Origin of the sequence: Nonlabens sp., from assembly GCF_039941875.1 — a bacterium.
Taxonomy (GTDB): Bacteria; Bacteroidota; Bacteroidia; order Flavobacteriales; family Flavobacteriaceae; genus Nonlabens.
Window position 1 is genome coordinate 173,015 of sequence record NZ_JBDVDQ010000003.1, and the last position, 57,671, is coordinate 230,685.

Here is a 57,671-nt window from a genome sequence, read left to right on the forward strand (position 1 = left end):
CACGGCATATTCCCATTTGAGTGTCGAGTAATTCGTCAAAGTAAACGATACTGTTTTGTGAGTATACATGACGTTCTAATGTTGTAAAGGACCAGGCTTTTCCTTTGTCAAAAAAAGGTTTTGAAAATGCCTTGAACTCTGCAATTTGCCAATTTTCTGTCGCATCAGTTCCTATAAAAACGCCATCTGCCGTCATCAGGTCAAAATACTTTTTAAAATCAGCTTGTGCAGCTGCCTCATGCCAGGCATCTATAGATGGCTCTACGACATTAGGATTAATGGCTTTTTGAGTTGCGCAACTAGAGATTAAAATAACGGATAGAAGTAATAGAAACTGTTTCATAGGTAGTAAAGATAAAGATAGAATCGTTATTCTTAATGCGAACTGTCTAGAATCCCTAAATTTGAATAAATAATATTATGGATCTTCAAGAAGCGTTCTTATTCGGCTCATTAATCAGTATACTGTCGTTCTATTTTATACTCGGTATTTGCTTTTTAATATTTAAATTCTTGCTGAAAATGAATAATGCAAAAGCATTACTGTTTACACTAATTGTGGGACCTTTATTTTATTTTGGATCTCAATTATTCCTTCAATTATCTCAATTAAACTAAAAATGGAAAAACATAAATGTGGCTGGTGCCTGGGCGATGATCTTTATGAATCTTATCATGATAAGGAATGGGGTAGGCCAGTTTATGACGACCAGACGCTATTTGAATTCTTAATTCTAGAAACCATGCAGGCAGGTTTAAGCTGGATAACGATTCTTAAAAAGCGAGATAATTATTTTGATGCCCTAGATCAATTTAACATAGAAAAAATAGCTGCTTATGACCAGGCAAAACAGGATGAGTTACTTCAAAATGCAGGAATCATACGCAATAAATTAAAGGTGAAATCTATTATCAATAATGCACAGCTGTTTATAGAAATCCAAAAAGAGTACGGTAGCTTTTCTAAATATATTTGGGCCTATGTAGACGGTAAACCAATTAAAAACACGGTGCAAAATTATAAAGAATCGCCAGCTAATACACCGCTGTCAGACCAAATTTCTAAAGATCTCAAAAAACGCGGATTTAAATTTGTGGGCTCTACCATAATGTACGCGTTCATGCAGGCGACTGGTATGGTAAACGATCACGAAGTAAATTGTTTTAGGTATGATGAGGTGTAAATACCAATTGGTTTTTATGGTTCTCGCTTTCGCGAAAGCGGAATAATTACAAGCACATTATCTATTAAAATTCAAATGATTATATAATGAGTAATTATCTCAAATGACTCAAAAATACTTCTCGATCCATCTCTATACCACCTAGACTATCTAAATGATCGTTATAAACTTGAGCATCGATAAGCCTATAATTAAGTCCTTGTAGCTTTTCTACGAGATACATAAAGGCAATTTTACTAGCATCAGTAGATAGTGCAAACATACTCTCGCCACAAAAAATACCTTTATCTGGCAAGTCCATACCATAGAGTCCGCCCACGAGCTGGTTGTCTTTAAAAACTTCTATGCTTTTTGCATGCCCTAGTTCATGAAGATTTTGATAAGCCTGTAGCATGTCGTCATTAATCCACGTGCCATCTTGATCATTGCGTTTTATTTTACCGCAATGTTGCATCACCTCTTTAAAACAAGTGTTTTCTCTTATCTCATATCCACGGTTGCGCTTGCTCTGTCGCATAGATTTAGTAATACGCATAGGTGTGTCAGAGGTCAGATCAAATACCATTCTAGGATCAGGACTCCACCAGCAAATAGGTTCTCCATCATTGTACCATGGAAAAAAACCAGAATGGTAAGCAAGTAGTAATCGTTCTATACTTAAATCACCACCTATAGCAGCAAGTCCATGATCTGGAGCATCACTAGGATCAGGGAAAATTAAAGAATCGTCAAGTAAATGCAAGATAAATAGTAGTTTAAGTTTGGAAAAGCCCTCAAAATTAACAATATTTGAATGGTCTTCAAATTTAAATTTATTTTCATCATTGCTTTTTTTTGAGTTTGTTTGAAGACTAACCTATTAAATTAGGAAATCCCGATCTTGAGAAAGTCGGGATTTTATATTTTTTATAGGTCAGTATGCTACATGATTTTCTCAAAACACAAACTATTCTCAACATTCAAATACTGTCCATAGCAAGGAATTAATTGATAACCGTTTTTCTTATAAAGAGCAATTGCTTCCAGTTGCCTTGTTCCTGTCTCGAGCACACATTTTTTATAACCTAATTCTAGAGACCATTTTTCTAGCTCTTTTAGAACTTGAGAAGCGACGCCATTACCACGACTTTGAGCAGTGGTAAACATCCTTTTTACTTCCATAGTTTGCTCGTCATATTTTCTAATAGCACCACAACCTACGGCTGCATCATCTATATATGTAACTAGTACATGCTGTAAACCTTTAGTACTGTTGAATTGGTTGTAGAAATCATGTTCGTCACCATCAGTTATAGCAAGAAAAGCATCGAGTTGTCTTATTAAGGACAGGAAATCTTTATTTTCTGAAGTGGTGCGTTTGAGGTGGAGCATAGTTTTTAATCTTCAATTATTTTATGAGCTTGATAATAATTAGAAGAATGTAAATCATCAAATTTTATTTCACTTAGTCTAACAGTATGAGTTTGATAAATAGCTAAACTATTATTGGGTATTTTAACGTTGATACAATCTTTCCCTAACGATATATCATGACTTGACATAAAATTTAAATTATCTATAAATTTAATTTCTTTAGAATTTTTAACTATTGTAATAGAGTCATTACATATCAGAACAACAAAGCTGTCAATCTGAAAGGCCTTTTGAAACAAATCTTTAAATACCAAAACTGGTGATTCCACATTTCTATCTATGAGATATGCAGTTTCATTTGTTATTACAATAACCTCTTTGTAATTTGATAATTCAGAAACGAAACTGATCGATTCTTTATCATTGCTAATTTCAAAATTAGCAATCCAAGTGTTACCATTATCTTTAGTGAACTCTACCACTAATCCTTCAGCGAGATTTCTTTTTGGAATAGGAATATACATTTTACCATAAGCTGGTAAATGACTTAGTATTTCAAAAAATGGATTTTTACTCAGGCTTTCCATGGCACAAATTTAGCAGATTTATCAAACAAAAAAAGCAGCAAGAATAAACCTGCTGCTTTTTTAAGTATTTTAATATGGTAATTACCTAGAAAGGTAAATCATCATGATCTTCATTCTTTGAGTTAGAGACTGGCTCATACTCATCAAATGGTGGTACTTCTGGTGCTCCAGCTGGTGCTTGTGCGCCTACTTTTTCAATTCTCCATCCTGCGATAGAGTTAAAGTATTTAGTCTCTCCTTGTGGAGACTGCCACTCACGACCTCTTAAATTAATACCTACTTTTACTGGCTCACCTACATTAAATGAGTCTAATAAGTTTGTTTTATCCTGTACAAACTCGATCATCAAGTGTTGTGGGTATTGCTCTTCAGTAGTTACTACTAATTCACGTTTCTGGAAACCATTTGCACCGAATGTCTTAGTTTCTCCTATTATTTTAATTTTTCCTTGTACTTCCATGTTCTCTCTATTGTAATAAATATTTCCACGCTGTAAGAATTTCTCCTTTAGCGATAAACTCTTTTGCTTTGTTATGTTTTTCTGTTGTAGAAAGATTGAATAGTTGTTCCGCTTTCGCGAAAGCTACCACCTCTTCCTGCTCTGGTATAATTTCAATATTTCCTAGTTTACCTAGATCGTTTCCTGTTAGGATATCACTATTTCTAGCATGATCAGGTAATGCGTCAACACCTACACCTAATTTAGATAACGGTTTTGCTACCTCAAACATGGCGTCTTTAGAGCGGCAGTACCAGTTACCACCCATTCTTGCAACCGTGTCGATTTTAAAAGGGTCTATTTTATTATCACCATCTAGAACCTTGTCATTTACATGCACCATAACCACCTCACATATGATAAGGTTACCAGCGCCACCTTCTTGACCTAGCTCTACGATTTCTTTTACTTTACACTCAAATTGTACCGGACTTTCTGCCACGCGTGGTGGAGCTACCAGATCACTTTTTAGTTCAGTAAGACCAGACTTTTCAAATTCATTTACACCTTCAGCATACTCAGTGCTGGATAATGACATTTGTTGTACGATGTCATAATTTACAATGTTAATCACTACCTCGCCAGTAGCTTTTGCATTAAGTAATGTATGTTTTACCGTATTATTTCTCACACGTCTCGCAGGAGAAAATATCATCACCGGCGGATTTGCACTAAACACATTAAAAAATGAGTACGGCGATAAATTTACCTTTCCATTTTCATCCACAGTACTTGCAAATGCAATAGGTCGTGGTTGCACAGCTCCTAGCATAATGCCGTGAAGTTGAGACGTTTCTATATCTTTAGGGTTAAGTTTCAAGTCTTGATTTTGATAAGATACAAAGTTACTATTTTAATTGAGAATATCATTCTTAAAATTTAAGTACAACTAGTGTTAAAACAAATGATGTCATTATACTGCATGACAGATTTCCATATTATCGTAGAGATGTTTTTTTATAATTTTTCCTTTTAGGGAAATGACTTCATAATAAAGAGTATTTGCGGTTGAGTAATAACATTTTTCTTCGCTTTCGGCTATTGTTACTTTTTCGCATTGCTCCAAAAAGTAACCAAAAAGATCTAGGCTGTGGAACACCTGTCTAAAAATTTCAATCGTTACGTTAAAGAAAAATAAAGCCATGAAGTTTATTAAATAAGTAATGTAATGATATACTGTTATTTAGGACACTTAAGCTATTTGTGCACTCAACAATTTTTCTTTTTAACACTACACTCTTTTCATTTTTCACGACAGATTTTCCAATGCCAAAAGAAACAAATTTGATTAGATATTTATTTTATTTTGAAATGATTTTCCCTTTGAGGGAAATGCCGATAGGCAAAGGGTGTTTGCACAAGAGTAAACTTTCCACAAAATTGATAGCATAAGATTTCGAGTTCGAGTTCAAATTCAAAACAAACCTACCCTTTAAGGCTACGGAAAGGTTTCTGAATTTTCCTTAACTTTCCATTTCCCAAAAAACATAAAACATGAGAGCCAAGTCTCACCTTACCTCTGCCGCATCATTTGTAGTCATTATTCTAATGATTTGGTACGCTTTTCACAGTCAGACACCATCTGCACAGGTAGAAGATAATTTACCAGCGACTGAATGGTCTACGGCTAGAGCTCTAGAACATGTAAAAGCCATTTCTTTAAAACCACATTATGTAGGAAGCAATGCACATCATGAGGTAAGAGATTATATAAAAGATGAGTTCACAAAACTAGGACTTAATGTTACTACTCAAAAAGGATACGATATCAGTGGGAATGGAAATATGGCGCAACCAGAAAATATTATTGCGCGAATAAAAGGTTCTCAACCAGATAACAAAGCACTGGTTTTACTAACTCATTATGATAGTGATCCACACTCTAGTAAAGGTGCGAGCGATGCCGGTAGTGGAGTAGCCACTATTCTAGAAGGTGTACGAGCTTTTCTTGCACAAAATAAGCAACCTAAAAACGATATTATCATTTGTATTACAGATGGTGAAGAACTAGGACTTAATGGAGCAAGTCTTTTTGTAAATCAACATCCATGGGCTAAAGATGTAGGTTTTGTACTCAACTTTGAAGCACGTGGTAGTGGTGGCCCTAGTTATATGCTCGTAGAAACTAATGGTGGTAACCGCAAGATTATAGAAGAATTTGTTGCAGCAGGTACCGATTATCCAGTAGCTAACTCGCTTGCTTACAGTATCTATAAAATGATTCCTAACGATACAGATCTTACCATTTTTAGAGAAGACAGAGATATTAATGGTTTAAACTTTGCTTTTATAGGAGATCATTTTGATTACCATACAGAGCTGGACACTTATGAAAGACTAGACCGCAATACACTCGCACATCAGGGTTCTTATTTAATGCCTTTACTATCTCATTTCAGTAATCTAGATATGACAGATCGTGTTATGGTAGATAAAGGAGAAGACCTCGTTTACTTTCCATTACCATTAATTAAAATGGTCACGTTCCCATTCAGCTGGCTGGCTGCTTTGATAATAGGTAGCGGTGTTTTATTATTACTTTTGATAGTACATGGAATACGTAAAAGGCGCATTACTTTAAAACATCTTTTCGGTGGTTTTATACCCTTCTTAGGTAGTCTAGTAATTGGTTATTTATTAAGTAATTACGGCTGGGCTGCAGTTAAAACAAACGAGTTTTATGTAGATATGAATACCGTTTTTCCATATAACGGTTACTGGATGATTGCTACAGCCGCATTTGCAGCAGTTACTGTTTCATTTTTCTTATACCATAAATTTTACCATCGCGATCGCATCGCTAGTTTAAGTGTCGCGCCACTAGTATTGTTATGGATTATCTCTCTAGCAATAGCATTTCCTGTAGACGATGGCGGTCTTATCCCTAATGTCTATTTAGGTGGTGCAGGTTTCTTTTTAGTACCATTACTCGCAGGATTAGTCATGTTGTGGCTCAATATTCATCAAAAAAGACCTAGTTACATACTACTGTTAATATTAGCCGTTCCTGCGATTTTTGTTTTCGCACCGTTTATTAAGGCTTTTCCAGTCGCGTTAGGTATGGGGATTTTATTTGTTGCAGCTGTTCTAAGTGCACTTTTATTTGGTTTATTGATTCCTATTTTAGGGCATTATCGCAAGAAAGGATTGCTTGCTTTTGGCTCATTAATAGCTACCGTTGTTTGTTTATGTTTCGCTTTCGCGAAAGCGGAATTCTCACAAACACAGCCCAAACCTACCAGCTTAGTCTATGTTCACAATCAAGACGATAATACGGCACAATGGGCAACATATGATAAAGTGCTTTCTGACTGGACAAAAGAAAAACTGGGTGCAGAACCGCAACGCGCAAAAGAATTAAATGCAAATTCCATCGATTCTAAATATGGAACAGGATTCTCATATGCTGCAAAAACGGATTATAAAAACTTGCCAGAAATACAACTAGAAATAACGGCAGACTCTACCGTAAATGATTTGCGTACGGTTAAGTTTAAAGTAATGAGTGAAAGTGTTGTACACAGATATGAGGCCTTTGCAGACGATAAATATTCTTTTGAAAAAGCCACTGTGAATGGTTTAGAGATTGGAAAAAGTGGTGATGATCAACGACCATTCAGCAATCGATGGGGAAATAGATTCTTAAGTTACTATGTAACCGATAATGCAGCACTAGAAATGGAGCTCACTTTTGATGCTAGTACTGAGCCAGAAATTATTGTTTATGCTGCGTCTTTTGATTTATTAGAACAGGAACAATTTAAAGTAAGTAAACGACCGCTAGATCATATGTCTATGCCGTTTGTTCTTAACGATGCTGTTCTTAGAAAAAGAACCATTACGTTAACAGCACCTAAATCTACAGTAATACCTATACCATCAGAAAATGCAGGGTAAAACAATAGGAGTATTAGGCTGTGGCTGGTTAGGTTATCACCTTGCTTTAAAACTAAAAAGCCAAAAGTATAATGTAAGAGGAACTTCCAGAAACTCTGAAAAGCTTAAAAAACTTTCAGAAGATGGAATTGAATCATATCATGTAGATCTACAAGAAGATAAAATTTATGGAGACGTTCAAGGATTCTTAGAAGGTTTAGATATTCTAGTAATTGATATACCACCAGGATTGCGCAAGAATCCAGAAAGTGATTTTGCTTACAGAATCAAGATGTTTTTGAGATTTGTACAAGTGTATGAAATAGGTAAGGTCATTTTTATATCGTCCACGTCGGTTTTTGAAGATCGAGAAGATATACCTAGTTATGATGAGAATTCTCTACCTAATGCTACAGATAATAATGGTATAAAAATCACCACTGCAGAGAAGGTCGTTCAAGAAATGATAAATGAATCTGTCATTATAAGACCATGCGGTTTAATAGGAGAAGATCGCCATCCTATAAAATATCTCGCAGGTAGAAAAGAAGTTAAAAATCCTGATGCGCCAGTAAATCTAGTCACTAGAGATCATGTTAATTCTTTAATTTTAAAAGTAATTACTGATGAGTTCGATGGTCCAATCATTCATGCAATCAGTGAACCTCACGAAAGCAGGGAAATTTATTATCAAAAAGCTGCTAAGGATTTTGGGTTAGAAAGTCCTGTTTTTGAATTGAATAATAGGAATTTAGGTAAGAAGATTGTTTCTGGTTTATAATTTTCCCTTGAGGGAAATGTCCGCAGGACAAAGGGTGTTTGCGATATGGAAAATTTTCTATAAATCATATTTTACAGAAAACACCAGCACCGCTCTACCTTTCTGACCGTATTTCTGCAAGCCCCAATTAGCCCACTTTTCCTTGAAATTAAGGAAAGAAGTTTTAGTTGTGTGCATTTTAAAAGATTTGACATGCCAACTATTTATGTTGGCACTGTTTAAATCTGCTCTTATGAAAACTAAATAGTTTCACTGAAAATCAGTTAAAAGATTGCTCTTTATGATAACATATTCTTTGATTTTAACGTTCTTTAAACTCAAAGAATCCTTAGTTTCATAGCTTGAAAAAATTCCTCTATAAACATAAAATCAAACTCAGTATACTTGCTGTATTACTGGTGTGGTATGCCTTTTGTTTACCAGAGAAATTATTTGATGTTCCTTATTCTACAGTAATAGAAAGTAAAGACGGCAGGTTGCTAGACGCACATATTGCTAGAGATGAGCAGTGGCGATTTCCTGCAGTAGACAGCGTCCCGTATCGGTATAAACAAAGTCTTTTACAATATGAAGACGCTCACTTTTATGACCACCCAGGCTTTAATCCAGTTTCTATTGGAAAAGCAATGGTTGATAACATATCGGCTGGTAAAGTTGTGCGTGGTGGTAGTACGATTACCCAACAAGTGATACGATTATCACGCAAACAAGAACGCAAATATTATGAGAAGTTTATCGAGCTTATCTGGGCAACACGATTAGAATTGCGCCTTTCTAAAGAAGAGATTCTAGAACTCTACGCATCTCATGCACCTTATGGTGGTAATGTAATCGGTCTAGATATGGCGGCGTGGCGCTATTTTGGGAGAAAACCACACGAACTCAGCTGGGCAGAAAGTGCAACACTAGCAGTTTTACCCAATGCACCAGGATTAGTCTATCCTGGTAAAAGAGAGAGCCTGCTCAAAGAAAAACGTGATCTGGTATTGCTTAAATTAAAAGAAGAACACATCATCTCTGAAACAGATTATGAACTCGCTATTTCAGAAAATGTACCTGTTCATGATTTTAGAGTACCACAACTTGCACCACATTTATTACAACGCGCTAATAAAGAATATGGAACTCAAAAATTGCGTACCAGCATAGATTATGAAATGCAAGAAACGGTAAATCGCATTGTAAAAAATCATCATCATATTTTAAAGCAAAATGGCGTGAATAACCTCGCTATGCTAGTTCTAGATGTAGAAACACAAAACGTAGCGGCCTATGTAGGTAATGCGCCTACCACTAGTGAACACAGTAAAGATGTAGATATTATAACCGCGCCTCGATCTACCGGTAGTGTATTAAAACCTTTTTTATATGCTGCCATGCTCGATGACGGCGAGTTATTGCCACACAGTCTTGTAAAAGATACACCTACTATTATCGATGGGTTTTCTACAGAGAATTATGATAAGAGATATACTGGAGCTATACCAGCCTCTCGTGCATTATCACGTTCTTTAAATGTACCTGCTGTACTTATGCTGCGAGAACATACCGTGCCTAGATTTTATAATAAACTGCAACAATTAAAATTATCTCACATAAATCGTGGCGCCGGTACTTATGGGTTAAGTCTTATTATAGGCGGTGGCGAGAGCAGTCTTTGGGACATGAGTCGTGCTTATTTGAGCATGGCCAAAACTCTAGAGCTCTATACAGAAAACAGCAGCCAGTACGATCCTGAAATCATGAATCGATTGAGTTATTTAGATGGTAATTCCGCTGGAGTTCATAGGGAGCGTAGTCGAAATACGAAAGCGGAAAAAAAATCAACATCAGAGCAAATAAACTGGTCTCTAGAACCATCCATCTATGGTGCAGGAAGTATTTACCACACTTTTGAAGCCATGAAAAAGGTAAACAGACCGCAAGGTGAAGAAATCTGGCACTTTTTTAATCCAGATAGAGAAATTGCATGGAAAACAGGAACGAGTTTTGGTAATCGCGATGCTTGGGCGATAGGTGTAACGCCTAAATATGTGATAGGTGTCTGGACAGGTAATGCAGACGGAGAAGGACGTGCACAAATGACCGGAATAGACAGCGCTGCTCCAGTACTTTTTGATTTATTCAATAGACTGCCTGCACAGCGATGGTTTGCACCACCTTATGATGACATGATAGAGGTGCAAACTTGCGAGCAATCTGGTTATCTAGCCACGCCGTTATGTGAGTCTATAAATCAGTACATTCCGGCTATGGGAGAGAAGTTTGAATCATGTCCTTATCATACATCCATTCATCTAGACGCTACGAGAACCTATCAAGTAAATGCAGATTGTGAACCAGCATCGCAAATTGTAACACGACCGTGGTTCTCACTGCCGCCAGTTATGTCTTATTATTATGCTAGATCTAACCCTAGTTATAGAACATTACCAGATTACCGTGAGGACTGTATTCCTGCTAGTGAAGATGTTATGCGTTTTATAAAGCCAAAACACAACACTACGATTACATTAACTAAAAACGTAGATGGAGAGCTGAATAGTGCCATCTTTGAGATTGCACATAAAAAGAATGATGTTGAGGTGTTCTGGTATATGGATAATGAATTTTTAGGAGCTACTAAAAACTTTCACGAAATAGCAATAGAAGGAAAGAAAGGAAAGCGATTAATTACCGCAGTAGACGAAGATGGTAATGATACTAAGATTTATGTGGTGTTTGAATAGTTACATTATTTTTGAAATCTTACCACTTAAAAAAAGGCTTCTCACTAATATAAGAATTGTAATAACGCACATCTCCAGTCACTTCCTTATCTATCCACTCTGGTTTTGAGAAAGACTGTGTTTCAGATTCTAGTTCGATTTCGGCTAGAGTGAGTCCGTTATTTTCTCCGTGAAAAATATCTATTTCCCAAGTATGATTTTCTATAGGGATTTCATATCTGGTTTTATCGATTACGCCTGGCAAACAAAGACGTAATAATTGTTGTGCTTCTTCTAAATCTATATATTTTTCCCATTCATAACGAGATAGACCACTATCGTTAGATTTTCCTTTGATAGTTAGAAAAGCTTTCTCGCCTTTTATTCTCACTCGCACGGTACGTTCTTTATCTGTAGAAAGATAACCTTGAGTGATGCGAGTTCCGTTTAAGTCTTTTAAGAAATCGGTGTTTTTAAGTAAGAATTTGCGTTCTATTTCGGTCATGAGTCTAGTTGTTTTTGCAAGATATAATATTTAGAGTATTATGGTTTTTTGATAATTTCTAGCATTTGTTACTTTTTCGCATTGCTCCAAAAAGTAACCAAAAAGATCTAGGCTGTGGAACACCTGTCTAAAAATTTCATTCATTGCGCTAAATAAAATTAAAACATTTTCTTAATCATACACAAAGTGTACATAAAGAGCTCAGTAAAATATTTCAACCTTTCCTATTATTAACAAATTTTATTTTTAACGCTACTTTCTTTTCATTTTTTACAACAGACTTTCCAATGCCTTTTTACTTGTACAATTTCTGAATTATTTTTGAAAATATAAATGTAAAAAATCATTGTACTTGTTCACTGCGACTGACTACTGCTTTAAGTTCGTCACTCTCAATTCTTACTTTATCATAACCATTCACAGCAACATAGATCATGGAGCGGGCTATAGTTTCTGGTTCTATAGTGCGGTATTTTTTAAGAAAACCGACGAGTAATGGATCAATGAGTTTTTGAAATTTTTTCATTGCGCTTTCAAATGGTCTTTTTTCATCTCGTTTACCGCCTATTAAGGCAGGTTGTACAAAGTAAGATTCTTGAAAACCCAGAGCTTCTATATCTCTTTCCATGTCACCTTTCCCACGATTATAGATAAACTTACTCTCTGGACTGGCACCTAATGCGGATATTGCAACGACTTTAGAAACACCATTCTTTAAAGCGACTTGGGCAACTTGAACTGGTAGATCATGCTCAATGCGGTAATATTCTTCTTTATCTGGTGTTTTTGATTGCGTGGTGCCTGTGCATATAAATAGATGATCTCCTTTTAATTGCTTTTGATAAGTTTGGGGATCAAATAAATCTGCTATGTGATTTTCATATTTTGGGTGGTTGTTGGTAATTCGCTTTCGCGAAAGCGTAATTATTCTATCATACTTCTCATCTTCTAAAAGTTGAGATACTAGTGCGGTTCCTGTTAATCCTGTTGCTCCGATAATCATGCCTGTGTATCCCATGGTGAAGTATGTTAATGTTTAAGGTTATGTATTTTAAAGGTAGTAATTTTGATGCATGCACGAACTGGCAGATAGAAAAATTATTCATGTAGATATGGATGCATTTTATGCATCTGTAGAGCAGCATGATAATCCAGAATTTCGAGGTAAACCTATCGCCGTAGGTGGTGGTAGTGACCGCGGTGTGGTTGCTGCGGCTAGTTATGAAGCACGTAAATATGGTGTGCGCAGTGCTATGCCTAGCGTTACTGCAAAAAGATTGTGCCCAGATCTTGTTTTTGTAAAGCATAGATTTGATAGATACCGAGAGGTATCTGGTCAGATAAGAGAGATTTTTCAAGATTATACTGACTTAGTAGAGCCTCTATCGTTAGACGAGGCATATCTAGATGTGACAGAAAATAAATACAATTTCCCCAGCGCCACTATTATAGCTTATGAGATAAGAAGACGTATTTATGAAGTTACAGGTATTACTGCTAGTGCAGGTATATCGGTTAATAAATTCATTGCAAAAATAGCAAGCGATTATAATAAGCCTAATGGGCAAAAAACGATAGTTCCAGAAGAGATCGTTGATTTTTTAGAAGAGCTAGATATTCGTAAATTTTACGGAATAGGTAAGGTGACAGCAGAGAAGATGTACCAGCATGGAATTTTTACTGGTAAGGATCTTAAAAGAAAATCTCTAGAGTTTCTTGTAGAGTATTTTGGTAAAAGTGGTAGTCACTATTATGAGATTGTACGAGGTATACATAAAAGTCCAGTAAAAGCAGATAGAATAAGAAAGTCTCTAGGTGCAGAGCGCACTTTTTCTGAAAACATTTCTAGTGAGGTTTTTATGAAAGAACGTCTCGTTCAAATAGCAGAAGAAATAGAAAAGCGTATCGCAAAGTCTGATGTAGCAGGTAAAACGATTACTCTAAAAATCAAATACCGTGATTTTAAAACTCAGACGCGTAGTAAAACTATGCCGTATTATATAAGAGATAAAGAAACTATTTTAAGTACGGCTATTGATTTATTAGAACAGGAAAGTTTTAGAGAAAGCGTGCGGTTATTAGGTATTACTCTGAGTAACCTTAATACCTCTAAAATAGAAGAAGAGGAGGAGGATGATATTGTTGAAGTGCAATTAGGTTTTAGCTTTTAAAAGATAAACACTATATTTAGAAAATTAAGATCTTAATTTATAGCTTTGTTACTTTATGAAACTTCAAAGTTCTCAATTTACTGTTTTACATAACGAGTTGAAAAGTACTCCATTATTATCGTGGAGTATTATAAAACGATTATTATGGGATCTGGATAGAGACCTGCTAGAATCGCTAGATGCTATAGGTACGGAGTACAATTGGCATTTTAAATATTTCATAGATAGCTTTAGTCATTTTAAAGACTATAGTATTGTTTTAGTGGATACCCAATCTATTATTAAGGTTGCATCTAAGAACATAGTTGATCTAACAGGATATAATTCTAAAGAGTTAATTAATACCTCTTGTAAATCTCTTTGTGGTGAACGAACTAGTGAAGATGTGATGTTTTTAATGGGTATTGCCATGGCAGAAGGTATTCCCTACGAGGTGAGAATGATCAATTATAGAAAAGATAAAACTTCATATATGTGTGAGAAGCATGCTTTCCCTATTTATAACGGAGATGATAAAATCTCACATTATATTGTGTTTAAACAAGAATATGATGTGTAATTTAAGACACTAAAAAAAAGCCTCATCTGTAAGATGAGGCTTTTTTTATATAATTCTAATACTTAGTTTTATTCTACTTCAGAAACTCTTAGAGTATTTACCATTCCTTTATCCGTAACAGGCATAGCTGCTAGATTAATTAAGAAATCACCTTTTTCTACGTAGCCTTCTTCTTTAGCAAATTTATTTACATCTTCAATAGTCTCATCTGTACTTACAAAACGGTCATAGAAAAATGCTTTAACACCCCATAACAGACTTAACTGAGTAAGTATGCGGTGATTACTAGTAAAGGTAAGTATGTGTGCGTCTGGTCTCCAAGCGCTTATCTGGAAAGCTGTGTAACCAGAGTTAGTCATAGTAGTAATAGCTTTTGCGTCTATTTCATCGGCCATTTTTGCAGCATGATAACATACTGATTTTGTAATGTACCTTTTAGTTTTGATATGTGGTGCGCTATAAGGGACAGATATTAATTCACTATCCTCAACAGCTCTACATATACTAGCCATTTTTTCAATTACTTGCACTGGATACTGTCCTACAGACGTTTCTCCAGATAGCATTACAGCATCTGCTCCATCCATTACAGAGTTTGCTACATCATTCACCTCTGCTCTAGTAGGCGTAAGGCTGGTAATCATCGTTTCCATCATTTGTGTAGCGATAATTACAGGAATACGAGCTTTCTTAGCTTTAAGAACTAGTGTTTTTTGTATCAATGGTACTTCATGTGCTGGAATTTCAACACCTAAATCTCCACGAGCTACCATTAAACCATCACAATAGGCAACGATTTTATCAATGTTTTCAACTGCTTCTGGTTTTTCTATTTTTGCAATGATAGGAATCTTCTCCTCAGAATGTTCATCTATTAATTCTTGCAATTCCATTAAATCACGACTGTGACGTACAAATGAAAGAGCCATCCAGTCTACTTGTAATTCACAAGCAAAAATAGCATCTACTACATCTTTTTCTGTTAAAGCAGGTAGAGATATATCAGTTTGTGGTAGGTTTACACCTTTTTTAGACCTCAATGGACCACCTTGAATCACTTTTGTAACCACGTCTTTTACTCCATCTGTAGAGATAACTTCAAACATAAGTTTTCCATCATCTAACAAAATACGTTCTCCTGCTTTTACATCTCTAGGAAAATGCTCATAATTCATATAAACACGCTCTGCAGTTCCTTTAAAAGGTTCTCCAGTAGAAATAGTTATTTGATCACCTGGGTGAACAACTACTTCTTCTTTCATGACACCTACACGTAGTTTAGGTCCTTGTAGGTCTCCTAAAATACCGGTTGCAAATCCATGCTCATCATTAATATCGCGTATCATTTGCACGCGTTCTCTTACATCTTCATGGTCTGCATGTGAAAAGTTAATTCTAAACACATTTACACCAGCTTTCATCATATCTAGTAATACTTGCTTTGAAGCAGTAGCAGGTCCTAGAGTTGCGACGATTTTAGTTTTTTTAGTTCTTGGCATTATTCAAATATTAAATAATCTTGTTGTTTTATTTTAAAAGTATCTACAGGATAGACACTAATAACTTGAGGTATTTCCCCAAGAGTATTTATCAGTTTTTTGAGTGGGAAAAAGTCTTCTTCTTTCTCAATTTTAAGTAAAAAGTCTACCGTCCCATATTCTTTGATCAGTACAGTTTTAACTTGCGTTGCATCTGTTGGATCAAATAAACTTAACGATACCGATTTTTCATTTGAAACTCCCCAATATTTATTGGGTATCAAATAGTACGGTGCATTCTGTTCTTTGTCAAAATGTTTATACACCGGATAATTTGCGGTATAAGATGGTTCTATAATATCTTGATCTACCGAAGTTCTTGCAAAACTAATTTGTAAAAACTTATTAATTAGATAAGCCATTCTGTACGGCTCTATGGTAGAATGTATGGCAATTAATATGAAAGGCTCTTCTTCTAATTCCCAATCTGTTAATTTATGAACCGCCATGTGTTTGATATTATTAACCTTGCTAATTTAAGAATACCATATGCAATTTTACCGTCTATTCACTTTAATTAAACGTAAAAAATTACGAAAACGATAGTAGTAATAGTGATATTTTGATTATTTGATATTATTCCGCTTTCGCGAAAGCGAGAATCACAATTAAAGATATGTACAGATTAGACTCTCTAGAACTTATCTTGTAAAGCAAAGAATGCTCTTTTACTTGCTTTTTCTTCAGCTTTTTTCTTAGATGTAGCTCTTGCCTTTGCTATTACACGATTATCAATAGAAAGCTTAACTGAGAAATGTCTGACATCACTAGCACCTGTGTCTTCATAAGTATCGTAGTCAAATTTCTTTTTGTGCTTTTGACACCATTCTATAAATAGACTTTTATAAGAAATGACTTTACCATCCAGTTGCTCAAGATCTACATAAGGTTCTATTACCTTTTTACATATAAACTTTTTACAAACTACATAACCACGATCTAGATAAACTGCTCCTACAAGTGCTTCAAATAAATTACCGTGAATATTTGCACCAAAATTGCGAGTAGGAACTTGTGTTTGAGCATGATCTATAAGACCAAAATCTCTACCCAATTCATTTAAATGTTCCCTACTTACGATTTTAGAACGCATCTTTGTGAGATAACCTTCGTCACCGCTAGGTACTTCATTGTAAATATATTCTGCTATAACAGCACCTAGAATAGCATCTCCTAAAAATTCTAGACGTTCATAACTTTGCGCAAAACCTTTATCTGTTTTTAAACCCATAGATTTATGGGTAAAAGCAGTTTCGTACAAAGAAATATCTTGGGCCTTGAGGCCTGTCATTTTCTTAATCGCACTAAATAATTTCTCGTTAGTATGAGTTTTACTTCGAGATTTAAATATTTTGCGTATTCTATTCATACGGATTAAAAGATCGGTTTAGATCTTTCTAAAGGCAATACAACAGTTATGTCCACCGAAACCGAAAGTGTTACTTAATGCAACGTTTACCTCTCTTTTTTCAGGTTTATTTAATACCAGTCGTAATGATGGGTCTATATTTTCATCTACAGTGGTATGATTAATCGTCGGTGGGATAATTCCCTCGTTGATAGCCATTACACTTGCGATAGATTCTATAGCACCTGCAGCACCTAGAAGGTGACCTGTCATGGACTTAGTAGAATTAATACTTATGCTAGGAGCGTGATCACCAAATACGGCTTTTATTGCCTTTAACTCTGCAACGTCACCTAGAGGTGTAGAAGTTCCATGAGTATTAATGTGATCTACGTCTTCAGGATTGATACCTGCATTTTGTAGTGTGTTTTTCATTACAGCTATTACACCGCGTCCTTCTGGATCTGGAGCTGTAATGTGATATGCATCACTAGAGAAACCACCACCTATAACCTCGGCATAGATTTTTGCTCCACGAGCTTTTGCATATTCATAATCTTCTAGAACTAGAGCACCAGCGCCTTCTCCTAATACAAAACCATCTCTGGTAGCATCAAATGGGCGACTAGCAGTCTCAGGACTTTCATTGCGTGTAGATAGAGCATGCATAGCGTTAAAACCACCCATACCAGCTTGTGCAACTGCAGCTTCAGAGCCACCAGTTACTATCACATCACAATGTCCTAGTCTAATATAATTAACTGCGTCGAGCATAGCATTTGCACTTGATGCGCAGGCAGATACCGTAGTATAGTTAGGTCCCATAAAGCCATATTTTATAGAAATATGAGCAGGAGCTATATCTGCAATCATTTTTGGTATAAAGAAAGGATTAAATCGTGGCGTACCGTTACCAGCCGCAAATGATTTAACCTCTTCCTGAAATGTTTCTAGACCACCTATTCCAGCACCCCAGATAACACCGACTCTATATTTATCTATAGAGTCGATATCTAATCCAGAGTCAGCTATCGCTTCATCGCCTGCTACCAGTGCATACTGTGCAAATCGATCCATACGCCTAGCTTCCTTGCGGTCTATGAAATCAGTCACCGTAAAGTTCTTGATCTCACAAGCGAATTTGGTCTTAAACAGTTCTGTGTCAAAATATGTGATAGGAGCACAACCGCTCTTACCAGCTTTTAACGCCTCCCAATATTCTTCTAGGTTATTCCCTATAGGAGTAAGGGCACCCATTCCTGTAATGACAACTCGCTTTAATTCCATGTAATATAAATTACGCTTTTGCTTCTTCTATGTATGAAACAGCTTGACCTACTGTAGCTATGTTTTCAGCTTGGTCATCTGGGATCTGGATATCAAATTCTTTTTCGAATTCCATGATCAACTCAACTGTATCTAGTGAGTCTGCGCCTAAGTCGTTTGTGAAGCTTGCTTCTGTTACAACTTCGTTTTCGTCAACACCTAATTTGTCTACGATAATCGCTTTTACTCTTGATGCAATGTCTGACATAATAATCTAATTTTAATTTTAAATGAATCGCAAAAATAACAAACTTTGGGTTAATACCATGTTTTAGTCATTTGAGTTAACTTGCAATTTCATTTATTTTAATAATAATAACTAACTCATCACTGGCTTTGCAACAAGCCTGCCAAATAAATTTATGAAAAAAATAATAATCCTTGCTAGTGGTAATGGTACTAATGCTCAGTCTATTATGAGTCATTTTAAAGATATGGATTCTGTTCAGGTTTCTTTAGTTTTGTCTAATAAACCACAAGCATTTGTCTTAGAACGAGCAAGTAAATTTGGTGTTCCTGCGATGAGTTTTAATAGATCTGCTTTTTCAAAAGGAGGAACTGTCGAAACTCTTTTAAAGGCAGAAATGCCTGATTTACTAGTGTTAGCGGGATTTTTATGGAAAATACCAGAAAGTCTCGTGAAATTATTTCCAAATAAAATTATTAACATTCACCCTGCTTTATTACCTAATTACGGCGGTAAAGGCATGTATGGCATGAATGTACACCGTGCAATTATTGAAAATAAAGAGCAAGAAAGTGGAATAACCATCCATTATGTGAATGAAAACTATGACGAAGGCGCCATAATAAAGCAAGCAACTTGCTCTATTTCTCAAAACGATACTGCAGATGATCTTGCGGCAAAAATTCATGAATTAGAACAAAGGTACTTTGCTAAGACTCTAGAAGAATTACTTAAATAATGGATCAGGTACATATATATACAGATGGATCTTCTCGTGGTAATCCAGGACCTGGAGGTTATGGAATAGTCATGATTGCCGTAGGAAAGAATTTTAAAAAAGAATTTTCTCAAGGATATCGTAAGACTACTAACAATCGTATGGAATTACTTGCGGTTATAGAAGCTCTAGAAAAGATAAAACCAGATCATAAAGTAGCAATCACTGTTTTTACAGACAGTCGTTATGTAAGTGATGCTATTAATAAAAACTGGATGGCAGGCTGGATAAAGCGTAAATGGAAAAATGTGAAGAATCCAGACCTATGGAAACGTTTTTTAAAAGTTTATAACCGTACACAACCTAAAATGCAATGGGTAAAGGGTCATAACGATCACCCTATTAATGAACGTTGTGATGCGCTGGCAGTAAATGCAGCGTTGAATAAATCAAATCATTTGATAGATGAGGGGTTTGAGCTACAGAACAAAACCTTACTTTAAATTTTATTCTATGAATATTAAATCATCCTTACTTATTCTTTTTTTACTAGGATCATTTTTACTTAGTGCTCAAAACGATTTTGGAATCAAATTAGGCAGTGATGTAGAAACGAGCAGCTGTTCACATTTTGAACAAGTGTTTGCTAATAAGCCAAAAGAAATTTATTTTGGCACGGAGCGTAAAGGTGATTTAATCTATTTTAGAGTTACTGACCAAGAATGGTTCAAATCTTTATTAAAAAATAAATTAGATGGTATAGCAATAGATGTAATACCACAAGATAACTATTTGTGCGGTAAAGAACTTCCTGACAGTCACATAAAAGGAACGCTTTTAAAACCTGTTTACAAAGCAAAAATTTTAAAAGGTTTAAAAAAAGAAGGGGAAAATTCTTGGAAAGTTTTAGTTGGTAGAGTTCCTGCCCATTTGAAAAATAAATCACTTGAATTCAACATTCTTTTTCTAAGCAATAAATCACTTTGTAAATATTACAATATTTATAACCTGGAGTCTTATCCATGGAATTTATTAGATATGGGAATCTACCTAGATGAGTTAGTTCATAAAAATGATGGTAGAATTATAGATGAAGAAGTGAGTAAAAAGAGTTTTAAAACACTCAATTTTACCATACCATTTGAGAAAAATAAATCTCAATACTCTCCTCAAGATGTAAAACCTATATATGATTCTCTTAATCTCACTGATTACAAGATTTCTAAGATAAAAATCAATGCCTACGCATCGGTAGAAGGAAGTAAAGAGATTAATGATAGATTACAAAATGAAAGAGGGAAAAGTATCATTGCCTCATTAAAGTCCTACACAAAGGGCAAAGTTGCTACGGAAGTTATTACTTCAGAAAACTGGGCGGAGTTTTTTAAATCTATTCAAGGAACAAAAAATGCTGCTTTAGGACAGCTTTCTAAACAGGAAATTAAAGTGAAACTTGCTGGAGCATTAGGTATCGAACTTGAACCTACACTTTCTTTACATAGAAAAGGAATTGTTACGATAGAGTTATCTAAAATAGAAAGATATAAAGGCATGAGCAATCAAGAATTGGTTAGAACTTTTAATAATACCTTGAAAAAAGGAGACTTTGAAAATGCTCAAATTATTCAAAAAGCGCTGTTTGATAGGTCTTTAAAAGTGTCAGATCCTTCTGTTCTAGCAAAAATGGAAATTCCCAAACAAGCAAAATATGCTGATTTAAATAATAATCAAGCAGTATTCGGTTATTTCCAAGATGCAAGTCAAGCCTTTATTGCAAAAGGCGAGTTAGAAGAAGTCCTTGAAGTAGCGCCGTCTAATAAAAAAGTCAAGTATAATATTACTGCCATAGATATTTATCTATACCGATATGACTTTGAAGAAATAAAAGAGCGTGATCTTAAAATACAGATTAGAGGACTTAAAAAATATGGAATCAATAATAAGTTGATTTTACGCATGCTTACGAATATGGACATCATTAAAGCGGAGAAGAAAAGACGTGAAAAAAAATATAAAGAAAAAGATGCTGCCGTTAAATCCATCAAGGCGAGTTATAAATTAATTCCGCTTTCCGATGCAGACTATTTGAGTCTTGCTCAATTTCTGACCTATTATGATAATGTAGAAAGTTCTAAGGCGTTGCTTTATCCTATAGTAAGCAAGGTAGATGCAAATGAGAATCTTCTTTTTTATTACATTAACCAGACTATAGTTAGTAATACTATGGTTGCAAAAAACGATTACCGAGTTATTTTAAGTAATGCAAATGGTCAGAATCCAGCGAGGTTTTGTAAATTATTTGACGCCAGTACTGAAGATGGGGTTACGTTCCAGCTGGTTGAAAATAATTACTTACGACGTACTTATTGCGAGAGTTGTGGTGAGTAGAAGTACAGTCTCGCCTAGCTTTTAGTGTATAGCATTGTTTTTGTATATTTATTTCTATGAAATTTTTAATAATATCTACATTATTCATTTTAATTTCTGCATTATCGATTGCTCAAAGTGATACGAGATTTCATGCAGGAATAGGTTTAAGTAGTGATGTATCTTCTTATTATGCGGCAGATTATAGTAATTATTTATTGAAAAAAGAATCTAAATTCAATGTAGGTGCGCAATTAGTTGGTTATTATTATAATTTTAATAACGATAATCTTAGTAAGGATAGTAAACTTTACGGTTCTTTGGCATTTAGCCTTAGATATAAAATCACAGAAAAATTTACTTTACAAATAGACTCTGGTGCAAAAATCCCATTAGGAAAACCAGATGTGGCATTGTTAAACAGCATGAATAATGAAATTCCTGATTCTGAGATTGGAACCCATACATTTTCGATGCCGTTGCTTACTTATGATTTGAATGAAGACTTTGGAGTGTTTTTAGGATATCACTTTGTTTTTGAAGATCGATTAGATATGAATACACTAGCATTGGGATTACGATTTTCTTTATCAGGTAATTAGATTTTTGAAAATTCCGCTTTCGCGAAAGTGAAACGAAAGCAACCTTCCCACATCTTTAACAACATAAATTTTAACAAACCACTGGGTTAGCTTATTTTTGCTTATTCAAATTTATTCTAAATAAGAGTTGAGCACTACTATCGCACATTTAAAAAGAGGAGAGACGGCTATAATCAAACAGTTTGATGAAATAGACGTGCCGTTAAAATTATTAGAAATGGGATGCCTGCCAGGTAATCGCGTTACTATGATGCAGTCTGCGCCTTTTAAAGATCCTATTTATCTAGATATTAATGGTACTCATCTTGCGATAAGAAGAGAAACAGCGCTTAAAATTAGTGTAGAAATTCATGGGTAAGTCAATTAATGTATCGTTAATAGGTAATCCCAATACTGGGAAAACCTCGCTTTTTAATAGACTTACTGGTCTTAATCAACAGGTAGGAAACTACCCTGGTATAACGGTAGAAAAAAAAGAAGGTATCTGCAAGCTAGATCGTGGTCTTAAAGCACATATTCTAGATCTTCCAGGTACTTATAGCCTTAATACAACATCTCTAGATGAGAGTATAGTTATAGAAACTTTACTTAATAAGCATTCTAAAGATTTTCCAGATGTCGCTGTAGTCGTGTCTGATATTGAGAACTTGAAACGTAATTTACTAGTCTTTACTCAAATTAAAGATTTAGAAATTCCTACCATACTAGTCATTAACATGGCAGACCGTATGAAACGTAAGGCCATTTCTCTAGATATCGAGCTCATGGAAGAAGAACTCAATACTAAAGTGGTTCTAGTTAGTGCTCGTAAAAACGAAGGGATAAAAGATCTTAAAGACGCGATAGCAAATTATAAACAACTCACTTCTCAACCCTGCGTAAACGCATCTGTAATCGATGTGCCTTACTTTGATACATTAAAAAAAACATACCCTAACCAGCAGGTTTATAAACTGTGGTTAGTTATTACACAAGATGTCAACTTTGGTAAACTGGATCGTAATAGAGAACTAGACGACCTGAAACAGCACAAATTTGATATTAAGTCCGAGGCCGATCTCAAGAAGATGCAACACAAAGAAACCGTGGTGCGTTACCAATTTATCAATGGTTTACTTAAAAAGGTACTTACGGTAGACGCTGCAAATGCTAAAGATATAAGAACAAGATTAGATCGCATTCTATTACATAAAGTGTGGGGTTACTTAATCTTTTTTGTGATTTTATTTGTCATCTTTCAGGCCATTTATGACTGGAGTACTTATCCTATGGACTGGATAGATGCAGCATTTGCCAGCATGAGCACTTGGGTTAATAACTTACTGCCAGCAGGGCCACTCACAGATTTACTTTCAGAAGGTATCATACCAGGACTGGGTGGGATAGTGATATTTATACCACAAATAGCCTTTCTATTTCTTTTTATAGCCATTCTAGAAGAAAGCGGTTATATGAGTCGTGTGGTCTTTCTTATGGATTATATCATGAAACGATTTGGTCTTAGTGGTAAAAGTGTAGTGCCGCTAGTCTCTGGAGTAGCCTGTGCAATACCAGCAGTAATGGCAACTAGAAATATAGAAGACTGGAAAGAGCGTTTAATAACCATTCTAGTAGTGCCTTTTACAACCTGCTCTGCTAGATTACCGGTTTATTTAATTATCATATCTCTAGTAATTCCAGATCAACGTATACTGGGCGGTGCCTTTAACATGCAAGGACTTACACTTATGTTGCTGTATTTGCTAGGTTTTGGAGCTTCTATATTTTCTGCTTGGGTATTAAATAAAATACTGCCTATAAAGCGCAAAACATTTTTTGTAATGGAAATGCCTGCGTATAAGTTACCTATGTTTAAAAACGTAGCTATAACGGTAATTGAAAAAACCAAAAGCTTTGTAGTAGGAGCAGGAAAAATAATCATGGCTATATCTATAGTTTTATGGATTCTAGCTAGTTATGGTGTAGGAGAACAATTTAATAATGCAGAGGCTATTGTGAAAGAACAGTACGCAGGACAGAACTTAAGTGATCAAGAAATGGATCAAAAGATCGCCTCTCATGAATTAGAATATAGTTTTATAGGTTACATAGGTAAAGGAATAGAGCCAGCCGTAAGACCTCTAGGGTACGACTGGAAGATAGGAATAGCCATAGTGAGCTCTTTTGCTGCACGTGAGGTTTTTGTAGGTACACTAGCTACTATTTACAGTGTAGAAAGTGATGGAGAAGAAGAGCAAACCATTAAAAACCGTATGGCTGCAGAGACTAATCCCATTCTAGGCGGGCCTTTGTTTAACTTTGCTAGTGGTATTTCTTTATTGTTGTTTTATGCGTTTGCCATGCAATGTATGAGTACGCTAGCTATAGTAAAACGAGAAACCAATAGCTGGAAATGGCCAGCAATTCAATTTTTCTTCATGACTGCTGCGGCATATTTTGCAGCGTTAGGAGCTTATCAATTTCTCAAGTAATGGAAATATTTCAAACCATATCTGTATTTATAATCGCCATAGCTGCTGTGCTGTGGTTATTTAGAAAATCTATTTTCCCTAAAAGATTTAACTCATCTGGTTGTGGTGATGGTGATTGTGGCTGTCATTAGATTTTGACGGTTCCGCTTTCGCGAAAGCGAGACTAAAATCAATTATCTAGACTAGAATTTTCTATTTTTACCATATGAATGATCGCCCGATAGGTTTTTTTGACTCTGGTGTAGGCGGCACAAGTGTGTGGAAAGAGGTAATAGAGTTATTGCCACATGAGAATACCATATACCTAGCCGACTCTAAACATGCGCCCTATGGACGTAAGTCAAAGCAGCAGATCATTGAGCTTTGTATTAAAAACACAGAATATTTATTGAGTCAGAATTGCAAGCTGATAGCTATACCATGCAATACAGCTACTACTAATGCTATTTCTTATTTAAGAGCAAATTACGATGTGCCATTTATAGGTATAGAACCGGCTATAAAGCCTGCAGCGCTTAAAAGTGACACTAAAAAAATAGGAATTCTAGCGACTAGAGGAACGCTGTCCAGTGAGCTATTTAATAAAACTCAAAAAGAATTTACCCAAGATGTAAATACCATAGAGATAGTAGGGACTGGCATTGTAGAACTTATAGAAGCTGGTAAAACAGATAGTGAAGAGATGCACGATCTTCTTATAGGAATCACAGAGCCGTTTATGATCTCTGGTATAGATTATCTGGTGCTAGGCTGTAGTCACTATCCATATATAAAAGAAATGTTGCAAGAGCTGCTTCCTGCTCGTGTGCGTATTATAGATTCTGGAGCGGCAGTAGCAAGACAGACTCTAAACATATTAAAGTCTCAAAACTTAATTAACCTGAATACTACGCTTGGTAAACACTCGCTATATTCTAATTTGAAGACAGATGTGCTAGATGCCTTAACTCAAGAAATAGCAAATCGCGAGGTGCAATTGCTAGACTTTTAAGAGAAATACTCAAATAAAGCCAGTTTTTTACTCGGGCTTACGGGCAGCTCTTTATCGCCTAACATCACACTGCCGCCTTTACCTTTTTTATAAGCCGTCACATGAGATACATTAATCAAATGAGATTTATGAATGCGTGCAAAACCTTTGTCGGATAACATATCATCAAAGTGTTTTAAGGTCTTAGAGACTAGTTTTTTATCGTTTTCTAAGAAAATATGAGTGTAATTATCGTCTGCAGTGCAATAGATAATATCCTTTATAGGCAATACCTCAAAACCTTCTTGGGTAGGAATAGTAATTTTATCAGTAAGCTGTGAGCTGTTCTCTTCTTTGATACTCAAATCTACATTGACTTCGTTTTCGCGTTCTTTAATAGCGCTTACTATTTCAGTCGCTTTTATCAACTCATCTATGTCAATAGGTTTAGTCAGGTAATAAGCCGCCTGCTGATTAAGCGCATCTTTTGCATACTGATCATAAGCGGTTACAAAAACGGTTTCAAAAGTACGATTGGGTAATTTGTCAAGAAGATCAAACGCAGTTCCATATGGCATTTCTACATCTAGAAAAACTAGGTCTACTTCTGTTTTTTCAAGAAGATCAAACGCCTCTTCTACATTAGTAGCCTCGTCCAATATTTCAATGCCTTTACAGTATTTTAAAATGTAATTTTTTAAAATGTCTCTAGAGATTTTCTCGTCTTCTACTATTACGGCGGTTAGTTTCATAGGTTTTAGTTTACTTAGAAGGTTCAATTCTAGTTCTTAAAAAATCAAGATACTTTGGGTCGTCTTCAGAAAAAAGTTCTTCTCCTTCTAGACCATAGGCGCGTATTAATTCGTCAGCCGCCTGGTCTAAGAATTCCATTTCAAATAAGCATTGTCCTAATCTCAAGTGTAAAAAGGGATTTCCTATAGCATCGGGACAGTACATAGCGTTGCTTAAATTGTCTATTCCTGCCTCGTAATCTTTTCCGAGAAAGTTAGCGTCTCCTATGGCTGCCAAAACCCAGGTAGTAACTTTCCATTCATTTTTAGGTTCAGGAATTAAATTAAAAGCATTCCAGTATTCTGTAAGTGCTTCATCATATTTCCCTTCCTCGGCTAGCGCATCTCCAGATTGGGATAAGTTCTTAATTACTTGGTATGTTTTATCATCAATTTCACTCATGATTTTAATCTTCTTTTTTCCAAATATTGAATTCAGTTCTAAGGATAACGAGTATCTCACACATAAATTGAAGCTCATCTACTTCTGGATATTTATTGAGGTATGTATCTGGGTTCCCATAGCTAAAATCGTTTAGTTGAGTATGATGTCTCGCTTGTACATAAAATGATTCTCCATCTACCGTAAGCATTGAAGAAATAGGCACATAATAGAACTTTGTAATTTTTCCTCTTCTAGAGGTGTCTATTTGTTTTACCATATCTTTTCTTGCACTTAGTTTCCATTGTATTTTTTCTTGATTAGGTAAATCAAGTACATGACTTCCTATAATGTTTGCAAATACAAATTCATTGTCTTTTTTAGATACCAGCTCTTTTTTGATGACTTTGGATTTGCCACTTGGAGTTGTTTTAGCAAAATGCTCATAAAATTCAGCTTTGCATTTTCCTAATTCAAAATAGATTCTAAATACAGATGAGTAATTTGTTATTCCTTGATTTTGATAAATGCGTATTTCTCTTTTATGTGTAAGTGAATCAGAAAGTTTTAAATCGGCGTTGATTTGCTTGATGTTTTGCGCAAATATTCCAATAGAAAATAAAAAAGCTATTGTGATGAAAATGTTTCTAAACATAATTTAATTCTTAATACTAACAATAACCGTCGTTCCAACATCTGGACTTAATCCAGCATCGCTTACCTCTATATCTATCTTACAATCATGTAATTCATTTAATAAAGCGACACGGTTTTTAATGTTACCCAATCCTTTAGAATCGCGTTTCTTTTGATGATCGGTTTTAATAGCCTTAGACTGTTCTCGCCCGATTCCATTATCGGTTATGGTGACTTTGATTCCGTTTTCCGCTTTCGCGAAAGCAACATTTAAAAAACCTTTTTCTTTTTTATAACGCAATCCATGCCATACGGCATTTTCAATTATAGGTTGCAACAACATGGGTGGTACCTGTAAATGAGCTTCTTTTATAGCGGGATCTATGTCTAGCTTAAAATCAAACTTATCTTTAAATCGCTCGTGTTCCAGTTTCAAGTACAACCCTAAAAGGTCGATTTCTTTTTCTAGCGTTATAAAATCTAACTCGCTATTTTCTAAAACACTACGCATCAACTTAGAGAAATCTGCCAGGTATTTGTTTGCTGCACGCTCGTCATTTTGAGCAATGTAGTTGTTTACAGAATTCAGTGCGTTAAATATAAAATGCGGATTCATCTGACTGCGCAACGACTTTAAGGCTAGCAAGTGGTTATTAATTTTTTGCTGTTTGTTATTGCGATACATAAAATAAGCCAGGGTAAGTAATAGCAGGCTTAGAGCAACGAGAGAATAAATAACCCAGCGCTGTCGCTGGTTCATCTCTTGAGTCAGTTCTCGCTCTGTGTTGATTAATGCTATCTTATTTTCGGTAAGCTCGCGATCCTTTTCTAAGGTTAGAATTCTAGTCTGTTTAGAAACCAATTCTTTTGCTTTTCTAGCGGTTTCTTCTAGTTCATTTTCTTTTTCTAAATAAAGCGCATCTACGGTGTTGATGTATAGTTCATTATAAGAAAGTGCTTTTATGGTGTTGCCCGCTTTTTTATTCAATTCATAAAGACTTTTTGCTGCGTCTTTCTTAATAGCAAGGTCGTTGTTAACAGTTGCTTCTTCCAGACTAGCCTCAAAGAATGAAATTGCTTCACTTATTTTGTTTTGAGATTTTAAAGCTTCGGCTATTTTAAGTTGTTCTTTTTGTTTGGTTAATCCTAGATTAGTATTTTCCATCGTAGGAGTAATAGAAGTGGTTTCTACCGGACTATCCATCACTATTTCTTCCATTTCATATTCGCTAGAAACACTTTCTGATTCGGCCATTATTTTAGGACTATTTAAAAAACCTGCTTTTTGGTCTGTTGCAATACTATCTGGTTTTCTTTGGACCCTTTTTTTATCTGCTGCTATTTCGTCTAGTAGCTGTATGTTGCTTCTACGCAGCGCAATTTCTTTGTCAAATTGTGCATTGCTATTGTAGAAATCTGCAGTTCGAGATTGTGTGACCACATTTGCTGTAGTGCTTTCTTTTTTGGACTCTTGGATAGCAGTGTTGTAAAAAGACTCTGCATCGTCCAGTTCACCTAGAGAATTATAAATTCTAGCAATATTTGTGTTGATGCTAGTCATCTCGCTCTTGTTATTAGCTGCTGTAGCTATAAACAATGCTTTTTTATAAGTTTCTAGTGCCTTAGTCTCATTGTTCGTTTTAGAATAAGCATCTGCCAGACCATTAAGTCTTGCGAGTTGTTCAGTAATAGAAAGTGCGCTAGATTTTTTATTAGGATTAATTTTATAGGCAGTAATGGCTTCTTGATAATTACCATTTAATCGCAGGGCGTCTGCTTTTTTAATCGTGATATTAAACGACTTCTCTAGTGTTTCTGCTTGGGTATAATTATCTATCGCAAGATCGTACTGTTTATTAAAAGTATAAAGATCACCTAACTTTTCATAGGCTGCGCTTTCTTGTGTTGTAGATAATGACTTTGGATCATTAGATAATGCTGCGATGAGAAAATCGGCGGTTTTTTGAGCGTCTGTCTGTAAATAAAATTGAGCACTATCCATGGCGATTTTATAAGACAGAGTACTTAGTTTTTTAGTGTCTTGTTCAGGATTTTGAACGCGTATTTCTATATCTTCATTAGATCTAATGCGGTAGTAAACAGTTTCAAAATCAAGACCTCTTATCACTATTTCTTCACCCATATTTACAGGTAGTTTAAACCTTCCAAGAGCGTCGGTAGTTGCATAGCGGCCCATTTTACCTTCTACATTTGCTCCAGAAATAGGTGTTCCATCTTCATTAAGAACACGTCCTTCTAGAGTCATCGTGGTTTCTAGAGTCCTCGATGTTTTAAATCCAGTGTTTTGTGCCATCAGGGTTTGAAGGCTCAATAACACAAATAGTAAAGTAAATAGCTGTTTCATTATGGTGTAAACTTAGTCATTAAAAAATATATGCACCTCGTTAAAATGTTCGTTTTGGGCAGTATTGATGGTGTTTTTACCGCTTTCGCGAAAGCTTACTCACCAACTATCTATTTTCCCTCATTCAGACTATGGTTTCCCTCATTCTAACTATATAATGGTTTTTTATACCGATAGATTTGAATCAAAATCAAGTCAAAATGAAAAAGATATTCACTACAGTTTTAATGCTTACTGCGTTAGTAATCAGTGCTCAGCATATGGGTAATTTTCAAAATCAGGCAGAAGACCTGTCCATATCAAGAGCAAACATAGCGACCAGTATGGGAAACGGAGCTGTTTATAGAAAAGCTTATTCACAAGCTCATACACCATTGCGACCTACTAACGTGTTAAGTATTAATCTAAGATCGCTGTACAATGTAGATGCAACAGATTATACAGCTGTATTTAATATAATCCAGGTAGGGAAAACTGCCGAGGAGACGACGCAACTTATGAATGATAAAATTGAGTTGATTAAAAAAGAATTGATGCAAAAAGGCTTTCAAGGACAGTTTGCACTTGATATGATTTCCTTTGTACCTCAATATGAAATAGAAGTAACTAAAAAACTATTTTCTAAAACCTACACAGAAGTTCCTGTGGGTTTTGAACTCCAGCAAAATTTATTAATTAGTTATAGAAAAGACACTGATTTTCAGAAAATCCTTACTGCTTGTGGTAAAGCTGAGGTTTATAACCTGGTTAAGGTGGATTATTACGTAAAGAATCTAGAAGCAGTTTATGAGGAGTTGCAAAACAAACTACTTGTTGAGGTGACTAAGAAGAAAGCGTATTATGAGAAATTGGGTTTTGAAATGAAGAATTATAACGTCATGATGGCCGATAAAAAATACTACCACACTCCTAAGGATTTTTATAAAAGCTACCTCGCTGCCGAAAATGTAAGTATGCAATCTTTAAAAAATCAGAAGAGCGTGACTAAGGTAAGAAAACCTACTTCTTATTACTATGACCCTATACCGTACAATGGGTATGATATAGTTGTGAATGCTGCGATTACTAAACCTGTGATACAATTAGGTATGGACCTAAGTTTGCAATACACACTTAAACCTGTTGAAAAGAAACCAGAGCCAAAACCAGCTCCTGTTAAAACGCCTAATCCTAAAGTTTATGTAGTGAGCCCTAATGGGCCTATAGATATCAAACAACTACCTAATAATTAAATTATTTCTAGTAAAAACTTTTTTCAAGAGTGTATTGTACTGTTGAAAAAAGTTTTTTGGTTTGGGATTGATGACAGTGGCTAAATCGTACTTTTGACATTCATAAAAAAGTATCAAATTTGGCCACTAAATCAAAGAAGGTAACGCCTTTAATGCAGCAGTATAATAAGATCAAGACTAAATATCCTGATGCCTTATTGTTATTTAGAGTTGGAGATTTTTATGAAACCTTCGGTGAGGACGCGATTAAAACAGCACGCATTGTTAACATCGTACTCACTAGCCGTAATAATGGTGGTGATCAGATAGAACTAGCTGGTTTTCCACATCACTCATTAAATACCTATTTGCCTAAACTAGTAAAAGCAGGTGAGCGTGTTGCTATTTGTGATCAATTAGAAGATCCTAAGCAAACTAAAAGTATTGTAAAGCGTGGTGTTACAGAGTTAATAACACCTGGAGTATCACTTAATGATGAGGTTCTTAGTTCAAAAACTAATAACTTTCTTGCAGCTCTTTCTGTAAATAAGAACTTATATGGAGTAGCCTTTCTAGATATTTCTACAGGAGAGTTTCTTGTCTCTCAAGGTTCTAAAGAAGAAGTAGATAAGTTATTGCAAAATTTTAATCCTAGCGAGCTTTTAGTCACTCGTAATGATAAAAAAGAACTAGCAATAGAGTTTCCTTATGATTTGCCTTTCTTTCATCTAGACGATTGGGTTTTTCAAATAGACTTTGCGAAAGAATCTTTGCTTAAACATTTTAAGGTAAATTCTTTGAAAGGTTTTGGGGTAGAGAAATTAGATCAAGCATTAATATCTGCAGGGTCTATCTTACATTATCTAGAGGAAACACAACATGATAAACTAGACCATGTATCAAATATCTCTCGTATAGAAGACGATAATTTTGTGTGGATGGATCGTTTTACGGTTCGTAATCTAGAACTTTACACACCACTTAGTCAGGGCGCAGTTACTTTAATAGATGTCATAGACCAGACTACAACGGCTATGGGTGGGCGCATGCTCAAAAGATGGATGGCTTTTCCATTAAAAGATGCTTCTCAAATTGAAAAACGTCATGAAGTCGTAGAGTTTTTTACTACATCACAAGAGCAACAAGAAGAGATTAAATCATATTTAAAACGCATGAGCGATTTAGAACGATTGATTTCTAAAGTCGCTGTAGGTAAGATTTGTCCAAGAGAAGTAGTGCAGCTCAAAAACAGTTTAGAGGCTATTATTCCGGTAAAGGAAAAAGCGATTAGCTCAAATAACAAAGCCCTTAATATCATAGGAGAGAGTTTAAACCCTTGTGTGCATTTAATAGATTTGTTTAAGCAAGCTATTGATGAGCAGGCTCCTGTAAATATTTTAAAAGGTAATACGATTGCTCAAGGTTATCATGCAGAGTTAGATGAGTTGCGTGGTCTTGCGACTTCAGGAAAAGACTACCTTGATAATATGCTAGCCAGACATGCTGAAGAAACTGGAATTACTAGTCTCAAAATTTCTAGCAATAACGTTTTTGGTTATTATATAGAAGTAAGAAATACACATAAAGATAAAGTACCAGAAGAATGGACTAGAAAACAGACACTGGTAAATGCAGAGCGTTACATTACAGAAGAACTTAAAGAATACGAGGGTAAAATACTAGGTGCCGAAGAACGCATCAATGCATTGCAGCAAGAACTTTTTGATAAAGTAGTAAGAGAAATTCTTCCTTCTATAAAAACTATTCAAACGAACTCTCAATTAATAGGACAACTAGACTGTCTTATTTCCTTTGCATCTCATGCAGTTAAATCAAATTATGTGCGTCCAGAGTTACTGGATAACGATGACCTGATTATAAAAAATGGTCGTCATCCTGTTATAGAAAAAATGCTCCCTGCAGACCAGCCATATATTCCTAATGATGTACAGCTAGATAGAGATAGCCAGCAAATAATAATGATTACAGGACCTAACATGAGTGGTAAAAGTGCCATTTTAAGACAGACGGCATTAATTGTGCTGTTAGCTCAAATAGGTAGCTTTGTTCCTGCCGAAGAGGTGAAAATGGGAATCGTTGATAAGATTTTTACAAGAGTAGGTGCAAGTGATAATATATCTCAAGGAGAATCTACTTTCATGACAGAGATGAATGAGAGTGCGAGTATCCTGAATAACATAAGCGAGAAGAGTCTTGTGTTGCTCGATGAGATAGGTCGTGGTACAAGTACGTATGACGGTATATCTATAGCATGGGCTATTACAGAATACTTACATGAGCATCCTTCTAGTCCTAAAACACTTTTTGCAACACATTATCACGAGCTTAACGAGATGACCTCGCAATTTGAGCGTATTAAAAACTTTAATGTAGAAGTAAAAGAACTTAAGGATAAAGTGCTATTCATGCGCAAGCTAGTCGCTGGAGGTAGTCATCATAGTTTTGGTATCCATGTTGCAAAAATGGCAGGAATGCCACAACAAGTGATTTCTAAGGCTAACAAGATCCTTAAAAGACTAGAAAAAACGCACAAACAAGAAGATTCTAAAGAAGCGATGAAGGATTTACAGGAAGAAGAAATGCAATTAAGCTTCTTTAATCTAGACGATCCTCTATTAGAAAACATCAAACAAGAAATCCTTCAAGTGGACATAAACACCTTAACACCAGTAGAAGCACTCATGAAATTGAATGAGATAAAACGCATGCTTGTAAAAAAAGAGAAAGTAAATCAATAATTTTTCGTTTTTTTCTTTGTAGAATAAAGAAAGTTGTTAAATTTGCAACCGCTTTGAAAAGCAACTGAGTTTTTCAATTTTGCGAAAGTAGCTCAGGGGTAGAGCATCACCTTGCCAAGGTGGAGGTCGCGAGTTCAAATCTCGTCTTTCGCTCTAAAATTTGTTCTTAAATAGATTTTAAATACCAATGATGTGTCGCGGACACAATCGCTCGAGTGGTGGAATTGGTAGACACGTTGGACTTAAAATCCAATGGGTAGTAATGCCCGTACGGGTTCAAGTCCCGTCTCGAGTACTTGTAAGCCTCGTAATCTTTTGATTACGAGGCTTTTTTTTGTCTTTTAATGATGTGCTTCTCATCTTTTCGATTGACTTTAAATACCTCTTTTATCTTTTTATAGTAAGCCTCACATTTATGTTGATTTAGTATGGCGAGTATTTTTTGTTATATCAATTTGTCTCATCTATACCGGTAGGTGTTTATTACATTTTAAATACTATATTTAAACTTACTAATTATCTAGCTAGTATTAGCTGGTAACCAGTACGGATGTATTAAATGTAAAACATCGATGAAAATAAAAATTTTAATAGTTCTGTTTTTTATGAACCTTTGTTTTTCAGCTTGTAATGAAATAGAAGAATCTAATTTAAATTCCAAAATCAATACTTTTTTATCAAATACCGATGTTGAAATACTAACTAATGGATATCAATTTAAAATCTATAATGAAGGAGTAGGTAAAGATATTTCTAAACCTATTCCTAATGATACGATCCTTATATTGAAAAACGAATTTTCCAAGAAAATAATATCTTCTAAAATAAATGCAGGAAAAGTTCTTTTATTAGATAGCACAAAGTTGTGTGAGTTATCCTATAAGCATGATCAAGATAGGGTGGTGATGAGGTCTTTTCTTTTCATTTCACAGCGTGATAAAAACAAAGATTTATCATTAGAAATAAAAAATTGGGTACCACAATATTATGAGCAATGCTATAAATGTGTTGAAGTGTCTATCAATTAGTTATTAAAATTATTCTCCCATGTGACGCCGGTGTGCAAAGTAGTAAGTACTTGTTTCTGAAGATCGCCGAGCAAGAGCAATGGAATAAAGAAAAGCTAGAGATGTTTTTTCAAGTCAGCTAGAGCGTTTTGCTTGTTATTTGATCAGCAAAAGCTAAGCGTGTTATTTTGGAATAATTAAAAACCTGCTCATTTTTTTAAACACTGATAAAAGTCACCGTTTGCAAATGGTGTGCTGGATTACTTTTGACATATCAAATTTTAAAAAAGTATTCTTATGAAAACCATCCTTATTCCTGTAGATTTCTCTAATACATCAAATAAAGCTCTTGAAGTAGGAGTAACTATTGCAAAACGTATCAAAGCAAAAATTGTTCTTACGCATATGGCAGGTGTAGAGAGTGGTTTAAATAAAGAACCTAACACTGCAGAAGAGGTTGTTTTCTATAGCAGACTGATAGGTAAAAAGTTCGAAGAATTTCTAGATCGTCCATTTCTAGAAAATGTAGCATATGAAACGGTTTTAAAACAATATCTTGATTTCGGTAGTATGAATGACTTTGCCAAAGAGCTAGATGCATCCCTTATCGTTATGGGAAGTAACGGTGCAAAGGGCATGACAGAGATCTTAAAAGGCAGTAATGCAGAGAAAGTAGTACGATCTTCAGAAGTGCCAGTTTTAGTGGTTAAGGATAATGATATCAATTTTGCTCCAGAGCGTATTTTATACGCTAGCGATTTTCATCTAGAAACCGTGGGCGCATACCATAGAATTATAGAAGCAGCTACTATGCTTAACGCTCGTATCGACTTCTTATATATCAATTTACCAGGTAAAAACTTTAAGAGCACATCTCAAATGGACGAGACTTTACTTAATTTCTTTAGTGAGGTAAAACATCCTGATCCTGTGGCGGCTATTAAAACGGTAAATCGTTATGCCGACCACACAGTAGAAAAAGGTGTTATGAATTATGCATCTTTATCTGCTGCAGACGTGATTGCTATTCCTACACACGGTAGGACTGGACTTTCTCATTTCTTTCAAGGAAGTATAAGTGAAGATATTGCAAATCATTCTGTGGTGCCTGTTCTTACGGTAAAGATGTAAGTAGGTTACGCTTTCGCGAAAGCGAAACACACAAAAAATTATAAGCCTTCTACTAACCTGTAGAGGGCTTTTTTATCTTCTAATTTTATACGTTTACCATCGGTGCTTATCCAGCCTTCTTTCTTAAATATAGTGAGGGTTCTTATACAAGCCTCCTTTGCAGTACCTACCACATTTGCGATATCTTCTCTAGTAAGAGTCATGATTATGTAACCGTCAGCATCTGCGCCAAAGTTTTTATCTAGATACATCAGGGTTTCTGCAACGCGTTGTTTTACTGTCTTTTGAGCCATATTTACAATCACATTGTCTGCAAATTTAAGATCATTTGCCATGTGGATTAATATAGCCTTAGTAAAGTTAGGGTTAGAATCTAGGCTGTCTGTAAGGTGCTTTTTAGGAATGTAGCACACTTCCATATCATTTAAAGCCACAGCACTTAGATTAGTCCTTTCTTCTGTAATTACAGACCGCTGCCCTAGTACCTCTCCTTTAGTAGCTATTTTTACTATGGTATCTTTTCCATTATCACTTAACTTAGATAATTTAGAAACACCATTGCGCACACAATAAACACCGTCTAGACGTTCTCCTTCTTCAAAGATAGTTCCCCCTTTTCTTATAGACTTAGTGGTTTTACTATCAGAAATACGTTTAAGCTCCTCTTTATTAAGAGCTTTTAATGAGTTTAACTGTCTTACTATACAGTTTTCACAACGACCTTCTAGGTGGCTATTCATAAATATAGATAAAGTCTTAAAGGTACAGAGGTTATTTACTACAGCAAAGTAAATGTGTTGTAAATCTTATAATTAAGTTAAAAAAGGCAGGTGACAAAAGTCATCGTTTTAAAGCGAGAAGTATGAGCAAATTTGCACTAGGTATAATGAGCAAATTTAATAAACTATGGAATCATGTTTCCATTGCGGTGATGACTGTACAACTACAGTTATTGAGCACCAGGACAAGCATTTTTGCTGTCATGGGTGTAAAACTGTTTTTGATATTCTTAATGATAATGATCTCTCGTATTACTACGAGTTAGAGCAATCTCCTGGGACCACACCATCTCGGTTTGAAGGTAAGTTTGATTTCTTAGAAAATGATGTAATCGCAAAGAAGCTACTAGAATTTGACGAGCAAGATGTACAGGTGGTCACTTTTGTTATCCCATCTATACACTGTAGTTCGTGTATCTGGGTTTTAGAAAATTTGAATAAATTACATCCAGATGTAACTACCTCTCAGGTTAATTTCCCTAAGAAAAGTGCGCGTATTACCTATAATTCTGCTCAATTAAATTTACATCAACTGGTTTTACTGTTGTGTAAAATAGGGTACGAGCCTTATATCTCTCTAGATGACGCTACAAAGAAAACCTCTTCTATAGACCGTAGTCTTATCTATAAACTAGGAGTTGCAGGTTTTGCTTTTGGTAATATTATGTTCTTGTCTTTTCCAGAGTACTTTGAAGTGTCAGAGTTCTGGTTAGAGCGTTATAAATATATTTTCAGGTGGTTAATGTTTGTTTTTGCATTACCGGTAGTATTCTACTCTGGTAGTGATTACCTAGTGTCTGCTTATAAAAGTGTGCGTTCTAGAATGCTCAATATAGATGTACCTATTGCGATAGGTATTCTAGTGTTGTTTCTACGTTCTACGGTAGAGATAGTAATGGACTGGGGTACTGGCTTTTTAGACAGTATGGCTGGTCTGGTTTTCTTTTTATTGTTAGGTAAGTTTTTTCAGCAAAAAACCTATTCGTTTTTATCTTTTGAAAGAGATTATAAATCTTATTTCCCGATAGCAGTAACTAGATTGAGCAAAGCAGATTCTAACAAAGAAGAGCAAGCACAGGTTTATGATCTAATAGCTGGCGACAGGATCGTGATAAGAAATGGAGAGCTCATACCAGTAGATGGTATTCTTATTAAGGGAAACGCACTTATAGATTATAGCTTTGTAACTGGCGAGGCAGAGCCTGTGAGTAAAAACTCTGGAGATAAATTATATGCAGGTGGTAGACAGCAGGCTGGTGTTATAGAGCTGGATGTTTTAAAATCTGTAGAGCAAAGTTATTTAACGCAATTATGGTCTAACGAGATTTTTAATAAAAGTGCAGAAAGCCTTTTTCAGAGTATTACAGACCAGATAAGCAAACGTTTTACTATTAGCATTTTGAGTATAGCGGCACTAGCGACTGTTTTCTGGTTGTGGTACGAGCCGTCTCTTGCGCTTAATGTATTTACGGCCGTTCTTATAGTAGCCTGTCCTTGCGCTATAGCTCTTGCGGCACCTTTTACGCTAGGTAATTTACTTAGAATATTTGGCAAGCATAAATTCTACCTAAAAAACAGCAGTATTATAGAACAACTGGCTTCTATAGATACCGTAGTTTTTGATAAAACAGGTACGCTTACTACCAGTCATAAAAGCGTTATTTCTTATGAAGGTATCGCATTAACGGTAGATGAGCAGTCTTTGCTTACCTCTACATTGCGAGCGTCTAACCACCAATTGAGCCGTTCCCTTTACAACATGTTACAGGAAAATAGCATCAGCTCACTAGACGATTTTAGTGAAGAGGTAGGTAAAGGAATTACTGGTGTGCTCAATAATAATCGTGTAAAAGTAGGTTCTTATGCATTTGTGTCAGATGGTAGTTCCGCTTTCGCGAAAGCGGATTTAAATCAAACCACTGTGCACATAAGTGCAAATGAAGTCTATAAAGGCTGTTATGTGTTCTATAATGAATACCGAGACGGCATGAAACAGGTGTTTGATACACTTTCTGTGGATTGTGAGCTGGCAGTTTTATCTGGTGATAATGAAGGTGAAAAAGAACATCTAGAACAAATACTGCCTAAGAATACCGCATTAGTCTTTAATCAGAAACCAGGAGATAAGCTTAATTACATTAAGAATTTACAGAAACTAGGTAAAAAGGTGCTCATGATAGGTGATGGACTAAATGATGCTGGTGCACTTGCTCAAAGTAATGTAGGGCTTGTGATTTCAGAAAATGTAAATGTTTTTTCACCTGCGTGTGACGGTATAATCGATGCTACGCGTTTTAAAGATATTACCACATTTATAGATCTATCTCGTAAAGGAAAAAAAGTGATAGATTATGCTTTTATATTCTCGCTTATCTATAATGTAGTAGGATTAGGGTTTGCTATTTCTGGACATCTTGCTCCAGTAGTTGCTGCTATTTTAATGCCTCTTAGCTCTATAAGTATAGTCGTGTTCACAACTATATACACCTATTTTTTAGGAAGAAAACTTAACCAAAAAACAACAATTTAAGATGAAAAAAGAAGCTCTTCAACTCGATTTAGAAATAGACACTCTCAAAAATTTATATATGCAAAGTAATTGCACTACGTGTGATGTAATGCACCACTATTTTAAAAGAGAGTACTACCAAGCACAAGCACAATTAAAGTCACTAGAGCAACAGTCTTTTATAAGAGAAGAGGTGAAAGGTGTTTCTATCATTGCATTACAACAGTCTACAGCCTTGTTAGGATTATACATAATGGTGTGATTTTTTACACACAATTAAATTCAAAAGCTGACATATGTCATCGTTTGTACAAGGTTACCACGGTAATTTTACCACATTATTAAACAACTATGAACATCATTTATATGCTTCTTGCAATAAGCGTTTGTGTCGCGGTGATCTTCTTTATAGCCTTTATTCTATCGGTTAAAAAGGGACAGTATGACGATACATACACACCGTCTGTGCGCATGCTTTTTGACGATGAACTTATTAAGGAAAAGAGCACGGAAAGCGCAAAATCAAATCAACCTATTTTATTGAAAGATCAACTCAAGTAACTATGGAATTACAAAAGTTTTATTACGATAACAAAATCGTACGCAATTTTATTGTTGCTACAATGTTCTGGGGCGTTGTAGGAATGAGTATAGGGCTACTACTGGCCTTCATGTTTTTATTTCCTAACCTGACAGATGGTATCTCGTGGTTAAGTTTTGGTCGTTTACGTCCATTACATACTAATGCGGTCATATTTGCATTTGTAGGAAATGCCATTTTTGCTGGAGTTTATTATTCTAGTCAGCGTCTTCTTAAAGCGAGAATGTGGAAAGACTGGTTAAGTAAATTAAATTTTTGGGGATGGCAGGCTATTATAGTAGGTGCAGCGATTACGCTACCTCTAGGTTATACCACCTCAAAAGAATATGCCGAGTTAGAATGGCCATTTGATATAGCTATTGCTATTATTTGGGTTGCTTTTGGTGCTAACCTTATAGGTACTATTCTTAAGAGAAGACAGCGACATTTATATGTTGCGATATGGTTTTATCTAGGGACATTTGTTACCGTAGCCGTTTTACATATTGTTAATAGTATGGAAGTACCTGTAGGAGCTCTTAAGAGTTATTCTATGTATGCTGGTGTACAGGATGCGCTGGTGCAATGGTGGTACGGACATAATGCGGTTGCTTTTTTTCTAACCACACCTTTCTTAGGTTTGATGTATTACTTTGTACCTAAAGCAGCAAATAGACCGGTGTATTCTTATAGATTATCTATTGTTCACTTCTGGTCATTGATCTTTATTTATATATGGGCAGGGCCGCACCACTTGCTATACTCAGCATTACCAGACTGGGCACAAAACTTAGGTGTTGCTTTTTCAATTATGTTGCTTGCTCCATCTTGGGGTGGTATGATTAACGGATTGTTAACCCTACGTGGTGCGTGGGATAAAGTACGTACAGATCCTGTTTTAAAATTTATGGTAGTAGCCATTACAGGATATGGTATGGCGACCTTTGAAGGACCTATGTTGTCTCTTAAAAATGTAAATGCAATTGCACACTTTAGTGACTGGGTTATCGCTCACGTGCATGTAGGAGCACTAGCGTGGAATGGTTTCTTAACCTTCGGTATGGTCTACTGGATGGTGCCTAGATTATTTAAGACAAAGTTATGGTCTATAAAACTGGCCAATGCACATTTCTGGATAGGAACATTAGGAATCATTTTATACGCACTACCTATGTATGTGGCTGGTTTTCAACAAGCGTTAATGTGGAAAGAATTTAATCCAGATGGTAGATTAACTTATTCTTTCTTAGAAACACTTATAGAAATTATACCTATGTACTGGATGCGTGCTATAGGAGGTACTATGTTTATTATAGGGGCTTTAACTGGTATTTATAACCTTATTAGGACAGCTAGAGTTGGTTCTCAAGTAACTGATGAGCTTGCTGAAGCAGCAGCACTTGAAAAAGTAACTAAGAATCGTACTAATAAAGAAGGATACCACACTTGGTTAGAAAGAAGACCAGTTAAATTAACCTTGTTTGCTACGGTAGCGATTCTTATAGGTGGTATGGTGCAAATTATCCCTTCCTTAATGGTAGACGATTATATACCAGTAATCTCAAGTGTAAAACCATACACGCCTCTAGAACTAGAAGGTCGTGATATATATATCAGAGAAGGTTGTGTAGGGTGTCACTCTCAAATGGTACGTCCATTTAGAAGCGAAGTAGAACGTTATGGAGAATACGCTAAAGCAGGTGAATTTGTTTACGACCATCCATTTTTATGGGGTAGTAAGCGTACAGGTCCAGATTTACTACGTGTAGGTGGTAAATACAGTGATAACTGGCACTTAAATCATTTTTATGATCCACAGAGTACGTCAGAGGGTTCTATAATGCCATCTTATAAATGGCTTATTCAAAATGAGCTGGATAAAAGCTCTACAGAAACTAAGATGGAAGCCATGGTATCCTTAGGAGTACCATATACTCAAGAAGAAATAGATCGCGCACAAGAATGGATGCTAGAACAAGGAATAGAGATAGAAAAAAATCTATACAGCGATCCTGATTTTGCAAAAACCTATGAGGCAGATAAGAAGTATGCTCTTGATAACGGAGAAGAGTTTATAGAAATGCGCAATCGTGAACTGATCGCAATTATCGCATACCTACAACGCTTAGGAACAGATATTAAAGTTACAACTGCAGATGGCACTGCACTAAATATAAATCAATAAGTTATGTTGAAATTTATAAAAGGAAACCTAGAAAACATCGATGGTGTAGAGATCTATCCATTGATATCGTTACTTATATTTTTCTTCTTTTTCATGGGGTTATTCTGGTGGGTATTTACTGCAAAGAAATCACATATTAAAGAGGTAAGTAACATACCGCTTAACGACGATACTATTAACCCTAATCAAATCAAATAATGAGAAATACAGCATCATATTTACGTGTATTAGGAATAGCAGTTTTGGGATACTTATTCCTTAATTGGATAGGGACTACAGGAGAAGATTCTATTTTTATAGAGCAACCATTATTATGGGCTATTCTAGGTGTTATTGTACTGTTCTATATAGCAGGAGAGGCTTGTGTAACCACATTACAAAGTATTTTATATCAAAGTCTTAAACCAGACGCTCAAGAGAAGTACGATGAGAATGCTGCTGTCGCAAAGGCTAATCGATTCAAATGGATTAAGGATAAATACAAAGCATCATTAGGAAGTAGAGATATAGAAGATGAGCATGAAATTATTCTAGACCATAACTATGATGGTATTCAAGAGTTAGATAACAATTTACCGCCATGGTGGGTTTATGGATTCTATGCATCTATCATATTTGCAGTTATTTATCTGGTAAGATTTGAAGTCTTTAATGACTATAATCAAGAAGAAGAATATGAAACGGCTGTCGCAGCTGCAAAAATAGAAATAGAAGAATGGAAAAAAACTGCCAAAGATCTAGTAGATGTAAACACCGTTGTGTTGCTTACAGATGCTGCAGACCTTAAAGCAGGTGCAGCCATTTTTGGTGAGAACTGTATCGCCTGTCACAAGATAGATGGTGGTGGAGGTATAGGTCCTAACCTTACCGATAAACACTGGATTCTAGGTGGCGGTATTAAAAATGTATTTAATACCATATCAGAAGGTGGTAGATCTGGAAAAGGAATGGTGTCTTGGAAAAAGGATTTAAAACCAGCACAAATGGCTCAGGTAGCTAGTTATGTCATCAATTTTCAAGGTACAATTCCTGCAGACCCTAAAGAACCAGAAGGTGATTTATGGATAGATCCTAATGCACCAGTAGAAACTCAACCAGAGGTAGAAGAGATCGTTCAAGACTCTATTATAGTAGTAGATATTAATAATTAAAAACAGTAAGATGCTTATTCTTAATGAAATGTCTGAAGCGCTAGCATCGAGTAAAGAACCTCTCATAAAACAGATTTATGAGAAAGCAGGAAAGAAACTGCTAGCGATAGGATTGCGTCGTGGAGTAGAATTACCAGAACATATTGCACAAGTAAAGGCAAAATTAATGGTAGTACAAGGAGAGATAGATTTTAATACGGCAACACATAGTTACCGTCTAGAACGCTTTGATTCTTTTGATATCCCTAAAGATATAAAGCATTCTGTAGTAGGCGTTTTTGACGCTGTTTTTTTACTACTACTAGGCGACTCAAAGGAGTTGACTGTTTTTTAAAAATAAATAAAGCATCATGGCAGACCAAGGTCAAGAAAATTTTAGAGATACCATAGGCACGCTTAATGAAGAAGGTAAGCGTGCATGGGTATTCCCTAAAAAGCCATCAGGTAAATGGTACAAGTATCGCAAGTATGTGAGTTATGTCTTACTGCTTATTCTGTTCTCTGCACCATTCATAAAAATTAATGGCAATCAGTTCATGATGTTCAATATATTAGAACGTCGTTTTAATGTATTTGGTTTTCCGTTTTGGCCTCAAGACTTTTACTTGTTTGTAATCATGATGATTATAGGCGTGGTCTTTATTATTTTCTTTACAGTGGCTTTTGGGCGTTTATTTTGTGGATGGATATGTCCACAAACCATTTTTATGGAGATGGTTTTCAGACGTATTGAGTACTGGATAGATGGAGATAGAGGTAAGCAAATACGTCTTGCAAAAATGCCATGGAATACAGAAAAAATTAAAAAAAGAGCTCTCAAATGGAGTATCTTTTTTATCATCTCGTTCTTAATAGCAAACATATTCTTAGCCTACCTAATCGGTAGTGATGAGTTGATAAGATACATTACAGACGGGCCATCACAACATGGAAGTACGCTCATTTCTTTAATGATTTTTACAGGAGTATTCTACTTCATTTTTGCCTGGTTTAGAGAACAAGTATGTATTATAGTATGTCCTTATGGTCGTTTACAAGGTGCTCTTCTTGATAATAAATCCATAATAGTTGCTTATGACCATAAACGTGGTGAGAAAGAAGAAGGTAGAGCTAAGTTTAAAAAGAAAGAAGATCGTCCAGCATCAGGAAAAGGGGATTGTATAGATTGTTCTGCATGTGTACATGTCTGTCCTACTGGAATAGATATACGTAACGGTACGCAACTAGAATGTGTTAATTGTACAGCCTGTATAGATGCATGTGACCACATGATGGAAGCTGTAGATCTACCTAAGGGTCTTATACGTTACACGAGTGAAGATAACATTGAAAAGGGTGAGAAATTTAAACTCACACCTAGACTTAAAGGATATATAGTTGTACTAGGAATTCTTACTGCGGTTTTAATAGGAATGTTATTCCTGCGCAATGATGTAGAGGCAAGTATTTTAAGATTGCCAGGTCAGTTATATGAACATAAAGCGGATAATATCATTAGCAATGTTTACACATTTAAACTGGTAAATAAAACGGTAGAACCTATCGATAGCGTCACCTTCCGATTAAAATCTCATAAAGGAACTATTAAGCTGGTTTCTTACACGAGTATAACTGTGCCAGAGGCAGGACTAACACAAGGAACTCTTTTTATAGAAATTAATGCCAGTGCTATTAAGACCGATAAGGAGCGACTAGAAATAGAAATTTTGAGTGGTGATCAAGTAATAGAAACTACTACTACAGCCTTTTTAGGACCACGTAGTTATAATTAATACCGCTTTCGCGAAAGCGTAACAAACATCTAACAATGAGTACAGAAAAAAAGAATTGCTGTCAAGGTTGTAAAAAGGGACAACCAGGTTTAAACCAAAGTTGTCAGGCAAAGTTAATGATGGAAGAACTGGCAAAAAAAGCTACCGCTACAACAAAGGAAACAGTAGTTAAATAGTTAATTAATAGCCGCCGACTAAATCGGATTAAGGAGATGAAATGGAATTGGGGAACAGGAATAGCAGTAGGTATGTCGTGCTTTATAGGCTTTATACTATACTTTGTGATCACCATGATTACAGACCAGCGTTACAGCCATGATCTAGTTACAGAAGAGTATTATGAGAAAGAAATGTACTATCAAAATGAGATAGATGCAGAGACGAATGCAAATAACCTCTCTGAGAAAATAGTAAGTAAAAGAACTGAAAACGGATGGATGATTACTTTTCCATCGCAGTTAAATGTAGAGAAAATTAAAGGTAAAATGTTCCTTTATAGACCGTCTAATCAAGTATTAGATTTTGAGACTGAACTTTCATTATCTGATCATAATTTGCTCATACCTGACAATAAAATGATAGGCGGTCGCTGGAATATTATAGTAGACTGGACCTATGACGGGCAGTCTTATATGTATAAAGAAGAAATACTTTATTAAGAATGTTGTGGTCTGCGCTCATATTTGGTTTACTAGGTAGTTTTCACTGTGTGGGAATGTGCGGTCCTATTGCATTCTTATTGCCATTAGATCGAAAGAGCAAGAGCAAGCGCTTTTTTCAGTTATTGGGTTATCATGGAGGTAGGTTATTTACGTATGGCTTTTTAGGTTTTGTATTTGGTTTTTTAGGTAAAAGCATGCACCTTTTTGGTATACAACAGCAGCTATCTATCATTATAGGTGTCGCGATGATTATAGTGGTATTAATACCTACTAAGATATTTAATAAATACAATTTTTCTAGACCTATTTATGCTCTAGTAGGAAGGGTGAAAAGTGCGATGGGAAAAGAGCTTAAAAAGAAAGATCCAGGGACTTTTTTTACTATGGGTTTTCTTAATGGTTTATTGCCTTGTGGTTTAGTCTATATGGCAGTTTTCGGTTCTTTAGCTTCTGGTAGTGCTGGATATGGTGCTTTATATATGATTCTTTTTGGGCTAGGGACAGTGCCTTTAATGACTACCGCTATATACCTAGGTAATTTTTTAAAGGGTAAGGCAAAACAAAAGGTATTAAAACTGATACCTGTTTTTGTAATAATAATAGGGTTACTATTTATAGTAAGAGGTCTTGGGTTAGGTATTAAATACATATCTCCATCAGAATCTGTTGCTATGGAAACGATATCGGCAAACCTGAGTTGTCACTAATTAATAAAATTAAAGATATGAATACAATTTTTTTACCTCTTGTAAATTGGGGATTGGGTACTATTATAATTGGTGTGTTTGCCGTGGTTTGTGTAGCGCTAGTTTTAGTAGTTTATAGTCTAGCAAACGGTGATAAAAAAAGTACTGATAAAGAGAAGTAGATCTCTCATGTTTGTACTTTCTAGATAACAAAAAAGGAAAGCCTGTGGCTTTCCTTTTTTTAGTTGAAACTTAAATGTCAATCTATACCGTCATAGAAAATAATTGAGTATCTGGTTTTTTACGTTGTAATCTCATGTCAAAGGGTAGACAAACATTACGAACATAAGCCCTTCCTTTTTCGGTAATTTGAATCTTATGAGGATGAGTGATTACCAGACCATCCTTTTCTAGTTCTAATAGTTTTACAAGTACGTCTGGCAGTTCTTTAAAGAACATAGTATCTTTTTTCCATGTGGTCTCAAACTGACACATAAGATTAAGTATGTGCTTTCTTATGATAAGATCTTCCTGATTTAGTATGTGGCCTCTAAAAACTGGTAGTGTTCCTTCTTCTACTAGTGCCTGGTATTCTTCAATGTTTTTTACATTTTGAGCAAAACTGTACCAACTATCGCTTATAGAAGACACTCCGAGACCTATCATTAATTGAGTTTTACTATCACTGTACCCCATAAAGTTTCTGTGTATGGTACCAGTTTCTTGTGCAGTATACAAGCTATCAGTAGGTAATGCAAAATGATCCATGCCTATCTCTACATAGCCAGCGCTAGTAAGTATTTTTTTACCTAACTCATACTGTTCACGTTTTTGTATAGCTGTAGGTAAGTCAGAGTCTTTAAAACCTCTCTGTCCGTTTCCTTTTATCCAGGGCACATGTGCATAACTATAATAAGCAATACGGTCTGGACGCAATTCTATAGTCTTGTTAATGGTATGAATTACATGATCTATAGTCTGAAAAGGTAAACCATAAATAATATCGTGTCCTACAGACTTAAAACCTGCCTCTCTTGCCATTACCGTAGCTTTCTCCACATTTTCAAAAGGCTGTATGCGATTAATTGCTTTTTGTACAGTAGGGTTGTAATCTTGCACGCCGTAGCATACTCTGGTAAAATCATTTTGAGCAAGTGTTTCCAGATGTTTCTTAGTCGTGTTGTTAGGATGTCCTTCAAAACTGAATTCGCATTCTGGAGCTTTTACAGCTACAGAAAATATTCCCTTTATCAATTGATCTAAATGCTCTGGTGAGAAGAATGTAGGTGTACCACCACCTAAATGTATTTGTTTTATTACCGGTTGTTCTTCAAAGAGGTTTGTATAAAGAGCAAGTTCTTTTAAAACAGAATTTATATAAGGTATCTCTACGCTATGGTTTTTTGTGATGCGTTTATTACATCCACAAAAAGTACACATGTTCTCGCAAAAAGGTAAATGAATGTAAAGACTTATACCTTCTGTACTATTACTTTCTTTAAAGCTTTTTACAAGAGTCTGTTTCCATAAATCTATAGGGAAGTTGCTAGCGTCCCAATAAGGAACTGTAGGATAGCTGGTATATCTAGGTCCTGCAACATTGTATTTTGAAGTTAAACTACACATAGTCTCAATTTTGAGTCAAAAGTATAATTAGTCCTCTTGCACAACGATGACTTTTGTCAGCTTATAAGATACGATCTAGTAATCAAGGTATTTATTGTGGTATTGCCGCAATCAATTTTTTAGTATAATCACTTTGTGGGTTCTCATAAAGAGCATCGGCCTCATTTTTTTCTTCTATTTTACCTTTGTTCATTACGATTACCTGATCGCAAAAGTATTTAACTACCGCAAGGTCATGCGAAATGAATAAATAAGAGAATCCAAAATCTGCTTTAAACTCATTTAAAAGATTTAAAACCTGTGCTTGTACAGAAATGTCTAGAGCGCTCACACTCTCATCACAAATGATTAACTTAGGTTCTAGTGCTACCGTTCTAGCTATACCTATGCGCTGTCTCTGGCCACCACTAAATTCATGTGGGTATCTATTATAATGCTCTTCAGTTAATCCTACACGCTTTAATAAAGTAAGCACCTTTTCTTTTCTGTCTTTATTATCTTTACCTATACCATGCCATTTCATAGGTTCAATAATAGCTTGCCCTACAGTAAGTCGTGGGTTTAATGAAGCAAAAGGATCTTGAAAGATAATCTGAATCTCTTTTCTCAACTCTCGCATTGCTTTACCTGTAAGATGTGTGATATCTCTATCACGATAGATAATCTTACCGCTGGTCACATCTTTAAGACGTAATATTAGATTACCTAGAGTACTTTTTCCACAACCACTTTCTCCTACCAGTCCTAGACTCTCACCAGGGTATAGATTAAGATTAACGCCATCAACTGCTCTAAAATAAGATGGCTTTTCAAAAAGCTTTTTCTTAAGTGGATAATCTTTTACTATGTCAACTAGCTGTAATAACGGAGCGTTTTTATAAATCTCTTCGTGAGTAGCCGCTCGTTGTGATGGAGTGATCAAATCTCCATCTACCGTATGTTGCATAAAATCACTTATAGTAGGTAGTTTTTTAACACGCTCTGTTGTGCTAGGTCTGGACGCTATAAGTGCTTTTGTATATATTTCTTTAGGAGTTTCAAAAATAACCTCACTAGTTCCTTGCTCTACTATTTTACCTTGATACATAACCAGTATCCTGTCTGCAATAGCACGGACTAAGGATAGATCATGTGATATAAAGAGAATACTCATCCCGTATTCTTGTTGCAGTTCTTTGAGTAATAAAATAATCTCTTTTTGTACCGTAACATCTAGAGCGGTAGTGGGCTCATCGGCAATTAACAACGCAGGCTTACATGCAATAGCCATAGCGATCATGACGCGTTGCATCTGTCCACCACTAATTTCATGTGGGTATTTTGAGAACGTTACTTCTGGAGTAGGTAGTTTTACTTTTTCAAAAAGAGTTAGGACTTCTTTTCTAGCACTCGATGTATTAATTTTTTGATGTTGTTGTAATATCTCAATAACTTGCTGTCCACAGGTGATAGTAGGATTAAGAGAACTCATAGGTTCTTGAAAGATCATGCTTATCTCGCTTCCGCGAAAGCGTGACCATTCTCCATCATTTAATTGTAATAAATCCTTGCCCAACAAAGAAAGTTCTTGAGCAGTTATTTGTGCTGTGGCATTAGGTAGTAAGCCCATGAGTGCCTTGCTGGTGACAGATTTTCCACTGCCAGATTCTCCTACTACGGCAAGTATCTCGTTTTTAAATATGTCAAAATTAATATCATGCAATACCTTAACGTTCTCTTTTCCATTTGAAAAGCTAACATTAAGATCCTTTATGGATGCTACGGTATTATTTTGAGATGATTTGCTCATCTGTAAGTATAGGTTCTTTGCGCAATATGAGAACTATTTGCGCTACTGCAACTACATCTTTTTCACAATATGTAGCGATGCGTTGCACATCGTTTTCTAGATAGAATACATCTCGTACTTGTGATCCATCTATGTCATCCTTAGGTGATGGAATACCTAGAATACGCGTTAATAATTTTAAACTAGTGTAGTGTTTATAATCGCCAAATTTCCATAACTCCATGGTGTCTATGTGCGGTACTTCCCAAGGCTTTTTACCGAATAGGTTCAGCTTTTCTGGAATCTCAACATCTGCAATAATCATTCTTCTTGCGATGTAAGGGAAATCAAATTCTTTACCATTGTGTGCGCACAACAGATTATTTCTACTAGAAAAATGTTCTTTTAAAAGACTAGAAAAATCTTCTAATAGTGCTTTTTCTTCACCGACAAAACTGCGAGTTCTAAACTGTTTTTTATCTCGGTTAACAAAATAACCTACAGATATGCATACTATTTTACCAAATTCGGCCCAAATACCTGCGCGATCATAAAACTCTGCTGGAGAGAATTCTTCTTTGCGCTGGTATTTGGTCTTATCAGCATATAGATGTTGGTCTATAGGATCTAATAAATCAAAACTCTCCTGTTGAGGTACGGTCTCAATATCTAGAAATAAAATATTTTCTAATGAAAGTTTTGCTATCATAATTTACATGTCAAATTCTCTAGAGTCGTCATCTTCACTACCACCTAATGGAGAGCTGTTCTGAGTCTTTTCATACTCATCACAATCGGTCTCAATAGATAGATCTTCTGGTTTTTTGAAAGGCGCTTTTGAAACATCAATGGTCTCGTCTGCATAAAGGCGTTTCATATAACTACCCCAAATAGGTAATGCCATGGTAGCTCCCTGACCATATTTGGTAGATTTAAAGTGAATAGATTTACCATCTCCACCTACCCAAACACCAGTTACTAGGTTAGGAACCATTCCCATAAACCATCCATCAGAATTGTTTTGAGTCGTTCCTGTTTTACCAGCAATGTCGTTTTTAAAGTCATATGGATAATCTGTGATCACCTCTTTATAGAAACTATTTTTAGTAGCCCAGCTACCTCTTAATTTTGCTCCACTACCTATTCTAGTTACACCTTCCATAAGGTTTACCGTTACATAAGCTGTTTCAGGATTCATTACATCTTTGCTCTCTGGCATGTATTGATAAAGAATTGTACCGTTTTTATCTTCTATGCTAGTTACAAGAACTGGTTTGTTATAAATACCTCCATTTGCATAAACACCATAAGCACCTACCATTTGAAATAGGTTTACATCTGCAGTACCCAATGCTAGAGAAGGAACCACATCCATGCCTTCTGTGTTTATACCTAGCTGTGCTGCGCGATCTAGTACAGCTTGTGGGCCTACTTCATCCATAAGTCTAGCAGATATCGTATTCTTTGATTTTGCTAGTGCTTCTTTTAAAGTCATCATGTTACCATAATCACCGTTAGAATCCTTAGGTGTCCAGTCTTTTGTATTACCATGTTTACCTGCAGGTATGGTGTACTCTCCATCAGGTAATTTTTTACATGGACTATAATGTAAAAGATCAATTGCCGTAGAATATAAGAACGGTTTAAAAGTAGAACCAGCCTGGTGTGTACCTTGTTCTACATTATCATATTTAAAATGTTTGTGATTAATACCACCTACCCATGCTTTTACATGACCTGTTTGTGGTTCTAATGACATAAGACCTGTGTGTAAAAACTTCTTATAATAGCGTATGGAGTCCATAGGTGTCATTATAGTATCACGTTCACGGCCTTTTGCTTTCCAGTCAAAGATGGTCATGTCTGTCTTTTCATTGAAGCTTTTAATAATGTCTTTTTCGGCGATACCTTTTTTCTTCATTTCTCTCCATCTTTCTGACCTTTTCATAGCAGACTGTAATCTGATTTCTATTTGGTTATCGGTAAGATCTGTAAAAGGCGCAGTCTTGTTGCGTGTCTGTTGATGGTCGAACTCCGTCTGTAAACGCTCCATGTGCGCATAAACAGCTTCTTCGGCCATTTTTTGCATGCGGTGGTCTATGGTCACATTTATCTTTAATCCATCGTTATAAAGGTTAAAAGGTTGATCTGTTTCTGGATTAATGTTATTCTTTGCCCAAGTTTTTAACCAGTCGCGTAAATGCTCACGGAAATAAGTTCCCATACCATCATTATGACCTTCTGGATTGTAATCTAAAACGATAGGCAAAGCGGTAAGACTATCTTTTACCTCTTCGGTCATCTTATCATTACGTACCATTTGATAAAATACTTGGTTGCGGCGATTAAAAGATTTTTCTTTAGAAACCTCTCTATACGGATTAAACTGTCTAGGGTTTTTAAGCATAGCAACTAAAACCGCGCTTTCTGAAACTGTTAATGAATCTGGCTCTTTACCAAAATAGATGTTTGCGGCACTACGTATTCCTATAGCTTGTTTTAAGAAATCAAATTCATTGAGGTATTGAGTGATAATTTCTTCCTTTGTGTATTGTTTTTCTAGTCTAGAGGTGATAATCCACTCGCGTATTTTTTGGATCAATCGTTCTAGCTTGTTACTACTAGCTTGTTCTGTAAAATAAAGTTTTGCCAGTTGTTGTGTTATGGTACTCGCACCACCTTTGCTACCTAAAAACGCCGCGGCTCTAGCAGTTCCATAGCCGTCTATACCACTGTGGTCCCAGAAACGCTCATCCTCTGTTGAGACTAGTGCGTCTATAAGGTTTTGAGGTAAATCGTCAAATTTTACAGGTTTACGGTTATCGTTATAAAAACTACCTAATGTTTTACCGTCTACAGTTACTATCTCAGTAGCTAGTTCTGTCTGCGGATTTTCTAGTGCAGTGTGATCTGGTAAATCACCAAATACTTCCCATGCTGCTAGTAGGAACATAAGGACTACGAGTCCTATTCCTACTGCATAAATTTTCCAGAAAAGAGAAATGTTCTTTTTCTTGTCTGCTTTTTCTTGAGCTATTTGTGCTTTAGTTGCTGCCATCTTGCACTTGTTTTTCTATACTATATCCTACTTCAAGAATCCCTTTTAATTGGGTATCTCCTTTTACTTCTCCTGTTTTTCTCATTGCGTGTTTCAATGCTAGTTGGTATGTTCCGCTTTCGCGAAAGCGTACTCCTTCACGTAACCATAATTTATTTTCATAGATATCATTTGATCCTGTGCCTAAAAAACTACCATCTGGTGCCGCCATTTCATACTGTAATGTATCTGTAACGATTTTTCCATGTGGAAATTTTATCTGTGAGATCAACCATAGGTTATTATATTCATACTCATGCGTGTTGCGCAGGTTCAAATATAAATTATAGGCTGTGGTTGTGTCTTGTGGTGTAATGTTAAAAGTTGCGGTATCATTGATGTCCCATCCAGAAGGTGGTAGACTTTCATAATTTGCATCTACTAACAAGTCGTCACAAGAGACCATCGTTAATGTTATTAAAAGGCATATTAATACTCTCACTAATCTTCTTTTTTAGGCGGTTTACTATCGTTGTTTTTGTTACGATTACGGCTTTTATTACGGTTGTTCCTAGGCTTATTGGGCTTTGCTTCACCTGTGGCATTGTTACTTGCCGGTTTTTGTTTATTAGTGTTTTTATTTGCGCTAGCAGGTTTTTTAGTGTTAGGCTTGTTGTTGTTAGTTTTAGCCTTAGGTGTTCGGTTATTTTGTTTAGGTCTAGGTTTGCGAGCAGGCTGTCCTTCTTTAGGTGAAGCCGCAGTAGCTGTCGTTGTTTTATTTTGAGGTTTTGCAGGTCTACGTTTCTTATTGCGTTTGTTGCGAGATTTTGATTTTGACTTAGGCTGGTCAAAACGTGTTAAACTATCCTGTCCTACTACGTTTTCAAAGCTTACCTCTTCCTCAACTATTAATTCGCTCGCGTATTCTTCTATGCTTGCTACGCTCTCCTTTGCTTTGTTTTTAGATACTATTTCATGAACTTGCTCTGTAGTAAGAGTGTGCCAGCTCATCCAGTCACCTTCATAGCAATACCACATTAGACCTTTAAATATGTCTACTTTTTGACATACGGCAGTTCCTTTTTCAGTGTAAAGTTTTTGATTTTGTTTAGGAAACGTGCTTAGCGCGTCCATGTAAGAATCCAGCTCGTAATTGAGGCAGCATTTTAATTTACCACACTGTCCTGCTAATTTCTGTGGGTTTAAGGATAAGTTTTGGTAACGAGCAGCACCTGTGGTTACAGATCTAAAATCTGTTAACCATGTACTACAGCACAATTCACGACCACACGATCCTATACCACCTAAGCGAGCAGCTTCCTGACGCAGGCCTATCTGACGCATTTCTATTCTAGTCTTGAATTCTGAAGCGTATTCTCTAATTAATTCTCTGAAATCTACACGATCATCGGCAGTGTAGTAAAAGGTTGCTTTAGAGCCATCACCTTGAAATTCTATGTCAGAGATTTTCATTTTAAGTTGAAGGCGTATCGCTATCTGTCTGGCGCGTACTTTCATAGGCTCTTCTTTCTCGCGAGCAGTCACCCATTTTTCTACATCTTTTTCATTTGCGATGCGGTATACTTTTGGGATTTCTCCATTTACTTTAATGCGCTTGCGTTTCATTTGAACACGAACTAGTTCACCAGTTATGGTTACTATTCCTATATCATGACCACTTTGAGTCTCGGTAGCAACTATGTCGCCTATTTTAAGCTGAAGACCTTCTGCATTATGAAAGAATTCTTTTCTACTATTTTTGAAACGTACTTCCACATATGGGAAAGCTTTTTGACCATCGGGCAACTCCATGTTTGCTAACCAGTCAAAAACCGTTAATTTATTACATCCACTTGTACCGCAGGTTCCATGATTTTTACATCCACCAGGCGTACCACCACCAGTTCCACAACTATTACAGCTCATTCTTGTATTCTCTATATATTGAAATTGAAACGATTAACTCGCACAATTGATTTCTTTACTTGAAACGTAAATATAACAATTAAAAGCGTGGGATATTGTTAGTAGTCGGGCGTAAAATCTAGAAGAAGAAGGAGAGAAGATTACTACAGGTATTAAAATGAAAAATCCCAACCATTACTGATTGGGATTTTTGCTCCTCCTCTTGGGCTCGAACCAAGGACCCTCTGATTAACAGTCAGATGCTCTAACCAACTGAGCTAAGGAGGACTGTGATATACACAAACTCAAGCTATTTGCTTAAGCGATGGCAAATTTAGTATGTTTTTTATATTTGACAAACTTTTAAACTAAAAAATTTGATATTTTTTAAAACTTTTATCCAAAGAGTGCCTTAAAGAGGTCATTTCCATTTGCATAGAGCATTAAAGAAAGTAAAATAACGATACCTATAATTTGCGCTTTTTCTAAAAATTTATCTCCTGGCTTACGTCCTGTGATGATTTCATATAATAAAAACATAACATGACCACCATCTAAAGCTGGAATAGGTAATATGTTCATGATAGCGAGAATAAAAGATATAAACGCTGTCGTACCCCAAAATGCCGACCAATCAAATGTGTCTGGATATAATTTTGCAATAGTTCCAAAACCACCTAGCTGGCTCGCTCCTTTTTTAGTGAAAACATATTTAAACTGTACAATGTAATCGTGCATGGTCATGTACCCTTTTGAAATACCAGCAGAAATACTTTCACTGAATGAATATTGCTTTCTTGTTACAGATGCATAGTCCTTGTCTGTAGAAGGTTTAGTGAACCCTAAAATTTTAGGTTCTTCAACAGTTTTTGTAAAAAAGATAAAGCTCTTAACTTCTTTAGTTGTGAAAACTACCTCTTCGTCATATGTTTTACCTTCATATTCCCATACTACATGAAATGGTTCATGATTCTTTACCTTGTGGTTTATCGCATAAGTATAATCCGTATTATAATTGATAGGTAATCCAGCAACAGATTTAATAGTTGCTCCAGTTTTTAAACCTATACTATCTGCTTTTGATCCTACAGCCACTTCACCTATTTTAAATGGGTATCTCGCTTCTAGAGAACTAGGTACTCCTGCTTGGAACATCTTGCTACCTATATCTTCTGGAATAGTAACATCTACTTTCTTACCATCTCTTATTACAGTAACGGTAGAGATGTCTCTAAAAATAAGCATATGGTTAAATGATGGCGCATATTCTATAGTGTCATTATCTGCAAGTAGTACTTTGTCACCTTGCTTAAAACCTATTTCTTCAAGTGTTTCTGGAAAACCAAAACCATATTTATAATCTTCACCTTGTGCTTCATTTGTACCGTTAAAAGCTATTAAACAGATGTAGATTACAAAACCTACTACCACATTTACAACCACACCACCTAACATGATAATTAGTCGTTGCCATGCTGGCTTAGATCTAAATTCCCACTCTTTAGGCTCCTGTGCCATCTGTTCTTTGTCCATGCTCTCATCTATCATTCCTGATATTTTCACATAACCACCTAGTGGTAGCCAGCCTATTCCATAAACAGTTTCTCCTATTTTCTTTTTAAATAGGGAATATTTGATATCAAAGAATAAGTAAAATTTTTCTACTCGTGTTTTAAAAAGTCTAGCAGGTATGAAGTGTCCCAACTCGTGTAAAACGATAAGAAGGGAAAGACTCATTAAAAAGTTTATAATAAGAACAACCGTAGGGTGCATATAATTTTAATTTTAGACCAGCAAAAATAGGTCATTCATAACAGTCCACATAATGCAGTTATAGATTTAGCGTACAAGTAGTTTCTCTATGGTTGTACCTCTTTCTGTAGTTAGATTTAGAAAGTAGATACCACTGGTTTGTGGGGCTTTTAAAGTTAGAGAAGGGTTATTGAGTAATTGATTTTTATAATCGATAATCATTCTTCCATGTAGATCATAGATTTTAAGGGCTGTAAAATCATCTTGCATGCCTGTAATTTGAAAGGTGGAAGAAGTTGGGTTGGGATAGAGTTGGTATTCCGCTTTCGCGAAAGCGGTATCTAATCCTAGTGTAGCAGTATTGTTCTTACTTATGGTATCAACATCTGGATCTATTTCTATAGAACTAACCACAAATGGTACGCGTATTCTCTTATTTTGAGTCAGACTATTGACCAGAATGGAGTCCCATTGTATTTCTCCGGCGGTACCTATTATTTTAATAGGCAACTGCATTTCAAATAGATTTACAGAAGGATGAGTCGGTATTTGAGTGTAATTTATCGAGATACCATTCGGTATATCTATCCAGTTTATGTTGTGTTGTGGATAGCCCTCGCCATAAATCCAATCGTTAAAGAATTCGTCTAGAATTTGTCCACTAGTCGTTTCTGCTATTGATTTAAATTGAGGAGTTTTGGCATAGTTGTAAGCGAGTTGTGAGTCGTTGAGATAGTTTTGGAGTGTTTGTTCAAAATCAGTATCGCCTAATTTTTTACGTAGCATGTGTAAAACCATACCACCTTTATTATAAGATAAATTACCATTAAAAACACGACCTACACTTAAGGTATCTGCCGCCGGCACATAAACACTACCATCTAGATCTGTAGTTGCTCTGTTGTTTGCGTTAATGCGCCATGATTTAAATGCGTCAGCACCATCGAGATGCTCTACGGTCATTCCTGTAGAATAAGTGGCAAAACTTTCATTGAGCCATATATCTTGCCAGCTGCCACAGGTTACTTTATTACCAAACCACTGATGAGCTAGCTCATGAGCGATCAATCCGCGGCTGAAATTTCCCATAAAACTAATAGTCGTATGCTCCATACCACCACCCCAACCGAATTGTGCATGTCCATATTTTTCATCTCTAAAAGGATAGGGGCCAAAGGTGTTTTCAAAAAAGTTCATAATAGGAACTGTTACTGCTGTACTCGATTG

General features: G+C 35.7%; 57 protein-coding genes and 3 tRNA genes (2 of these 60 running past the window's edge). 32 read left to right on the forward strand and 28 right to left on the reverse strand.

The genetic code is table 11. The features are described from left to right. A protein-coding gene (locus tag ABJF08_RS01185) for a nuclear transport factor 2 family protein (RefSeq protein WP_348114222.1) crosses the window boundary here: on the reverse strand, nucleotides 1-343 show its 5' portion. It extends 149 nt beyond the left edge of the window; only the first 343 of its 492 coding nucleotides appear in the window; the start codon lies at nucleotides 341-343; the stop codon falls past the left edge of the window. Nucleotides 344-620: 277 nt separating this feature from the next. On the opposite strand from ABJF08_RS01185, the gene ABJF08_RS01190 reads away from it, so the two are divergent. Then, complete coding sequence (locus ABJF08_RS01190) at nucleotides 621-1,184, forward strand: DNA-3-methyladenine glycosylase I (protein ID WP_348114223.1); 564 nt, start codon at nucleotides 621-623, stop codon at nucleotides 1,182-1,184. Between the two features lie 94 nt (nucleotides 1,185-1,278). Here the strand turns inward: ABJF08_RS01190 and aat are convergent, their stop codons facing one another. The 6 genes from aat to ABJF08_RS01220 form a co-directional block, all read right to left on the reverse strand. Then, entirely contained in the window at nucleotides 1,279-1,926 is a 648-nt protein-coding gene (aat, locus tag ABJF08_RS01195) for a leucyl/phenylalanyl-tRNA--protein transferase (RefSeq protein WP_348114224.1), read from the reverse strand. Between the two features lie 179 nt (nucleotides 1,927-2,105). Continuing rightward, nucleotides 2,106-2,555: a GNAT family N-acetyltransferase gene (locus tag ABJF08_RS01200; RefSeq protein WP_348114225.1), complete on the reverse strand. Its 450-nt coding sequence runs from the start codon at nucleotides 2,553-2,555 to the stop codon at nucleotides 2,106-2,108. Between the two features lie 5 nt (nucleotides 2,556-2,560). Beyond that, nucleotides 2,561-3,124: a hypothetical protein gene (locus tag ABJF08_RS01205; RefSeq protein WP_348114226.1), complete on the reverse strand. Its 564-nt coding sequence runs from the start codon at nucleotides 3,122-3,124 to the stop codon at nucleotides 2,561-2,563. An 85-nt stretch (nucleotides 3,125-3,209) separates the two neighbouring features. Then, on the reverse strand, nucleotides 3,210-3,584 hold the full coding sequence (locus ABJF08_RS01210; RefSeq protein WP_348114227.1) for a DUF3127 domain-containing protein: 375 nt from the start codon (nucleotides 3,582-3,584) through the stop codon (nucleotides 3,210-3,212). Nucleotides 3,585-3,591: 7 nt separating this feature from the next. Further along, nucleotides 3,592-4,443 (reverse strand): flavin reductase family protein, encoded by an 852-nt coding sequence (locus tag ABJF08_RS01215; RefSeq protein ID WP_348114228.1) that lies wholly within the window; start codon nucleotides 4,441-4,443, stop codon nucleotides 3,592-3,594. Between the two features lie 93 nt (nucleotides 4,444-4,536). After that, nucleotides 4,537-4,767, reverse strand: a complete 231-nt coding sequence (locus ABJF08_RS01220) for a hypothetical protein (RefSeq protein ID WP_348114229.1) — start codon at nucleotides 4,765-4,767, stop codon at nucleotides 4,537-4,539. 350 nt (nucleotides 4,768-5,117) lie between these two features. Here ABJF08_RS01220 and ABJF08_RS01225 point away from each other — a divergent pair, with 350 nt between their 5' ends. From ABJF08_RS01225 to pbpC, 3 genes are all read left to right on the forward strand, one after another. After that, nucleotides 5,118-7,520: a M28 family peptidase gene (locus ABJF08_RS01225; RefSeq protein ID WP_348114230.1), complete on the forward strand. Its 2,403-nt coding sequence runs from the start codon at nucleotides 5,118-5,120 to the stop codon at nucleotides 7,518-7,520. Beyond that, on the forward strand, nucleotides 7,510-8,280 hold the full coding sequence (locus ABJF08_RS01230) for an NAD(P)H-binding protein (RefSeq protein WP_348114231.1): 771 nt from the start codon (nucleotides 7,510-7,512) through the stop codon (nucleotides 8,278-8,280). Before ABJF08_RS01225 ends, ABJF08_RS01230 begins: the two co-directional genes overlap by 11 nt. 341 nt (nucleotides 8,281-8,621) lie before the next feature. Next, nucleotides 8,622-11,009 carry a penicillin-binding protein 1C gene (gene pbpC / locus ABJF08_RS01235; protein WP_348114232.1) on the forward strand — a complete coding sequence of 796 codons (2,388 nt, stop codon included), beginning with the start codon at nucleotides 8,622-8,624 and terminating at the stop codon, nucleotides 11,007-11,009. Nucleotides 11,010-11,028: 19 nt separating this feature from the next. Here pbpC and ABJF08_RS01240 read toward each other — a convergent pair whose 3' ends face one another. Both ABJF08_RS01240 and ABJF08_RS01245 read right to left on the reverse strand, forming a co-directional pair. Further along, nucleotides 11,029-11,493, reverse strand: coding sequence for a CYTH domain-containing protein (locus tag ABJF08_RS01240; RefSeq protein ID WP_348114233.1), 465 nt, complete (start codon nucleotides 11,491-11,493; stop codon nucleotides 11,029-11,031). A gap of 343 nt (nucleotides 11,494-11,836) precedes the next feature. Next, nucleotides 11,837-12,511, reverse strand: coding sequence for an NAD(P)H-binding protein (locus ABJF08_RS01245; protein ID WP_348114234.1), 675 nt, complete (start codon nucleotides 12,509-12,511; stop codon nucleotides 11,837-11,839). A gap of 55 nt (nucleotides 12,512-12,566) precedes the next feature. Between ABJF08_RS01245 and dinB the strand changes: the two genes are divergently transcribed. Next, entirely contained in the window at nucleotides 12,567-13,664 is a 1,098-nt protein-coding gene (dinB, locus tag ABJF08_RS01250; protein ID WP_348114235.1) for a DNA polymerase IV, read from the forward strand. A 55-nt stretch (nucleotides 13,665-13,719) separates the two neighbouring features. Beyond that, nucleotides 13,720-14,223 carry a PAS domain-containing protein gene (locus tag ABJF08_RS01255; RefSeq protein WP_348114236.1) on the forward strand — a complete coding sequence of 168 codons (504 nt, stop codon included), beginning with the start codon at nucleotides 13,720-13,722 and terminating at the stop codon, nucleotides 14,221-14,223. Nucleotides 14,224-14,291: 68 nt separating this feature from the next. Here ABJF08_RS01255 and pyk read toward each other — a convergent pair whose 3' ends face one another. From pyk to ABJF08_RS01280, 5 genes are all read right to left on the reverse strand, one after another. Continuing rightward, nucleotides 14,292-15,722 carry a pyruvate kinase gene (gene pyk / locus ABJF08_RS01260; protein ID WP_348114237.1) on the reverse strand — a complete coding sequence of 477 codons (1,431 nt, stop codon included), beginning with the start codon at nucleotides 15,720-15,722 and terminating at the stop codon, nucleotides 14,292-14,294. Beyond that, nucleotides 15,722-16,210, reverse strand: a complete 489-nt coding sequence (locus ABJF08_RS01265) for an IPExxxVDY family protein (RefSeq protein ID WP_348114238.1) — start codon at nucleotides 16,208-16,210, stop codon at nucleotides 15,722-15,724. The genes pyk and ABJF08_RS01265 overlap by 1 nt, the downstream gene beginning before the upstream one ends. A 185-nt stretch (nucleotides 16,211-16,395) precedes the next feature. Continuing rightward, nucleotides 16,396-17,130 (reverse strand): ribonuclease III, encoded by a 735-nt coding sequence (gene rnc, locus ABJF08_RS01270; protein WP_348114239.1) that lies wholly within the window; start codon nucleotides 17,128-17,130, stop codon nucleotides 16,396-16,398. A gap of 18 nt (nucleotides 17,131-17,148) precedes the next feature. After that, nucleotides 17,149-18,396 (reverse strand): beta-ketoacyl-ACP synthase II, encoded by a 1,248-nt coding sequence (gene fabF, locus ABJF08_RS01275; protein ID WP_348114240.1) that lies wholly within the window; start codon nucleotides 18,394-18,396, stop codon nucleotides 17,149-17,151. A 10-nt stretch (nucleotides 18,397-18,406) separates the two neighbouring features. Then, nucleotides 18,407-18,643, reverse strand: a complete 237-nt coding sequence (locus ABJF08_RS01280; protein ID WP_015361896.1) for an acyl carrier protein — start codon at nucleotides 18,641-18,643, stop codon at nucleotides 18,407-18,409. A 154-nt stretch (nucleotides 18,644-18,797) separates the two neighbouring features. On the opposite strand from ABJF08_RS01280, the gene ABJF08_RS01285 reads away from it, so the two are divergent. The 8 genes from ABJF08_RS01285 to murI all read left to right on the forward strand — a co-directional run bounded on the left by ABJF08_RS01285 (nucleotide 18,798) and on the right by murI (nucleotide 25,771). Continuing rightward, nucleotides 18,798-19,361, forward strand: a complete 564-nt coding sequence (locus ABJF08_RS01285) for a phosphoribosylglycinamide formyltransferase (RefSeq protein WP_348114241.1) — start codon at nucleotides 18,798-18,800, stop codon at nucleotides 19,359-19,361. Further along, nucleotides 19,361-19,843 (forward strand): ribonuclease HI, encoded by a 483-nt coding sequence (gene rnhA, locus ABJF08_RS01290; protein WP_348114242.1) that lies wholly within the window; start codon nucleotides 19,361-19,363, stop codon nucleotides 19,841-19,843. The genes ABJF08_RS01285 and rnhA overlap by 1 nt, the downstream gene beginning before the upstream one ends. Before the next feature lie 10 nt (nucleotides 19,844-19,853). Next, entirely contained in the window at nucleotides 19,854-21,728 is a 1,875-nt protein-coding gene (locus ABJF08_RS01295; RefSeq protein ID WP_348114243.1) for a hypothetical protein, read from the forward strand. Nucleotides 21,729-21,784: 56 nt separating this feature from the next. Continuing rightward, nucleotides 21,785-22,309, forward strand: a complete 525-nt coding sequence (locus tag ABJF08_RS01300; RefSeq protein ID WP_348114244.1) for a hypothetical protein — start codon at nucleotides 21,785-21,787, stop codon at nucleotides 22,307-22,309. 127 nt (nucleotides 22,310-22,436) lie between these two features. After that, nucleotides 22,437-22,667 (forward strand): FeoA family protein, encoded by a 231-nt coding sequence (locus tag ABJF08_RS01305; RefSeq protein ID WP_348114245.1) that lies wholly within the window; start codon nucleotides 22,437-22,439, stop codon nucleotides 22,665-22,667. Continuing rightward, nucleotides 22,660-24,780, forward strand: a complete 2,121-nt coding sequence (feoB, locus tag ABJF08_RS01310; RefSeq protein WP_348114246.1) for a ferrous iron transport protein B — start codon at nucleotides 22,660-22,662, stop codon at nucleotides 24,778-24,780. Before ABJF08_RS01305 ends, feoB begins: the two co-directional genes overlap by 8 nt. Continuing rightward, nucleotides 24,780-24,911: a FeoB-associated Cys-rich membrane protein gene (locus ABJF08_RS01315; protein ID WP_348114247.1), complete on the forward strand. Its 132-nt coding sequence runs from the start codon at nucleotides 24,780-24,782 to the stop codon at nucleotides 24,909-24,911. The genes feoB and ABJF08_RS01315 overlap by 1 nt, the downstream gene beginning before the upstream one ends. A 74-nt stretch (nucleotides 24,912-24,985) precedes the next feature. Continuing rightward, nucleotides 24,986-25,771, forward strand: a complete 786-nt coding sequence (gene murI, locus ABJF08_RS01320; RefSeq protein ID WP_348114248.1) for a glutamate racemase — start codon at nucleotides 24,986-24,988, stop codon at nucleotides 25,769-25,771. On the opposite strand, the gene ABJF08_RS01325 is transcribed toward murI, so the two are convergent. The 4 genes from ABJF08_RS01325 to ABJF08_RS01340 are packed head-to-tail and all read right to left on the reverse strand — an operon-like array spanning nucleotide 25,768 to nucleotide 29,924. Continuing rightward, nucleotides 25,768-26,502, reverse strand: coding sequence for a LytTR family DNA-binding domain-containing protein (locus ABJF08_RS01325; RefSeq protein WP_348114249.1), 735 nt, complete (start codon nucleotides 26,500-26,502; stop codon nucleotides 25,768-25,770). The two genes, murI and ABJF08_RS01325, sit on opposite strands and share 4 nt — an antisense overlap. Before the next feature lie 10 nt (nucleotides 26,503-26,512). After that, a complete protein-coding gene (locus tag ABJF08_RS01330) occupies nucleotides 26,513-26,944 on the reverse strand; it encodes a hypothetical protein (protein ID WP_348114250.1) in 432 nt (143 codons plus the stop codon). 4 nt (nucleotides 26,945-26,948) lie between these two features. After that, the gene (locus ABJF08_RS01335) at nucleotides 26,949-27,578 is read right to left on the reverse strand and encodes a hypothetical protein (protein ID WP_348114251.1); all 630 of its coding nucleotides are present in this window, start codon (nucleotides 27,576-27,578) and stop codon (nucleotides 26,949-26,951) included. A 3-nt stretch (nucleotides 27,579-27,581) separates the two neighbouring features. Next, entirely contained in the window at nucleotides 27,582-29,924 is a 2,343-nt protein-coding gene (locus ABJF08_RS01340; protein WP_348114252.1) for a histidine kinase, read from the reverse strand. A 200-nt stretch (nucleotides 29,925-30,124) separates the two neighbouring features. Here ABJF08_RS01340 and ABJF08_RS01345 point away from each other — a divergent pair, with 200 nt between their 5' ends. The 6 genes from ABJF08_RS01345 (at nucleotide 30,125) to ABJF08_RS01370 (ending at nucleotide 36,032) form a co-directional block, all read left to right on the forward strand. Then, nucleotides 30,125-31,156, forward strand: coding sequence for a hypothetical protein (locus tag ABJF08_RS01345; protein WP_348114253.1), 1,032 nt, complete (start codon nucleotides 30,125-30,127; stop codon nucleotides 31,154-31,156). Nucleotides 31,157-31,275: 119 nt separating this feature from the next. Then, on the forward strand, nucleotides 31,276-33,894 hold the full coding sequence (gene mutS, locus ABJF08_RS01350) for a DNA mismatch repair protein MutS (RefSeq protein WP_348114254.1): 2,619 nt from the start codon (nucleotides 31,276-31,278) through the stop codon (nucleotides 33,892-33,894). An 81-nt stretch (nucleotides 33,895-33,975) separates the two neighbouring features. Further along, nucleotides 33,976-34,047, forward strand: a tRNA-Gly gene (locus tag ABJF08_RS01355). Nucleotides 34,048-34,103: 56 nt separating this feature from the next. Continuing rightward, nucleotides 34,104-34,189 (forward strand) — tRNA-Leu (locus tag ABJF08_RS01360). A gap of 277 nt (nucleotides 34,190-34,466) precedes the next feature. Continuing rightward, nucleotides 34,467-34,922, forward strand: a complete 456-nt coding sequence (locus ABJF08_RS01365; protein WP_348114255.1) for a hypothetical protein — start codon at nucleotides 34,467-34,469, stop codon at nucleotides 34,920-34,922. A 276-nt stretch (nucleotides 34,923-35,198) separates the two neighbouring features. Then, nucleotides 35,199-36,032 carry a universal stress protein gene (locus ABJF08_RS01370; protein ID WP_348114256.1) on the forward strand — a complete coding sequence of 278 codons (834 nt, stop codon included), beginning with the start codon at nucleotides 35,199-35,201 and terminating at the stop codon, nucleotides 36,030-36,032. 38 nt (nucleotides 36,033-36,070) lie between these two features. On the opposite strand, the gene ABJF08_RS01375 is transcribed toward ABJF08_RS01370, so the two are convergent. Continuing rightward, on the reverse strand, nucleotides 36,071-36,772 hold the full coding sequence (locus ABJF08_RS01375; protein WP_348114257.1) for a Crp/Fnr family transcriptional regulator: 702 nt from the start codon (nucleotides 36,770-36,772) through the stop codon (nucleotides 36,071-36,073). Nucleotides 36,773-36,938: 166 nt separating this feature from the next. Between ABJF08_RS01375 and ABJF08_RS01380 the strand changes: the two genes are divergently transcribed. The 12 genes from ABJF08_RS01380 to ABJF08_RS01435 all read left to right on the forward strand — a co-directional run bounded on the left by ABJF08_RS01380 (nucleotide 36,939) and on the right by ABJF08_RS01435 (nucleotide 46,538). Then, a complete protein-coding gene (locus tag ABJF08_RS01380; RefSeq protein WP_348114258.1) occupies nucleotides 36,939-39,341 on the forward strand; it encodes a heavy metal translocating P-type ATPase metal-binding domain-containing protein in 2,403 nt (800 codons plus the stop codon). Nucleotide 39,342: 1 nt separating this feature from the next. After that, nucleotides 39,343-39,582: a hypothetical protein gene (locus ABJF08_RS01385; RefSeq protein WP_348114259.1), complete on the forward strand. Its 240-nt coding sequence runs from the start codon at nucleotides 39,343-39,345 to the stop codon at nucleotides 39,580-39,582. 89 nt (nucleotides 39,583-39,671) lie between these two features. Continuing rightward, nucleotides 39,672-39,881: a cbb3-type cytochrome oxidase assembly protein CcoS gene (gene ccoS / locus ABJF08_RS01390; RefSeq protein ID WP_348114260.1), complete on the forward strand. Its 210-nt coding sequence runs from the start codon at nucleotides 39,672-39,674 to the stop codon at nucleotides 39,879-39,881. Nucleotides 39,882-39,883: 2 nt separating this feature from the next. Next, nucleotides 39,884-42,085 (forward strand): cytochrome-c oxidase, cbb3-type subunit I, encoded by a 2,202-nt coding sequence (ccoN, locus tag ABJF08_RS01395; RefSeq protein ID WP_348114261.1) that lies wholly within the window; start codon nucleotides 39,884-39,886, stop codon nucleotides 42,083-42,085. A gap of 3 nt (nucleotides 42,086-42,088) precedes the next feature. Next, a complete protein-coding gene (locus tag ABJF08_RS01400) occupies nucleotides 42,089-42,283 on the forward strand; it encodes a CcoQ/FixQ family Cbb3-type cytochrome c oxidase assembly chaperone (protein ID WP_348114262.1) in 195 nt (64 codons plus the stop codon). Next, a complete protein-coding gene (locus tag ABJF08_RS01405; RefSeq protein ID WP_348114263.1) occupies nucleotides 42,283-43,236 on the forward strand; it encodes a cbb3-type cytochrome c oxidase N-terminal domain-containing protein in 954 nt (317 codons plus the stop codon). Before ABJF08_RS01400 ends, ABJF08_RS01405 begins: the two co-directional genes overlap by 1 nt. Before the next feature lie 10 nt (nucleotides 43,237-43,246). Continuing rightward, nucleotides 43,247-43,570 (forward strand): hypothetical protein, encoded by a 324-nt coding sequence (locus ABJF08_RS01410; protein WP_348114264.1) that lies wholly within the window; start codon nucleotides 43,247-43,249, stop codon nucleotides 43,568-43,570. 16 nt (nucleotides 43,571-43,586) lie between these two features. Next, nucleotides 43,587-45,008: a cytochrome c oxidase accessory protein CcoG gene (gene ccoG, locus ABJF08_RS01415; protein WP_348114265.1), complete on the forward strand. Its 1,422-nt coding sequence runs from the start codon at nucleotides 43,587-43,589 to the stop codon at nucleotides 45,006-45,008. 35 nt (nucleotides 45,009-45,043) lie between these two features. After that, entirely contained in the window at nucleotides 45,044-45,184 is a 141-nt protein-coding gene (locus ABJF08_RS01420; RefSeq protein ID WP_348114266.1) for a hypothetical protein, read from the forward strand. A gap of 36 nt (nucleotides 45,185-45,220) precedes the next feature. Continuing rightward, the gene (locus tag ABJF08_RS01425; RefSeq protein ID WP_348114267.1) at nucleotides 45,221-45,667 is read left to right on the forward strand and encodes a FixH family protein; all 447 of its coding nucleotides are present in this window, start codon (nucleotides 45,221-45,223) and stop codon (nucleotides 45,665-45,667) included. A 2-nt stretch (nucleotides 45,668-45,669) separates the two neighbouring features. After that, nucleotides 45,670-46,377: a sulfite exporter TauE/SafE family protein gene (locus tag ABJF08_RS01430; protein WP_348114268.1), complete on the forward strand. Its 708-nt coding sequence runs from the start codon at nucleotides 45,670-45,672 to the stop codon at nucleotides 46,375-46,377. Nucleotides 46,378-46,394: 17 nt separating this feature from the next. Continuing rightward, nucleotides 46,395-46,538, forward strand: coding sequence for a hypothetical protein (locus tag ABJF08_RS01435; RefSeq protein ID WP_348114269.1), 144 nt, complete (start codon nucleotides 46,395-46,397; stop codon nucleotides 46,536-46,538). 82 nt (nucleotides 46,539-46,620) lie between these two features. Here the strand turns inward: ABJF08_RS01435 and hemN are convergent, their stop codons facing one another. From hemN to ABJF08_RS01480, 9 genes are all read right to left on the reverse strand, one after another. Continuing rightward, a complete protein-coding gene (hemN, locus tag ABJF08_RS01440; RefSeq protein ID WP_348114270.1) occupies nucleotides 46,621-47,982 on the reverse strand; it encodes an oxygen-independent coproporphyrinogen III oxidase in 1,362 nt (453 codons plus the stop codon). Between the two features lie 91 nt (nucleotides 47,983-48,073). Then, nucleotides 48,074-49,771, reverse strand: a complete 1,698-nt coding sequence (locus tag ABJF08_RS01445) for an ABC transporter ATP-binding protein (protein WP_348114271.1) — start codon at nucleotides 49,769-49,771, stop codon at nucleotides 48,074-48,076. Further along, nucleotides 49,749-50,459 (reverse strand): 3'-5' exonuclease, encoded by a 711-nt coding sequence (locus tag ABJF08_RS01450; RefSeq protein WP_348114272.1) that lies wholly within the window; start codon nucleotides 50,457-50,459, stop codon nucleotides 49,749-49,751. The genes ABJF08_RS01445 and ABJF08_RS01450 overlap by 23 nt, the downstream gene beginning before the upstream one ends. A 3-nt stretch (nucleotides 50,460-50,462) precedes the next feature. Next, entirely contained in the window at nucleotides 50,463-52,808 is a 2,346-nt protein-coding gene (locus tag ABJF08_RS01455) for a transglycosylase domain-containing protein (protein WP_348114273.1), read from the reverse strand. Beyond that, on the reverse strand, nucleotides 52,795-53,289 hold the full coding sequence (locus ABJF08_RS01460; RefSeq protein ID WP_348114274.1) for a gliding motility lipoprotein GldH: 495 nt from the start codon (nucleotides 53,287-53,289) through the stop codon (nucleotides 52,795-52,797). Before ABJF08_RS01460 ends, ABJF08_RS01455 begins: the two co-directional genes overlap by 14 nt. Further along, entirely contained in the window at nucleotides 53,289-54,713 is a 1,425-nt protein-coding gene (gene ricT, locus ABJF08_RS01465) for a regulatory iron-sulfur-containing complex subunit RicT (RefSeq protein WP_348114275.1), read from the reverse strand. The genes ABJF08_RS01460 and ricT overlap by 1 nt, the downstream gene beginning before the upstream one ends. 193 nt (nucleotides 54,714-54,906) lie before the next feature. Beyond that, nucleotides 54,907-54,980: transfer RNA gene (locus ABJF08_RS01470), tRNA-Asn, on the reverse strand. Nucleotides 54,981-55,088: 108 nt separating this feature from the next. Further along, nucleotides 55,089-56,429, reverse strand: a complete 1,341-nt coding sequence (gene rseP / locus ABJF08_RS01475; RefSeq protein ID WP_348114276.1) for an RIP metalloprotease RseP — start codon at nucleotides 56,427-56,429, stop codon at nucleotides 55,089-55,091. Nucleotides 56,430-56,531: 102 nt separating this feature from the next. Then, nucleotides 56,532-57,671, reverse strand: partial view of a M1 family aminopeptidase gene (locus ABJF08_RS01480; protein ID WP_348114277.1) — the 3' portion only. The gene runs 807 nt beyond the window's last position; the window shows 1,140 of its 1,947 coding nt (coding positions 808-1,947); its start codon lies beyond the right edge, outside the window — the gene reads right to left on this strand; its stop codon occupies nucleotides 56,532-56,534.

Bases quoted from the DNA above. Each gene is read 5' to 3' on its own strand.
- ABJF08_RS01190 (WP_348114223.1), top strand. From the start codon at position 621: ATGGAAAAACATAAATGTGGCTGGTGCCTGGGCGATGATCTTTATGAA.
- ABJF08_RS01200 (WP_348114225.1), bottom strand. From the start codon at position 2,555: ATGCTCCACCTCAAACGCACCACTTCAGAAAATAAAGATTTCCTGTCC.
- ABJF08_RS01205 (WP_348114226.1), bottom strand. From the start codon at position 3,124: ATGGAAAGCCTGAGTAAAAATCCATTTTTTGAAATACTAAGTCATTTA.
- ABJF08_RS01210 (WP_348114227.1), bottom strand. From the start codon at position 3,584: ATGGAAGTACAAGGAAAAATTAAAATAATAGGAGAAACTAAGACATTC.
- ABJF08_RS01220 (WP_348114229.1), bottom strand. From the start codon at position 4,767: ATGGCTTTATTTTTCTTTAACGTAACGATTGAAATTTTTAGACAGGTG.
- ABJF08_RS01225 (WP_348114230.1), top strand. From the start codon at position 5,118: ATGAGAGCCAAGTCTCACCTTACCTCTGCCGCATCATTTGTAGTCATT.
- ABJF08_RS01230 (WP_348114231.1), top strand. From the start codon at position 7,510: ATGCAGGGTAAAACAATAGGAGTATTAGGCTGTGGCTGGTTAGGTTAT.
- ABJF08_RS01240 (WP_348114233.1), bottom strand. From the start codon at position 11,493: ATGACCGAAATAGAACGCAAATTCTTACTTAAAAACACCGATTTCTTA.
- ABJF08_RS01245 (WP_348114234.1), bottom strand. From the start codon at position 12,511: ATGGGATACACAGGCATGATTATCGGAGCAACAGGATTAACAGGAACC.
- dinB (WP_348114235.1), top strand. From the start codon at position 12,567: ATGCACGAACTGGCAGATAGAAAAATTATTCATGTAGATATGGATGCA.
- ABJF08_RS01255 (WP_348114236.1), top strand. From the start codon at position 13,720: ATGAAACTTCAAAGTTCTCAATTTACTGTTTTACATAACGAGTTGAAA.
- pyk (WP_348114237.1), bottom strand. From the start codon at position 15,722: ATGCCAAGAACTAAAAAAACTAAAATCGTCGCAACTCTAGGACCTGCT.
- ABJF08_RS01265 (WP_348114238.1), bottom strand. From the start codon at position 16,210: ATGGCGGTTCATAAATTAACAGATTGGGAATTAGAAGAAGAGCCTTTC.
- rnc (WP_348114239.1), bottom strand. From the start codon at position 17,130: ATGAATAGAATACGCAAAATATTTAAATCTCGAAGTAAAACTCATACT.
- fabF (WP_348114240.1), bottom strand. From the start codon at position 18,396: ATGGAATTAAAGCGAGTTGTCATTACAGGAATGGGTGCCCTTACTCCT.
- ABJF08_RS01280 (WP_015361896.1), bottom strand. From the start codon at position 18,643: ATGTCAGACATTGCATCAAGAGTAAAAGCGATTATCGTAGACAAATTA.
- ABJF08_RS01285 (WP_348114241.1), top strand. From the start codon at position 18,798: ATGAAAAAAATAATAATCCTTGCTAGTGGTAATGGTACTAATGCTCAG.
- rnhA (WP_348114242.1), top strand. From the start codon at position 19,361: ATGGATCAGGTACATATATATACAGATGGATCTTCTCGTGGTAATCCA.
- ABJF08_RS01295 (WP_348114243.1), top strand. From the start codon at position 19,854: ATGAATATTAAATCATCCTTACTTATTCTTTTTTTACTAGGATCATTT.
- ABJF08_RS01300 (WP_348114244.1), top strand. From the start codon at position 21,785: ATGAAATTTTTAATAATATCTACATTATTCATTTTAATTTCTGCATTA.
- feoB (WP_348114246.1), top strand. From the start codon at position 22,660: ATGGGTAAGTCAATTAATGTATCGTTAATAGGTAATCCCAATACTGGG.
- ABJF08_RS01315 (WP_348114247.1), top strand. From the start codon at position 24,780: ATGGAAATATTTCAAACCATATCTGTATTTATAATCGCCATAGCTGCT.
- murI (WP_348114248.1), top strand. From the start codon at position 24,986: ATGAATGATCGCCCGATAGGTTTTTTTGACTCTGGTGTAGGCGGCACA.
- ABJF08_RS01325 (WP_348114249.1), bottom strand. From the start codon at position 26,502: ATGAAACTAACCGCCGTAATAGTAGAAGACGAGAAAATCTCTAGAGAC.
- ABJF08_RS01330 (WP_348114250.1), bottom strand. From the start codon at position 26,944: ATGAGTGAAATTGATGATAAAACATACCAAGTAATTAAGAACTTATCC.
- ABJF08_RS01335 (WP_348114251.1), bottom strand. From the start codon at position 27,578: ATGTTTAGAAACATTTTCATCACAATAGCTTTTTTATTTTCTATTGGA.
- ABJF08_RS01340 (WP_348114252.1), bottom strand. From the start codon at position 29,924: ATGAAACAGCTATTTACTTTACTATTTGTGTTATTGAGCCTTCAAACC.
- ABJF08_RS01345 (WP_348114253.1), top strand. From the start codon at position 30,125: ATGAAAAAGATATTCACTACAGTTTTAATGCTTACTGCGTTAGTAATC.
- ABJF08_RS01365 (WP_348114255.1), top strand. From the start codon at position 34,467: ATGAAAATAAAAATTTTAATAGTTCTGTTTTTTATGAACCTTTGTTTT.
- ABJF08_RS01370 (WP_348114256.1), top strand. From the start codon at position 35,199: ATGAAAACCATCCTTATTCCTGTAGATTTCTCTAATACATCAAATAAA.
- ABJF08_RS01375 (WP_348114257.1), bottom strand. From the start codon at position 36,772: ATGAATAGCCACCTAGAAGGTCGTTGTGAAAACTGTATAGTAAGACAG.
- ABJF08_RS01380 (WP_348114258.1), top strand. From the start codon at position 36,939: ATGGAATCATGTTTCCATTGCGGTGATGACTGTACAACTACAGTTATT.
- ABJF08_RS01385 (WP_348114259.1), top strand. From the start codon at position 39,343: ATGAAAAAAGAAGCTCTTCAACTCGATTTAGAAATAGACACTCTCAAA.
- ccoS (WP_348114260.1), top strand. From the start codon at position 39,672: ATGAACATCATTTATATGCTTCTTGCAATAAGCGTTTGTGTCGCGGTG.
- ccoN (WP_348114261.1), top strand. From the start codon at position 39,884: ATGGAATTACAAAAGTTTTATTACGATAACAAAATCGTACGCAATTTT.
- ABJF08_RS01400 (WP_348114262.1), top strand. From the start codon at position 42,089: ATGTTGAAATTTATAAAAGGAAACCTAGAAAACATCGATGGTGTAGAG.
- ABJF08_RS01405 (WP_348114263.1), top strand. From the start codon at position 42,283: ATGAGAAATACAGCATCATATTTACGTGTATTAGGAATAGCAGTTTTG.
- ABJF08_RS01410 (WP_348114264.1), top strand. From the start codon at position 43,247: ATGCTTATTCTTAATGAAATGTCTGAAGCGCTAGCATCGAGTAAAGAA.
- ccoG (WP_348114265.1), top strand. From the start codon at position 43,587: ATGGCAGACCAAGGTCAAGAAAATTTTAGAGATACCATAGGCACGCTT.
- ABJF08_RS01420 (WP_348114266.1), top strand. From the start codon at position 45,044: ATGAGTACAGAAAAAAAGAATTGCTGTCAAGGTTGTAAAAAGGGACAA.
- ABJF08_RS01425 (WP_348114267.1), top strand. From the start codon at position 45,221: ATGAAATGGAATTGGGGAACAGGAATAGCAGTAGGTATGTCGTGCTTT.
- ABJF08_RS01430 (WP_348114268.1), top strand. From the start codon at position 45,670: ATGTTGTGGTCTGCGCTCATATTTGGTTTACTAGGTAGTTTTCACTGT.
- ABJF08_RS01435 (WP_348114269.1), top strand. From the start codon at position 46,395: ATGAATACAATTTTTTTACCTCTTGTAAATTGGGGATTGGGTACTATT.
- hemN (WP_348114270.1), bottom strand. From the start codon at position 47,982: ATGTGTAGTTTAACTTCAAAATACAATGTTGCAGGACCTAGATATACC.
- ABJF08_RS01445 (WP_348114271.1), bottom strand. From the start codon at position 49,771: ATGAGCAAATCATCTCAAAATAATACCGTAGCATCCATAAAGGATCTT.
- ABJF08_RS01450 (WP_348114272.1), bottom strand. From the start codon at position 50,459: ATGATAGCAAAACTTTCATTAGAAAATATTTTATTTCTAGATATTGAG.
- ABJF08_RS01455 (WP_348114273.1), bottom strand. From the start codon at position 52,808: ATGGCAGCAACTAAAGCACAAATAGCTCAAGAAAAAGCAGACAAGAAA.
- ricT (WP_348114275.1), bottom strand. From the start codon at position 54,713: ATGAGCTGTAATAGTTGTGGAACTGGTGGTGGTACGCCTGGTGGATGT.
- rseP (WP_348114276.1), bottom strand. From the start codon at position 56,429: ATGAGTCTTTCCCTTCTTATCGTTTTACACGAGTTGGGACACTTCATA.